The organism is Pseudomonas sp. B21-028 (genome assembly GCF_024749045.1).
Taxonomy (GTDB): domain Bacteria; phylum Pseudomonadota; class Gammaproteobacteria; order Pseudomonadales; family Pseudomonadaceae; genus Aquipseudomonas.
This window is the reverse complement of sequence record NZ_CP087184.1, coordinates 2,809,547-2,867,217: the sequence shown is the minus strand read 5'-3', so window position 1 is coordinate 2,867,217 and position 57,671 is coordinate 2,809,547. Positions and strand designations below refer to the sequence as shown.

Genomic DNA, 57,671 nt, shown 5'->3' with positions numbered 1-57,671 from the left:
ACGGCCTGAGCCGTGGCTACGGCACTTGGTTCCAAGGCGAGGTGGCCGCCAACTATTCCGGTCCGTTCAACAGCAATACCGCCATCCAGCACGCCGGCCTCAAGCTCAAGCCGACGGAAACGGTGACCCTCGGCGCGCTGCTCTTCGACTACAAGACCCTGCATACCCGCCAGGCATTGAACCTCGACGGCCGTGAGCTGGACCTGTACGTGGAATGGGCGCTGAACGAGCACCTGATCGTCACGCCGCTGGTGGGCTTGTACAAGCCGGAAAAGGACGACAGCAACGGCGGTAATCAGGTGGGCGGCAACGGCACCAACGTTTACAGCCAACTGGTGGTGGCGGTGCCGTTCTGAACGCATCGGGAGCGGCCAGGACGGCAGCTCCCGACCCGCTTACTGTTTGTGCTGATGCAGCATTGTCTGGATCTGGTGCGTCGCCTGGCGGGTACTCTCCGCCAGCTTGCGCACCTCGTCGGCCACCACGGAAAAGCCGCGTCCGACCTCACCCGCCCTGGCGGCTTCGATCGCCGCGTTCAACGCCAGCAGGTTGGTCTGGTCGGCGATTCCCTTGATCACCCCCACCACCGTGGCGATCTGGGCGTAGGTCACCTGGTTCTGCTCCAGCATGCGCTGGTGGGTGGATTGGGCCGAGCGCTCATCGCTGATGTCACGCACCGCGCCAATGACCCGGACCAGCCGCCCATGGGCATCCCGTACCGCGCGCCCGCGCTCACGGCACCAGATGTAGTCCCGGCTTTTGTGGCGCATGCGGTACTCGAAAACGTATTCGCCACTGCCTTGGGAACCGAGGATTTCCCGGTCGAAAATCGCCATGATCTTCGGCAGGTCGTCCGGATGGGTGATGCCCACCTGGGCATCCCAGCCATCGGGCAGCTCGTCCGGCCCATAGCCCAGCAGCGAGCGAAACTGGCTGGAGAAACGCATGCCGCTGGCCGGGTGCTGGAGATCGCCATTGACCACCGTGATGTCCCAGCAGCCTTCGGTCAGGGTCGATTGCAACAATTCCCAGATCTGCGCTTCCTGGCGTTGCTGCTGCAATTGCTGACGGTGTTCATCCAGCTGCATTTCCAGTGCGCGTTCGCGCTCCTCGGCCCGGGCCAGTTGCTGGCGCACCGTCTCCAGCTCACGTTCGCCTTGCTGACCTCGCGTAACTTGCTCGTCCAACAGTTCTTCGACGCGACGACAGCGCTCGGTGGCTTCCGCCATCTGACGAGCGTGCCGGGCCAGGCAGGGCCGCAGCTGTGGATACGCGTCGAGCACGGGTGTGTCGTCGCTTTCACCGGCCAGCGCCCGCTGCACCTGGACGCTCAACGCCAGCTTCTGTTTGTTGGTCTGGAGAAACATCGCCCGCCCCTTTGCCCATCAAGTCGAAACGCTGATCTGACCGCAAACCGGCGACGCTGGCTTGTTCCTGGCTGCAATGGGTTTTGCTCCTGGCTGCCAACGCCACCCTGGCAGGCACAGACATACGCCACGGCAGGCACAGTCAAGCCGGGCCGTCCGCCAGCGATTAACCTCGGGCTTTCCCTTGTTCGCGATCAGGAAACTCCCATGAGCGATATTGCCCTGCTGCCTCAGGTCGAGGCCTTTCTCGGCCGGCGTCACGCGCTGTTCATCGACGGCCGCTACGTCGAAAGCCAAGGCGGTCAGACCCTGGACGTCATCAATCCCGCCACCGGCCAGGTCATCGCCCAGGTCAGCGATGCCATTGCCGCCGATATCGACGCAGCGGTGGAATCGTCCCGGCGCGGCTTCAAGGCGTGGTCCCAGACGGCACCGGCGGTGCGGGGCCATGTGTTGCTCAAGTTGGCTGACCTGATGGAGCAGAACCGCGAAGAACTGGCGCAGATCGAAACCTGCCAGTCGGGCAAGATCATTCACATTTCCCGCGCGTTCGAAGTCGACCAGGCCGCTCACTTCCTGCGCTATTACGCCGGCTGGGCCACCAAGATCGGCGGCCAGACCATCACCCCGTCGCTGCCCTCCTTCGCCGGTGAACGCTACACCGCGTTCACCTTGCGCGAACCGGTGGGCGTGGTGGTGGGCATCGTGCCGTGGAATTTCTCCACCATGATCGCCATCTGGAAACTCGCCTCGGCGCTGGTGACCGGCTGCAGCATCATCATCAAGCCCAGCGAGTTCACCCCGCTGACCATCCTGCGCATCGCCGAACTGGCTATGCAGGCCGGCCTGCCGGCGGGAGCCCTGAACGTGCTCACCGGTGGGGGTCAGGTGGGTAAAGGCTTGATCGAGCACCCGGGCACCGACAAGGTTTCGTTCACCGGTTCCGTGCCGACCGGCATCGCGGTGGGTCAGGCGGCCATGGGCGCCGGGCTGACCCGTGCCACCCTGGAGCTGGGCGGCAAGAACGCGGCGGGGTTCCTGCCGGACGTGGATCCGGACGTGGCGGTCAACGGGATTATCGAAGCCGGTTTCCTGCACTCGGGACAAATCTGCGCGGCGGCGGAACGGTTCTTCGTCCACCGTTCGCAGATCGAGCCGATCATGGACAAACTGGCCCGGCGCCTGGGCCAGCTCAAAATCGGCTCACCCCTGGACGAAGGCACCCAGTTCGGCCCGGTCAGCAACCGACCGCACCAACGCAAACTCGGCGAATTCTTCGCCAAGGCCCGGGCGCAGAACAACACCATCGTCCACGGCGGCAAACTGATCGAGGGACCGGGCTGCTATGTCGAGCCGACCATCATCCTCGCCAACCGTCGTGACGACACGTTGCTCCACGAAGAGACCTTCGGCCCCATCGCGACGTTCTTACCCTACGACGACGAAGAAGAACTGCTGGACCTGATGAACGACAGCCCCTACGGCTTGAGCGCCAGCCTCTGGACCCAAGACTTGAGCAAGGCCTTGCGCATGGTGCCGGCTATCGAAGCCGGCACCGTCTGGGTGAACATGCACACCCTGCTCGACCCGGCCGTGCCGTTCGGTGGCAGCAAGGCCTCGGGGATCGGCCGGGAGTTCGGTGGCGCCTTCATCGATGACTACACCGAGCTCAAATCGGTGATGATCCGCTACTGAGTACCGCGGCCAAGCTGACCCTGGAGATCCGATCCGTCTCAACCGACCCAGCCGACAGCCGTCTTGGGAATGACATCGGACTCATCGAGCTTGGACGCAAACATGCTCACCGCTTCGAGTGCATCCGTGGTGCCGGTCCTGATCTGCACGATGACCGATCCGGCCTGGTCGGCCAGAGTCACCCCGCGTAGCGCACCCTCATGGGTCACGTTCATGCTGGTGACCGCATCACGGGTTTCGGACAGGATCATGCCAATCATTTCCGCGATCTCCGACGTTGAACGGCTGGTACGCCCGGCCAGTTGCCTGACTTCGTCGGCCACCACTGCGAACCCCCGTCCCTGATCACCGGCCCGCGCCGCCTCGATGGCGGCGTTCAGGGCCAGCAGGTTGGTCTGCTCGGCAATGCCGCGAATGGTATTGACGATTGCCGTGATTTCTTCCGAGCGAGCCCCCAGTTGCCCGACCAGACGCGCGGAGGCACCGATATTGTCGGCGATCTGGCGCATTTCCTTGGCCGTCTGGTGGATCACCTGGGCACCCTGCTCGGCGACCCTCTCGGTCTCGGCGGAGATGTGATAGGCACGGGACGCGCCTCGTGAATCTTCCTCGAACTTCTCCACCCGCTCGGTGATGTCGGTGGCGAACTTGACGATCTTGCTCAACTTGCCTTCGGCGTCGTAGACCGGGTTGTAGCTCGCCTCCAGCCAGACCACCTTGCCGTGCTTGCCGAGACGCTTGAACTGGCCGCTGAAAAACTCACCGGCGTTGAGACGACGCCAGAAATCGCTGTACTCCGAACGGCTGACCAGTTCCGGCTCACAAAACATCCGGTGGTGCTTACCCTTGAGCTCGGCCAGCGAGTAGTTCATGACCTGCTGGAAGTTATCGTTTGCCGTCAGGATGTTGCCGCCCAGGTCAAACTCGATCACCGCCATGGCCCGGTCGAGCGCCGCCAGCCTGCCGCGGGTCTCGGCCTCGCTCGCGACTTTGGCAGTCACATCCAGCGCGTACTTGACCACCTTCGCTACGCGGCCGTTTTCATCCAGCACAGGGTTATAGCTGGCTTCCAGCCAAATGTACTGGCCTTGTCCGCTGACGCGTTGAAAGGTGCCGGACACGAATTGACCGGCACGCAACTGGTTCCAGAATTCGCGATACTCGGCGCTGCCGGACAGCTTGGGGGTACAGAAATCACGATGGGACAGACCGGCCAGCTGGTCCGCACGATAACCCATCGTACTGAGAAAATTCTCATTGGCCCGAAGCACCTTGCCATCGGGGCTGAACTCGACAACGGCCATCGACCGTTCCAAGGCGCCGACCAATCCTTTGTAGGTTGCCAACTCGGCTGTCCTGGCCATCAATTCACTTTTTAGCGTTTTATTAAACATGACATACCCCTCGACGAAACCACACAAACCAGTCGGACCTCATAGGGCTATCGACTCATAAGTCGGGGGCTTGATACCGCCTAACAAAATTATGTATTGACGTCAAGAAAGCATCGAAAGGACCCTAACGATCTGGTCCGGTCAGCGGCTCGAGCACTGTTCAAGTATTGCGCTGGCCTCCCGGGTAAAGCGGTAGCTCTTGTCAGGCTGAAAAAGGATGACGCCCTCTTCACACAGGCGCCTGAGCACTTCACGCACGCTGATGAGCGACAACTCGGCAGCAAACAGCCCCAGGTAATGGTGTACCCCGCGCACGGTGATGGAGCGTCCATCCCTGGCGGCAACAAGCAGGGCATCGATGACCTTGAGGCGGATCAGGCTGGTGCGCAGTCCGTAATGTCGCAGCAGCTCACGGATGTTGTGACGGTCGTCTTCGAGCGGGTGTTGAGTGGTCGTTGTCTCGCCATGTTTTTGCTTGGCGCAAGACGCAGACACTGAAGGTTTGTACATGCGAATAGTCCTTTTCAGAATGTACGGGTATTAAAAGCCTGACTCCCTTCCCCAGGGCTCGCCATCCATATCGGCAAGCCCTGGGAATTTGCCGAACGCGGCGCTGGTTGATCGTGCCGGCCGCCATGGCTAGCTGATTGCCACGGAACGTGCCGGCGTGGGCACCCGGTTGCCAGGTGTCCAGCGAATCGTTGTAGACCATCACCGCCAGCGGCAGGCCACCGCCGATGGCCTTGGACAAGGTGATGACATCCGGGGTGATGCCCGACTGCTCGAAGCCGAACATCCGTGACACGGCAAACCGGGCGCGGGAAGACTGCCTTCCCACGCCTCCTGGGCTTACATGTCGTAGCGCAGGATCATGCCCACCGTGCGCGGTGCGCCGACGTCGATGACGTCGTCGCTGGTGTTGTTGGTGATGTATTCCTTGTCGAACGCATTTTTCACGTAGGCGGACACGGCGACGTTCTTGGTGACCTTGTACTCGGTGTTGAAGTTGACCAGTACGTAATTGTCGCTCCGGCGCTCACCGGTGACCTTGCCGCTGCCATCGAACTCGTATTCGGAAGGCGCAGTGCTTTGATAGGTAACATCGGTGCCGAACATCAAGCGGTCGTCATAGTGATATACGCCGCCCACCGACATTTTGTACTTGGGCGACGAAAGGAACGATTCGCCGCTCATGTCCTGCCCCCTACCGGTGACGAAGTCTTTGTACTTGCCATCGGTGATGGAACCACCCATGTTCAGCGTCAGCTGTTCGGTGACATCCTTCTCGACGAAAGCCTCCAGGCCTTTGATGTCACTGCGACCGGCGTTGAAGACATCAATGAACTGACTGCCGGTGCGCCGCACGCTGACTTGTTGGTCCTTCCAGTCGGTGTAATACAGGTTGGCGCGGGTACGTAGCGTCTTATCAAAGAACGAACCACGGTAAGACAGCTCGTAGTTGGTGGTGTATTCCGGGTCATAGGCCTGGTGACCGCTACCGGCGCGTACATTGACGCCTCCGCCGCGATAGCCTTTTTGAACAGTGAAGCCGAGGTATTGATCCGTGGCCAGTTCGTAGTCGATACCGAGTTTAGGCAGCAAAGCGTCAAACGACTTTTTAACTTGGGCTGCGCTGGAAAAGGTATCTTCTTCGACGTCGGTATCGTTCGTCTCGTGGTCGTAGCGCAGGCCGGTGATCAATGTCCAGCGCGGAGCGAACGTCCAGTTGACTTCACCGAACACCGCCTTGTTCTCAATGTTGGTCTCACCTTTGACGCTGCCATTGTCCACGGGATCAGTAGCCAGTAACCGATCATGGAACTTGTTCGTGTTATGCCCATAGTAGGTACCGACGACACTTTTCACTGTGTCCGAGGTGTAATTCAGACGCAGCTCCTGGCTGAACAGATCACCCTCGTGCTTGCGCAGAATGACGTCATTACTGAGTGCGGTCTGATCGAAGTCCAGACGATTACTGTAATCCGAGCTGGTATTGGCGGTCACGCTCGTCAGCGTCCAGGCATCATTCAGACGGTAGTCCACCTTGGCGCTGAGGGTGTCCTGTTTGAGATTATCGAAGGCCTCGGTGTCGGACGAGATGTCATAATAGCTGGGCTTGCCATCGGCGCCGCGCATCGTCGAGCGGTCACCCTGGCGGTGTTCGCTATGGGCGTAGGTCAGCAAAACGTCAGTGTCATCATTGGGCAAAATCAGCAATTTGCCGCGGGCATTGCTGGTGCGATGCGGGTTGGCGTCCTTATCGAGCGCGGTGTTGCGGATGTAGCCATCGCCGTCGGTATAGTCCACGGCAATCCGGCCGGCGATCTTATCATCGACAATCGCGCCACCACCTGCGACGGCCGCCCCATGCTCACCATAGTTCCCCATACTGGTTTGCGCCGAGAAGCTGGGCTGGAACGTCGGTTTCTTGGTCTCGATCACCACTGCGCCGCCCAGAGAGTTACGGCCTTGGGTAGTGGATTGCGGGCCGAGGAAGACTTCGACCTGCTCGGTATCCCAGAGCGGGACCGGGCTTAAGGTCAGCGCCCGACTCGGTTGCACGGCACCGTCGACATACACAGAGATAGGTCCATTGATGGTCGCCGGCCCCTGGTCATCAAAACCCGACACCGGCACGCCACGGATACCCCAGGTTTCATTGTCGGCCTGGCTATAGACACCCGGTGTACGAGCGAACAGATCCACCAGGTTCTTGTCGTTATGCTCGCGCAGCTTTTCTTCAGTAACGACCACCACACTGGACTGGGTCTGCTCCAGCGTACGGTTGATTTTCTCACCCGTCACAGTGATCGGAGCGATCTCCACGACAGTGGACTCTTCCGCCGCCCATGCACAGTTGCCAAGGCCGATTGCCGACCCCACAGCCAACGCAATTGTATTCTTCTTGAAATTCAAGCCCCGCACCCCTGCGACAGATATTTTTGGTTTTTCTGAGCTGGCCGAACGCTGTTGGTGCCAGCGGAGCGGAGTCTAATCCAAAAAATAAGTTAAATAAACAGTATTGATAATCCATCTCATTTGCACCTTCTATGTCGTCCTGTATAAGATCTAGAACACTACAGACAAGTCCTACGGAGGCGCTTGGTGCAGCACTTCCAGGCCTTGTAACAGGTCGAAAAAGATAGAAGAGGATGTGCCGATTCACGATCTGGACGCATCGCTGCACGACAGCCTGCTCCATGCGCTGAGCACCGTGGACGGGGTACTGTTTCGCGGCTTCAACGTGGAGACCCCGATCGACTTCAAGCGCTTCGCCGCCAGCTTCGGCGCACCGCTGGCCAGCTATGAGTTCGGCTCCACGCCGCGCAGCAAAGTCTTCACCGGGTGTACAGTTCCACGGAATGCCCGGCCCATCAGTTCGTTCCCCTGCTAGCGGGGTTCACGCCTCTTCATAGATGTAACGCAGGTAACTCACCTGCTCCGCCAGGGGCAGGCGATGCAGTTTCGGGCAGGACTCGCAGAGCACCGGCGGCTGGGCTTCGACGGGTTCGTGCAGTTGGTAATGCAGGCAGCAATGCCGGCGCAAGGGCAAACACGGGCAAATCTGCGGCGCGGGTGATTCGACCATGCGTTGCAGGCCCCGCAGTTTCAGGCGCCCGTCATTCACCGTGACCGGCTCCAGCCACTGGTGCGCCTGGGCGAACCCATCCCGGGACAGGTCGGGGTCCATTCGCGCGAACGCACCATCCCAGATGGCAACCATGTTGCCCCACAGTATCTTCGGCGCCAGGCCACCGGCGGCGGCCAGGGTCGCGAACAGCGGTGCCAGGTGCTCGTGGATCAATCGCGACCAGTAGGCCGCGCGCTCATCCTGGCCCAAGGCCGGCAGTCGGGCCGACAGACCCAGGGCCGAGGGCTGACCGTCATCGTGCAACAGCACCGCCTCTTCGCCCCAGAAATCAATGACGCCTTGCCGGGTCAACACACAGGCCAGGGTCGCCGGCAGGACAACGCTCATGTAGTTCATCGACCACTGCGACACCACGGCGGCGCGGTTCACCCCTGGATAACGCAGGGCGAAGCGGGCCAGCAGCGGTTGCAGGATCTCAGGGTCGGAAAGTCGGCTCAACGCGATGGAAGGCTGATCACCAGCACCCTGCCGGATAACCCGCTGTATCGGCGGCCAGGCCTGATTGAGCCATTCTGGAAATTCGATGACGGGTCTCCCTTTCCCTAATTAATGCAAACGATTAGCATTGCTGATCCTATCCTCCCTCATCTGCAAACTCAACGTCGTCAGCGACCGGGCTTACCAAGATCACATGCACACACTCCGCACTTTCTGGCGTCTCGCGCGGCCGTTCTGGGCATCCGAGGAAAAATACCCGGCCCTGTTGCTGTTGTTGGGCACCGTGCTGATGACCTTGTGCCTGGTGGGGATCAACATTCTCAACAACTTCTGGAACCTGCATTTCTACAACGCGTTGCAGGCCCTCGACTATCACGGTTTTCTCGTCGGCAGCCTGCAATTCATCCTGCTGCAGGTCGGCATGGCCGGGTTCACCGTGGGCGCGTTCCACTTCCAGCAGAAACTGACCATACGCTGGCGCCGCTGGGCCACCCGGAACATGCTCGACCAATGGCTGGGCAGCCAGCGCTACCAGAAGCTGAAACTGACCGAGACCGAGGTCGATAACCCCGACCAGCGAATCGCCGAAGACGTGGACCTGTTTATCGTCAAGTCGCTGAAGCTGAGCCTGGGATTGTTGACGTCAGTGGTGTCGCTGTTCTCCTTCCTGAATATTCTCTGGCAGGCGTCGAACCTGGTCAGCGTGCCGTTCGACGACCAGTCGGTGGTCATTCCGGGGCTGCTGGTGTGGATCGCACTGGTATATGCCCTGCTGGGTACCGGCCTGGCGTTCTGGCTCGGGCGCGCATTGCCAAGCCTCAACTTCATGCAGCAACGGCGCGAAGCGGATTTTCGCTTCGCCCTCATCCGTCTGCGGGAAAACGCCGACTCGGTGGCCCAATACCGCGGCGAAACGGTGGAGAACGAGCGCTTCAACCAGCGCCTGGAGGCGGCGCTGGAAAACTTCTGGGCGCTGGTCAAGAAGCAGAAGCTGATCATGGGCTACTCGACCTTCTACCTGCGCAGCGCCACGGTCATTCCCATGTTCATCATGGCACCGCAGTTCTTCGCCGGCGCATTCCCCTTGGGTCGCCTGACGCAGATCAGCGCGGCCTTCGGCGAAGTCCACGCGGCCATCGCCTACCTGGTCAGCGTGTTTCCGGAACTGTCGGAATGGAAGTCGGTGATCGACCGTTTGAACGGTTTCCAGGAGCGCCTGGATCACCTCGAAATCAAGTCCGAGGTCCGCCTCGAGCAGCAGGCCGTCGGCCTCGAGATCAAGGACCTGGACGTCTGGCTGCCGAGCGGCCGGCTACTGCTCAAGGGCTTCAACCTGTCGCTCAAGCCCGGCGACAGCCTGATGATCAGCGCGCCGTCCGGCTATGGCAAATCAACCTTGCTTCGCACGATCAGCGGGCTTTGGCCCCACGCCAGTGGCACCAGCCGCTATGACCGGGAGCGGGCGCTGACCCTGTCGCAAAAGCCCTACCTGCCGCTGGGCTGTCTGCGCGAGGCGCTCTGGTATCCCCACCCGCCACGGCGCGAAGAAGATGCGGCACTGCGCCAGGTGATGGAGCAGGTTGGCCTGCTCCATCTGGGCGATCAACTGGATGAAGAACGAGACTGGGCCCAGACCCTCAGCGTCGGCGAGCAGCAGCGTTGTGCGTTCGTCCGGGCCCTGCTGGCCCGCCCGACGGTGCTGTTCCTCGACGAGAGCAGCTCGGCACTGGATGCGGCAAACGAGCTGCGTTGCTATCAGCTGCTCAAGCAGACGCTGCCGCAGACGATCCTGATCAGCGTCAGCCACAACGCTTCGCTGGAGCACATTCATTGGCAGGTCCTTGAACTCAAGGACGAGGCGCGATGGGTGCATCGCAAGGTTCAGCCAGCGGTCATGCCAGTCAGTTAAGCCAGGCTACCGTCCAGGCCGTTATCACTGGCAGCAAGTCGCACGAACAAACGGCCCGATCAATCCGCCCGAACCGTGACCTGGCGTTGTTCCCCCAACCCCGTAATGCCCAGGCGCACGGTCTGCCCCGGGCGCAGGAACACCGGTTGCGGCTTGATGCCCAAGCCGACCCCGGGGGTGTTCCCGTCGAGATCACGTCCCCGGCTGCAGGCTCATGCAGCGGCTCAGGTAGGCGATCAGCTGCGGCACGCTGAAGATCAGCGTTCGTGTATTGCCGTTCTGGTAGCGATGCCCATCGACTTCCAGCCATAGGTCCAGGTTGTGGGGATCGCCGATTTCGTCCCGGGTGACCAGCCACGGCCCCAGGGGGCCGAAGGTATCGAAACCCTTGCCTTTGTCCCAGGTGCCGCCCCGCTCCAACTGCCACTCGCGCTCGGATACGTCGTTGATGACGCAATAGCCGGCGACATGTTCCATCGCATTCGCTTCATCGATGTTGCGTCCGCCCTTACCGATGACGACGCCCAACTCCACTTCCCAGTCGGTCTTGAGCGAGTCGCGGGGGATCTGGATGTCGTCGTTCGGCCCGCAAATGGCACTGGTCCATTTGCCGAAGATGATCGGCTCCTTCGGCACGTCCATATTCGACTCGGCCGCATGATCGGCGTAGTTCAGGCCAATGCAGATGAATTTGCCGACGTGCCCGACACAGGCACCGAGCCGTGGCTGTCCGGCAACGATCGGCAGGCTGTTCGGGTCGAGGTCGGCCAGCGCTGCCAACCCTTCCGGACTCAGGACATTTGCCGCGATGTCCGGCACATGCCCCGACAGGTCGCGGATCCGATTATCGGCATCCAACAGGCCGGGTTTTTCCGCGCCCTTTTCGCCGTAACGCAACAGTTTCATCGAATGTTCCTCATTCAAACCCAACGTAAAGACGACTCAGAGGCTCATGCCGCCGTCGATGACATGCACAGCGCCGGTGGTGTAGGTCGACGCATCGCTGCCCAGGTACACCGCCAACTGCGCGATCTCCTCGGTGCTACCGATACGGCCCATGGGCTGGCGCTCAAGGAACTGATGATAGATCTGTAATTCATCGACACCCTGTTGCAGGGCCTGGGCGGCAATGCGCTGGCGCAACGAGGGCGAGTCCACCGTACCCGGACAGATCGCGTTGCAGCGAATGCCCTGGCCGACAAAGTCAATCGCGACGGCCTTCGTCAGGCCTATCACGGCGGCCTTGCTGGTCGCATAGGCGAAACGGTTCGGCACGCCCTTGATGCTCGACGCCACCGACGACATGTTGATGATCGAACCGCCGCCACGGGCCAGCATGCCCGGCAGGAATGCGCGGATGGTCCGATACATCGCCGTGACATTGAGGTCTATCGAGCGCGCCCAGGCCGATTCGTCGCATTCCAGAAGATTGCCGCTGTGCACGTAACCGGCACAGTTGAACAGCACGTCCAGGCCACCGATTCGCTCGCAAGCCGTGTCGATGGCCTCGGCAGACGTCACGTCCAGGGTCATGGCAGTGACCCCCTCGATGCCCGCCAGCGCACCAATATCGATATCACTGGCGAACACCTCGGCACCGGCCCGGGCGAAGGCAATGGCGCTGGCCATGCCGATGCCCTGCCCCGCGGCCGTGACCAACACGCGCTTGTTGAGCAGATTCAAGCAGCCTCCAGTTTTGCTGACGTGGCGGCGGCCTTGGGGGTTCGGGCGAGCATCGAGGTGGGGATGGCCAGGATCAGTCCACCACTGACCAACAGACACAGGGCCAGTACATAGGTGCCGTTATTGATGTTGCCCGTGAGGGTTTCCGCTACCGCGGTGATCATCGAGCCAGTGAAACCCGACAGGTTGCCGATGGCGTTGATCATGCCGATGCCAGCGGCTGCCGCGACGCCCGACAACAGCGTCCCTGGCAGAGTCCAGAAAATCGGCATCAGGCTGAGGATCCCCGAAGCGGCAACGCTGAGGAACAATACGGACAGCACCAGGTTGTTGGCGAAGAAAGCACTGAGGATCAGGCCGACGCCGCCGATGAAGGCTGGAATGGCGGCGTGCAGGCGCCGCTCGCCGGTGCGGTTGGAGTGCCGCGCGTTGAGCAACATTGCCACGACGGCCACCGAGTAAGGAATCGCGGTCAGCAAGCCGATGTGCAAGCTGTTGGTGATCCCGGTGCTCTTGATGATCGAGGGCATCCAGAACGCCAGGCCATAGAAGCCTGTGTTGAAGGTCAACAGAATCAGCACCAGCAACCACACCCGAGGGTTGAGAAACACCTCGCTCAAACGGCTGGCCTTGCCCTGGTTGTCCGTCTGCAGATTGGCCTTGAGCAGGTTTTTCTCCGCAACGGAGAGCCATTTTGCCTTATCGATGTTATCGGCCAGGCAGACAATCACCACGAAGGTCATGATGATCGAAGGGATACCTTCGATCAGCAGCATCCATTGCCAACCGGACAGCCCCTGCACTCCTTGCATGCTGTTCATCAGCCAACCGGAGAGGATTCCGCCCAGCGTCAGGCTGACTGGCAACGCCAACAGGAAGCCGGACATCACGCGGCTTTGCCGATGGGTCGGGAACCAGTAGTTGAGGTACAGGATCACGCCGGGAAAAAAGCCCGCTTCGCAGACACCCAACAGGAAGCGCAGCACGTAGAACATCGTGCTCGATTCGATATGGAAGAAGCCCGCCAGCGGCACCGTGTAGGCCACCGCCATGGAGATCACCGCCCAACTGAGCATGATCCGGGCAATCCAGAACCGTGCGCCGAAGCGATGCAACAGCAGGTTGCTGGGCACTTCGAAGATGAAATAGCCCCAGAAAAACATACTGGCGCCCAAGGCATACACGGTATTGCTGAATTGCAGCTCGTTGAGCATGTCGAGCTTGGCGAAACCGATGTTCACCCGGTCAAGATAAGCCGCCATGTAGCACAGGAGCAGGATGGGAAGGATGCGCCAGATGACTTTGCGGTAGGTCCGGTCTTCGAAATCGAGTTCACCGGTTTGCGCCTGGGCAGGTAAATGCTCGGAGACGGTTTGCATGTGATAACCCCTGGGCACGTGGACATGCCTGATTGTTTTTATCGGATGGGAGCTGGGGGCTCACTCTACGACCGCGAAACGATTCTTTCCCAATGGCATTTTCTGATTAATCGATAACGATCCGTTATCGGATCAGTCGTCGTTTCCCAGTATTCCAACAGCAGGATCACCGCACAGGCGGGCGTGGTCCTTGAGGATTTCCGCAAACTCCAGCGCCGCGCCCATCAACGGCTCGCCTCTGCGCGTGAGAATGCCGTAGTCCTGGGGCACCAGGTGCAGCGGGGTGTCGAGGATTTTCAGTTGGCCGCTCTCGAGCAATGGATCGACCATGGCATTGGGCAGCATCCCGATCATCGGACCCCGCTGCAGCACCTGGAGGAAGGTCTGCATGGAGATGGTGTCGATGGTGTTGCGTGGCATGCCTACCCCAGCCTCGGCGAAGGCCAGCTCCATACGCGCGCGAATGGGCGTGCCGACCGGGTAGAGAATCCAGGGCAGATCCACCAACTGCTGCAGGGAGGTCGGCCCGGCACCGGCCAGGGGATGGTGGCTGTTGACCACAATGCAAAACGGTTCTGGGGCCAGGGGCTGGAAGTCATAACGCTGCTGTTGGCTTTGATCGGTGAAACGAGCCACCGCCAGATCGAGCTTCTTCTCTTCGAGCATCTCCATCAGGTGGTTACTGGTTTGCTCCACGACCTCGATCGACAGCAATGGCCAACGCTGCTTGATCTGCAAAATCGCCTCGGGCAGGGCCACCGCCGTCGCGGCAAAAATCCCGCCGACCTTGAGGTAACCATGGCCCCCCTCGCGCAGGCTGCTGATTTGCTCAACGAACGAACGCGCGTCATTCAAGGCGATCTGCGCATACCGCAGCACATGCTCGCCCAACGCCGTGGGCGGCATGCTGCGCGGTCGCCGCTCGAACAGGGCAAAGCCGAGCAGGCTCTCGATTTCCTTGAGCATCTTGCTGATGGCCGGCTGGCTGAGGTTCATCTGCTGGGCCGCCAAGTGCATGTTGCAAGTGCGGCCCAAGGTATCGATCAGCAGCAGATGGCGAAATTTCAACCAGCCGCAGAAGCTGGAAAAGGATACATCTGACATTGGAGATTTCCTCGGGCCTGCAATAACCATTCGTTATCGATTACTGAATATATCTCATTGGAGTTTATCGTCTGCCCCCCCTAGCGTGGAAGCATCACGAACCAGGAAGAACTGCCATGTCGCTACTGCTTACGCCCGAGAATACATTGCCGGCCGACGGCCTGACGGGAACCCTGATTGGCCGTGCCTGGGTGCCCGGGCGGATCGCCGGGCCCTCGCCGATCGTGTTGCGCAGCGATGGCGTATTCGATTTGTCGGAGCACTTTGCAACCTTGAGCGACCTGCTGGAAACGGAATCGCCATTGGCCACCGTGAGGCAAACGCCAGGCACCTTCATCGCCAGCGTCGAAGCCCTGCTCGCCAACACGGGGCCTGAGGCCGATCTTTCCAAGCCTTCGTTGTTGCCACCGCTGGATCTGCAAGTGATCAAGGCCGCTGGCGTGACCTTCGCCGCCAGCATGATCGAGCGGGTGATCGAGGAACAGGCCGGTGGTGATCCGGTAAAAGCCGATGCCGTGCGAGCCACCGTGCGCAGTGTGATCGGCGACAACCTGCGCTCGGTGGTACCGGGGTCTGAACAGGCCATGCGCCTGAAAGCCCTGCTGATCGAGCAAGGCATGTGGTCGCAGTACCTGGAAGTCGGCATCGGCCCAGACGCGGAAATCTTCACCAAGGCGCCGGTGCTCGCCGCCGTGGGCAGCGGCAGTCGCATCGGTATCCACCCCGGCTCCCAATGGAATAATCCCGAGCCTGAAGTGGTGCTGGCGGTGAACAGCCGTGGCCAGGTCCATGGCGCCACCCTGGGCAACGATGTCAATCTGCGGGACTTCGAAGGACGCAGCGCGTTGTTGCTGAGCAAGGCCAAGGACAACAATGCGTCCTGTGCCATCGGCCCTTTCATCCGCCTGTTCGATGAGCACTTCAGCCTGGACAATGTGCGCGCCTGCGTGGTCGACCTGGACGTCCAGGGCGAGGACGGCTACCGGATGCAGGGATCGAGTTCCATGAGCCAGATCAGCCGGGATCCGCTGGACTTGGCGGCCCAGACACTCAACGCCAATCACCAGTACCCGGACGGGTTCCTGCTGTTCCTGGGTACCCTGTTTGCCCCGACCGAGGACCGAGACGCCGTCGGCAGCGGTTTCACCCATAAACCGGGTGACCGGGTCCGGATCAGCAGCCCATTGCTCGGCAGCCTGCACAACCGCGTGACCTACAGCTGTGAAGCCGCACCCTGGACGTTTGGCTTGAGCGCCCTGTTGCGTAATCTCGCCGCTCGTGGATTGCTCGCACGCTGACACCGGTGCGGTTTGTCGATTCATCCAATGATAAGGGAGACAAGAATCATGAGTGACACGCCCAAACGCCTGCGCAGCGAACAATGGTTCAACGATCCGGCCCACGCGGACATGACGGCCTTGTACGTCGAGCGCTACATGAATTACGGGATGACCCGCGAAGAGCTGCAATCGGGACGCCCGATCATCGGTATTGCCCAGACCGGCAGCGACCTGACGCCCTGCAACCGCCATCATCTGGAGCTGGCGCAACGGGTCAAGGCCGGTATTCGCGATGCAGGCGGCATTCCCATGGAGTTTCCGGTACATCCGATTGCCGAACAATCGCGTCGGCCCACCGCGGCACTGGACCGCAACCTGGCCTATCTGGGGCTGGTGGAAATCCTCCACGGCTACCCCCTGGACGGCGTGGTGCTCACCACCGGTTGCGACAAGACGACCCCGGCCTGCCTGATGGCGGCCGCAACCACCGACCTGCCAGCCATCGTCCTGTCCGGCGGGCCGATGCTCGACGGTCACTACAAGGGCGACCTGATCGGCTCAGGCACCGTACTCTGGCATGCGCGCAACCTGATGGCAGCCGGTGAAATCGACTACGAAGGCTTCATGGAAATGACCACCGCGGCGTCGCCGTCGGTAGGCCACTGCAACACCATGGGCACTGCCCTGTCGATGAATGCCCTGGCCGAAGCCCTGGGCATGTCGCTGCCGGGCTGCGCGAGCATTCCGGCGCCCTACCGCGAGCGCGGACAAATGGCCTATGCGACGGGCAAGCGCATCTGCGAGTTGGTCCGACAAGACATTCGTCCCTCGCAGATCATGACCCGCCAGGCCTTTGAAAATGCCATCGCCGTCGCTTCGGCGTTGGGCGCTTCGAGCAACTGCCCGCCGCACCTGATAGCCATTGCCCGGCACATGGGCGTCGAATTGAGCCTGGATGATTGGCAACGGATTGGCGAAGACGTACCGCTGCTGGTCAATTGCATGCCGGCGGGCAAGTACCTGGGCGAAAGCTTCCACCGGGCTGGAGGCGTACCCTCGGTCATGCACGAACTGCAAAAAGCCGGGCGCCTGCACGCGGACTGCGCCACGGTCAGCGGCCGAACCATCGGCGAAATCGTGGGCAACAGCCGGACCAGCGACGTCGACGTCATCCATCCCTTCGACACACCACTCAAGCACCGTGCCGGGTTCATCGTGCTCAGTGGCAACTTCTTCGACAGCGCGATCATGAAGATGTCGGTGGTGGGCGAGGCGTTCCGCAAGACCTACCTGTCCGAACCCGGCGCCGAGAACAGTTTCGAAGCCCGGGCCATCGTGTTCGAAGGCCCGGAGGACTATCACGCACGCATCGACGACCCGGCGCTGGACATCGACGAGCGCTGTATCCTCGTCGTCCGCGGTACCGGCACCGTGGGCTATCCCGGCAGTGCCGAAGTGGTGAACATGGCCCCGCCGGCCGCCCTGATCAAACGCGGCATCGACTCGCTGCCGTGCCTGGGCGACGGGCGCCAGAGCGGCACCTCCGCGAGCCCGTCGATCCTCAACATGTCCCCGGAAGCCGCCGTTGGCGGTGGTCTGGCGTTGCTCAAGACCAACGATCGCCTGAAAGTGGACTTGAACACCCGCACCGTCAACCTGTTGATCGACGAGGCCGAGATGGAGCGGCGCCGACTCGAATGGGTGCCGCAGATGCCTCCCTCGCAGACACCTTGGCAAGAACTCTATCGGCAACTGGTGGGGCAGCTTTCCACTGGAGGCTGCCTGGAACCCGCCACCTTGCATCTGCGGGTGATTGCCCGTAGCGGTGAGCCACGGCATTCGCATTGAGCCTCACTCCTGCCCATTCAACATCCCGATCACCTCATACGGCGTCTGCAGGTCACGCTCGGGAATCTCCCAGATCAGCAGCTTGGGGGGCGTATCCCGAAAAGCCGGGTTGCTGAAGTACTGGTTGGCACCGCCGGAAAACTCGCCACCGTCCTTGGCGAAACTGCCGACCGGGGCCCCCAGTGCCAACTGGAGGAAACCCACGAAATTGGAGTTGCGCGAGAACGAGGTGCCAATCAGCGCGACGTTGGGCAGGCCTTCATCGCCAAACAGATCGTCGAGGTTGTCGCCGCCGTCCTGGGCAGCTTGCGGCTGCTCGCTGACTTGGGTGGCCGCGACGGTTTCCGGGGTGGGTTGCCAGCTCAGCGGCAGCCAGTCGATGCCGGCCAGGTGCACGAGGTCACCTGCACGCAGGGCCGCCGCGTTGGAGAGGGTTGCAAAGGTTTTTTGTGGCGTGGCGTGAATACCCATCGCCTGAACCTGTTGCGCAATCGCCCGTGCCGCCGCATTGGAGCCGGTCTCGCTCCAGTGTGTGTCGGTACGCAGGTAAGCCGATGCACCCAACGGCTGCAATGTGGGTGCAAGGTTCAGCGCCGATACCCCTGCCTGATTCAGTGTCGCGGTCCACTCCTCCGCCCGCCGGGCCAGTTCGGCCGGGCGATCCAGGCCACACAGTTGCTCGGCGGCGATGCGGCTCTTGTCCGGCACCACCGCCACCAGCAATTGAATGCCGCGCTGGTTCAGTCGCCGTTGGACGTCGATCACTGCCTTCGCCTTGGTCTCGGCGTTGGCCCGGGCGTGATGGTTGATACGCATCTCATCGGTGAGGAACAGCCAGCCCTGGCAACCCGGACGCACCCGCGGCCCGGTGTCATGGAACAGCAGCCAACTGGCGGCGCGCTCCAGATTGGCGGCCTGTTCCGGGAACCAGGCGTTGGACAGTTGCTTGGCAATACGGTGGGTGACCTCGCCATGCACCACCGCATCGCGGGTCAGGTTGGGCGGCAGCATTTGCACCTTGCCGCTGAACAACAGCCAGCCACAGGAAATCAAGCCGATACCGAGCAAGCCGATCAGTGTATAGCCGGAGATTTTGCTGGTTCGGGTAACCAGGTCGCTGGGGGGCGGCGGTGCGCTGGGCACAGGCTTCTTTGGCGTCGTCATCAGAACTGAAAGTACAGGAAAGGCACGGCTTCACGGCTGGCGATCAGAGCGAACGACAGCAGGAAACCGGCTACGGGCCAAAGGGCGACAGCCAACGCGAACAGCGCGTTGCCCGCCAGTCGTCTTTCACAGCGTGCCTGCCAGATCGGCAGGATCACGCACACCACGCCCAGCACCGCCGCCAGGCCATGCACCGGGCGCAACGTCACCGCCAGCGCATCGCCCAGGGCAAATCCGTGCAGGCCGAGCTGCCCGGCGTACAGGGTCATGGCCGAGTGGAAATCCGGGGCACGGAACAGTGTCCACGCCAGGCACACGAACAACAGCGTCAGCACATGCGCCAACACACGCGGGACAGCAGGCAGGTTCGAGCGCGACCAGGCCCGGTCGACACACAAGGCCACGCCATGGGCCGAACCCCACAACAAGTAGTTCCAGCTGTCACCGCCATGCCACAGCCCGGCAATGGCCATGGTCAGGAACAGGTTGCGATAGGTTTTCCAGACGCCGTGACGGTTACCACCCAGGCCGATGTACAGGTAATCGCGCAACCAACTGGACAGCGACAAGTGCCAGCGCCGCCAGAAATCCTGGATGCTGCTGGCAAGGTACGGCCGGTTGAAGTTTTCCGGGAAGTGAAAACCCAGCATCAGCCCCAGGCCGATCGCCATGGCGCTGTACCCGGCAAAGTCGAAAAACAGCTGCAGCGAGTACGCCAGGCAGCCGATCCAGGCGTCGACGAATGAGGGGTTTTCCAGATGGAAGGCCACGTCCACCAACGGCGACAGGGTGTCGGCCACCAACACCTTCATGCACATGCCGACCATGAAGCGGCGGGCACCCAAGGTGAAGTTCTGCCAGTTGAACCAGCGCTGCACCAGCTCACGGCGGACCCAGTCATAACGAATGATGGGGCCGGCAATCGAGTGACCGAACATGGAAATGTAGGTGGCGTAGTTGAGGAAACTGCGCTCCACCGGAACCGTGTGGCGATGCACATCCACCAGATACGAAATCGCCTGCAACACGATGAACGACAGCCCGGCCGGCAACGCGACCTTCTGCCACTCGAGCGGCATCGCGCCGTAGTGGGTCATCAGCTCGCTCCATGTGCCGGCGAGGATGTTCGCGTACTTGTACCAGCACAGCACGGCGGTATTGAACACGATCAACGCGACCAGCAGCCGCAGGCGCCCACGGGAGTCCTCGCGGGAACGGTCGACCAGCAGGCCGCCGACCCAGGCGACGATGGTCAGCACGACATGCAACGACAGGAACAGCGGGCTCAGCCAGCCGTAGAACAACCAGCTGCCCGCCAGCAGCACCCCGTTACGCCAGCCGTGGGGAACCAGGGCGTAGATCAACAGGAAGGCAGGCAGGAACAGCGTCAGGAACTCGAGCGAGGCGAAAACCATGGCGACAGCGCAATCCGATCAGTGGGACAACGTGTCCGTGGCGGCCAGGAGTCGAGGTCCGGTGGCGGTCGGCAGCAGCAAAACGCTGTAGCGCTCGCCTGCCTTCAGTTCACCCAGATCCAGCGCAGGGCCGACATTGGCATTGGCGCAGACCAGTTGCACGGAGAGCTTCACCGGGTTGATCGAGCGGCGTTGCAGGTTGCCTTCGGTCACGCCTTTGAACAGGTCGGCGGTGCGACCTGCGGGGCGCAGGCTGGCATCGACGCAGCTGCTGTCCAGATTGAAGAAGCCCAGCGAGGCCTTGAGGCCGTTGAAGTCGTCCGGAATGTCATGCACCGTCACTTGCCTGAGCCCCTTGCCGTCGGGGAGCGCGACCACGGTGGCGAACTCGCCGGGCTCGGCTTTGACGTCCAGCGCCAGGCGCCGCTCGCCGCTGACCAGGGTACCCTTGATGGCGCTGCTGGCCGTGACCGGGAAAAACAGCGAAGCAGGCTGCGTCGCGTCCAGGTTCAGCGGCGGTTGGCCTTCCTGGGCAATGACCTGCATCGGCTCGGCGCTGCCGTTGACGAAGCGAATGAACGCCGCATCTTCGGCGGGGCCGGTCGGGTATAACGGGATGTCCGCCGCCACGACGTTCAAGCTCGACAGCAACAGCGCGGTAGCACTCAGGACCTTGGCGGTTTTCATTTTTTCGCCCCTTTGCTGCTCAGCGCTTCAGGCGGCAGCTTGCCCAGTGCATCGCCGATTGCAGTGCCCCAGGCCTTGTAACCCGCCACCGTGAAATGCTGACCGTCCGTGGTGACCCATTGGCCCGGCTTGGAGAAGGTCAGCGAATCGATATAGGTGCAAGGCGCGACGTTGCTGGCCAGGAACTTCGACATCAATTGGGTTCGCGGATCGTTTTTCTGGTACATGCCGCCCGCCTTGCCCCACGCCGGGCCGACCCAGGCACATTTGGTGCCGGTGGCGGCGATGGCCTTGGTCAGGCTGGTCACGCTCTGCCACGCCCAGGCCTTGGGAAACGCCGGTTTGTCGTAGGACGCCATGGTATCGCCGATGACCAGTACGACCAGGTCGGGCTTGTCCTTGGCGATCAGCTCGGCGATAGGCGTGGTGGTCGCGTCACGGCCCTTGATCTGGATCTTGGCGGTGCCCTTTTGCTCGGCGCCGCAATCGACCTTCTTGGTGATCAACCAGTCGCCGGCGCTGGCGCCACAGGCGCCGATGGAATGAACAATCGCGCCCTGACGGGAGAGATCAGCGTTGAGCGGCTCCATCAGGTGGTCGGCAAGGCTCATATGGCTTTCGCCGAGCACCAGAAGGGTCAGGCCGGCAAGGGCAGAGGCTGGCATAGGTATCTCCGGGAATCAGTTCGAATAAGGTGAGCGGTAAGGGCTGACCGGTAGCGCCATCGGGCTGCCCGTCATGTCCTCGAACATGTAGCGCGCATACAGGCCACCATTGAATTGCTGATAGTCGCTGGCGTTGTCCATGCCGATCGTTGCGCCAAGAAAGAAGCGCGAACCGAACTTGTACTCGCCGGCTGCCGCCAGGCTGTAGCCCACGCCGGTTTTGCTCTGGCCTGAGTAGCGCGAGTCGTTGGCCGCCTGGCGGTCACTGTCGCTTGGGAAGAAATCGGCGCCGTCCTGCTGGAAGTGCTGGATGCCCACCGAACTCTTGACCTGATAGGTAAAGCGCTCGGTGCGCTGCTGCCAGGTCACCGGCACGCCCAGGGCGAAATAGCTCTGTGGGCTGAAGTAGCCGCCATGCCCATACGTGAAGAAGTCCTGGTTGTTCTCGTAGCCCAGCGCAGTGGCGCTCAGGCCAACGGTGAGCGAGTGGTCCTGCATGTTGTCCAGGTACCAATAGACGCCACCGCCGAGTTCACCCCGGGTGTTGGACTCGACATTGTGGCCCACCAGTTCGTGCACGGAGCCATAACCGTAGGCACCGACCTGCGAGTTGTCGTAGCTCACTTCGCCACGCACACCGTTGGCGGTCACCCCGCCCCACGATCCACCGTCACGCTTGTCGGTGGTGCCGGCAAACGACGTCAGGCTGTCGGTGACCGCGCGACGCGAAGCAGCGACGCGGTAACGGAGATTGCCGTTATCGCTCAGTGGACGATCAACACTCACGCCCCCCACCGCTGTCGTGTATTTGAAGCCTATCGGCGTGGTACCGACATCGGCCTTGATGCCTTCATCGGGACGCTCGTACGCCACCCCAAGGCCGACGCCCTCGGCATGTTGAGCACCGATACCGGAGGTTGCGCTGGAGGCACCGCCGAAACGACTGGCGGCCTCGCCCTTCACACTGCCGGCAGTGAGCGCGACGGGGGTGATGCGCACGGCCACGCGGTTGTCGCCGGCCGGCACGTTCACTTCGAACGGCGTTTCAACGTCAGTCAGTTTGCTCAGACCCGATTCGCTGTTGTTGCTGCGAACGCTCAACCCTTGTGCAACGTAACCGCTGCGTTCCTGAAGAATATCGTTGAGCGCGTGCTGGGCGGAGCTTGTCGAGTCGACGACGGTCAGTACCGTTCGGGGCTGCGGCTGGGCATTGAAGGGATTGCTCTGCGCGACCGTGGTACCCCTGCCACTTCGAGGCTGGACTGGGTAGGCATCGGCAGGCACACCCTCGGCACTGGCGAGCATGACGCCGCCGTTGAGAATGGCCTCCGCCGGCGGCGGAATGGCCGACGCCGGACCGCGCAAGACCTGCCGACGCTGCCCGGTCCCGCCAGCGAATGGGTTCGCCGCCACATTCATCGCGCCAGGCTGGGCGGCCAGGCTGCGTTGCTTCTCGGTCTGCTCGATGGCAACCGCTTTGCGCAATACCTCAGTCGCCTTGCCGCTGTTGCCCATCGCCCGGTAGATGCGCGCGACTTCAGTCAATGATTGCGGATCGTAGTTCTGCAACGCCATGAACTGCTCCAGCGCCTTTTCCGCATAGCCGTTGTCGTGGGCGAGCACGGCAGCATCGGCCGCGTTCAACAGCACCAGCGGGTCGTTCGGGTTGCGCTTGAGCAAAGGCTTGTACAGGTCGAATGCCTTGGCGTTGTCGCCATTGGCGGTGTACATCCTGGCCAGGGCCGACGTGGCGGCGACATCGCCCGGACGCTGGGCCAACGCCGGCGCCAAGGTGTCGTAGGCCGCGGCCAGGTCACCACCCTCGCGCAACCGGTCAGCCTGACGGATACGGTAGAGGTACAGCACATCGTCATAACGCTTGCGGGTCGCGACGCTCAACGGCTGGTTCTGCAAGCTGTTCAGGATCGAGTTGACCTGGGCATCGTCGCCGGTCTTGAGCAGCAAGGAGGCGTATTGCAGCATCAAGTCAGCCGACGGTGCGCTGCCTTGGGTCAGCAACGAACGCATCATCGACAGCGCCTGCTCGACATCGCCGGCGTCGACATAGGCCGACGCCAAGGTCGCCGTGCGCTCGGGGCTACGAGCGGCCATCGGTTGCAGGCGATCCAGCAAAGCCAGGGCTTCCTGACGCTGCCCGCGCTTGGCCATGGCGGCCGCCAGATTGATCTGCGTGGTCAACGTGACCCGATCCGCCAGCTCGTTCATGTCAGCGCTGCGGCGGTCGACGGGAATCCGGTTGATGGTGGCCTGGGCGTCTTTCCACTGCTCCATTTCCACCGACAGCAAGGCACTGGTGTACAGCGCATCGACGTTGTCCGGGTGACTTTTGAGAAAGGCGTCGATCAGCTCACGGGCCTTTTTCGATTCGCCGGTTTTGAGATACAGGCGCGCGAGGCTGAAACGCGTCCAGACATTCTCCGGATCGCTGTTCACTGCATCGAGCAGCGCATTCTGGGCACTGCGGATATCGCCACGTTGCTCGGCCACGCTGGCCATCTGGGTGGAGCGCAAGGCACGCAACTGGCCGGTGTCGCCGAGCTTCGCCTGTTCAGCGGCAGGCAGGCTGTCCAGCAGACTCAAGGCTTCGTCGGCTTGCCCGGTTTGCGACAACACATTGACCAGGCCGCGTATGGCCTGCGGGTTGCCAGGCTGGCTCGCCAGTACCTGGCGGTAGTGGGCGGCTGCGCTGTCGAACTGGCCGGCCTGGGCCTGGATATCGGCCAGGGTGAGGCGAGCATCCAGGCCATTGGGATTCATGCGCATGGCCTGGGCGACGGCTTCGGTCGCCTTGGCGGTCTGCCCTTTGGCCTGCAGGTCGCGGCCCTGTTGCAACAGCGCCCAATAGCGAACACCGTTCAATGCGGGTTTCCAGCGACTGCCACCGGTGCTGATCGCCCGGCTCAACAGTTGCTCGGCTTCCGGGAAACGCCCCTGTTGCTGACGAACCACACCCAGGCCGCCCAGGGCATCGCTATCATCCGGACGGGTCTTGAGGCGCGCCTGGAAGGCCTTTTCCGCGCCGGCCTGATCGCCTTTCTCCAAGGCACGCAACCCGCTCGCCACCAACGGGTCCTGCCGCCAGGTGGAACCTGCGGTGGTGGCCGATTTTTGCTGCCCCTTGTTCATCTGGTCACGGATGTCCTGATCGTCCGGGTGAACCTTCAGGAACTCCTCGAACAGCGGCACCTGGGCCGCCGTCGGCGGGCCAATCCAGACCAGCGCCAGGCGCCAGCTTTCATCGGCATCGCCGGCGATTTCCACGCGGTTGGTCAGCCTGGCGAGCACCCGAGCGCCCTCGGCACGACTGTCTTCGTGACGAATCAGTTGCTTGCCATAGAACAGCGCCAGGATCGCGTCATCGGGGGTTTCACGCAGCAGGCGCTCCATGCCCTGGCGAGCTTCGGCCCAGCCGTCGGAATTGAAGGCCAGGTTGTTGTAATACTCTCGCCCTACCGTGCCTTCCGGGGTCAGGCCGTTGAACATCCGGCGAAACACCTCGGTCGCCTTGTCGCGCTCACCCGCGTCGACCAGACGACGGGCCTCATCCAGCCGTGCCTTGTTGTCCGGCCTGGCCAGCGCGATGTCCTGCTCCAGTTGGCGAGCCATCCACGGCTGCGGCGACAACGCCTGCAGGCGCGCCAGGTATTCCTGGGCCTGTTGCGGTTTGTTCTGCTTGACGCCGATCAATCCCATGCCATAGAGGGCATCGATCTGATTCGGATCCAGGCGCAGGACCTTTTGCCAGATCTCGGCAGAGCGCGCCGCATTCGAGCGGGCTTGCCAGTACTGGCCCTGTTCAACCAGTTGGGCCTGGATGTCGGTGCCTTCGGCCTGAGCACCGGAGGTGATCAGCGCAATGAAAACTGCAACAGCTAGCGTGGAACGGCGCGGGCGCATGACGTCTCCCAGGACAAAGTGAGCGTTCCGTCATCACGGAACTGGTAACGCTTCTCTGCCCAACCCAACCCGAACAGGCTTAGCATGACGTTGTAATAGAGGGGTTCGGCACCTTGGTCGCTGCCTTTAGCGAATGCCGCCGCAAGACCGTCCTGGGCACGACGTTGCTGTTGCTCGGCCAACCAGGGGTGCCCCTTGGCGATGAAATACGGCACCAATGCAGCCGAATAGCCGAACGGCCCCGTGCCATCGACCGCAGCGGAAAGCACCTGGGCTTTTTCGGGCGGGACACCGGTCGACGCCGTGCTTTGCGCCATACCATCCAGTGCTTCCAGAAGCTTTGGATTCGCTGGGTCGGTCTTGGGTGTCATCCCCGCCCACAGGTAAACGCGGATCGCGTCATAGCTGCCCAGTCCGCCCTTGATCGGATCGATCACAAACAAGCCGGACTGCGCGGAAGTCCCGCGATAGCCCACCCAATCCGCGACATAGCCTTTGGGGCTGGCACTGCGGATGAGCTTGACGGTGTTGTCCGCAATCTCTTTCCACGGCCCCTTCGGCTGCTCCTTGGCCAGACGCAGGAGCAATGGCCGAGGCAGATAGCTCGGGTTGAGGCGCCACAGGTGGTCCGGTTGAACGAAACCTTCGGGGCCCGGCAGCAGCATTTTGCCGAGGCCCGGCAACGTGACGACCAGTTTCGACTCAATGGTCTTGAGCAACTGCAGCGCATCGACACGGTACTCGGGACGCTGCCACAGACGCGCGGCCTCGAGCAGCGAGTAGACGATCCACAGATCGGCATCGGACGCCGAGTTGGCATCCTGAAGCTGCCATTGCCCTTCCTGGCCCTGCCCCCACAGCCAGCCCGGCAGGCGGGTCGCGGGGTCAGAGCCGAGCAGGTTGGCGCGGGTCCATGTCCACAGGTGCTCGAAGCGCGCTTGGTCGTTACCGATCAGCGCGAAGAGCATGCCGTAGGACTGCCCTTCCGAGGTGCTGTGGTTGGCCTCCATGCTGGAAGACAACATCCGGCCATCGTCCTGGACGTAGCGAGTGGCCCAGGATTCCCACAACGGCCAATCCCGGGCCCCACACGCCGACTCCGTGGCGAACGACGACAGGCACGTCAATGACGCGAGGCTGGCCAGCACCGCGCAGACAGTGCTGCGCAGCCAATCGCCGGATAGAGCGCGACGCACGTTCATCGATACGGTCTCACGGCCACGCTCAGACACTCAGTCGCTTCCTGGCTTTGGAACGCAGCCCCAGATAGGCCAGGCCGCTCAGCAACAGCACACCCAGTGCCGTCATCAGCAACGTCCAGCCCACATGGCGCGACATCAGCCACTGCACGTACTTGACCGGCGACAGGCTGCCGACGAAATACTGCTCGTCAGCCACCAGCGGCTCGATGGTCTTGCCACGGATGACGACCAGGCTGCCCTGAATGGCGCTGGCGTCCTGGTCCGTACGGCTCAATGCCTCAGTGGCCTGGGCCAGACCGGCAGCATCTCCCCCGGCAATGACCACGACGCTGCGGCCACTCTTGAGCGGCGATTCGAAACCGGTCAGGTACGTGTTTGGCTGACCGCCGGAGAACGCCATGGCCAGGCGGCTCCTGCGCAGGTTCGCTTCAGGATCGGAACTGAGCCAGTCATGCAGACGCAGAGTCAGGTCAGACACTTCGAAACGTTGCTGCTGACCGGTACCGGCCGCCGGTAGACGGTCCGCCCACTGGGTCAGCAAAGGTTGGTTGGCGCCGGACGCCATCACCAGCAGGTCCTTGTCGGCGAAAGCCGGCGCCTGTGCGGCCTGGATGACCGTCACGCCGGTGGCGGGGTAACCGGTGGAATCACCGAAACGGCCCAGTACGGTCAGGTAAGCGCTGACGTCACCCAGGCCGGCGTTGTCCGGCAGCACCACCGCGGTCTGCGACAGGTCAGCCATGCGGGTGAACGGGAAGCCGGCGTCCTTGAACACCCCCAGGTTGGGCATGGCCATGAAATGGTCGTAATCGGTCAGGTCCAGCGTCGACTCAGGGTCGATGCTGCCGCGCATGTTGTCGATGATGATGTCGCGGCATTCGCCTTCCTTGATGTAGTCGTACATGTAGCGCAGTTGCAGGCGCGACTTCAGTGCAACGGAATTGAGCGGCAGCAACACGCGCATGTCCCGCACCAGGGTCTCGTCCTTGATCGCGCTCAACAGGCTCTTGTCCAGACGCTCCAGCGAAGGCAGGGTCTCGGACTTGATCAGGCCATCGTTGAAGCTGACGATGAACGACGAATTGACGGATTTGGGCTGCGGCGTATAGCGATACTTCAGGTTCAGCGGCGCGCCGTCCTGGTGCCAGTTGAACAGATCCGGCGGGAAGTTCAGCGGTACGGTGATGTCGCCGGGGTTGTACCCGGAAACGTTCAGTTGCTTGCTCGCGATCAGCTCACCCAACTTGACCGGGCGATCGGTGGGCAGCCAGTTCGGTGCATCGTATGGCTTGCGCGGCTTGAGGATATCGAGTTGGTTGATGACCACCGTGCTGCCCGACAGCGCCTGGCCACCGACCGACAGCGCGATGGCGGCCAGCTTGAGTTCTTCGGTGTTGCGCCCCGCCACCACCAGCAACTTGCCGTTGGCGTCGTTCGGGTTGGTCAGGATGCTCAGGGTCGGCCCTTTCGGCGCGGGAATCGACAATCCGCCGATCTGCGCAGGCGCGTCGCCGCTGAGCACAATCACACCGTTGCCCTGGGCGGGTAGTGTATTGAGTTGGGCGCGGAAGACCGCCCCGCGATAGCTCGCCAGGGCACCGAACCAGGACGACAGCGCACCCGCCGCCTCGAGGGTGCCGTTGTCCGGCGCGGAACTGAAGATGATCGGCAGATCCAGCGGGCGGGCATCGCGCCGGTCAAAGAACGGCACGGGCATCAGCGAAAGATCGTTCGGCAAGGCCAGCGGCGAGGTCTGGATCTGCAGCGAAGAGTCACTGCTGACCTTGGCCCACAGGCTTGAGTGCTGAGGATCCTCGCAGCTCATGGTGTAGTGCCCGATGAACTGCACGCTCAAGCGATTGAACTCGGTGATCAACTGCGGAGGAATCTCCACCGTCTGCTTTTGCAGCGTGCCGGCGTTCTCCTTGGGCAGCGGCACACTCGCGGCGACTTCGTCGTTGACTATAATGTTGATCTGCGACAGATCGGGCAGCAGCGCCGGCGAATAACTGTATTGCAGCGTCAGATGCGCGCCGGTCACGACCTGATCGGCCCGCACGTCAAAGTTGACGCTATCGGTCGCTTCGACACCGTGCAGGTTCATCGGATAGGCGCGCCCCAACTGCTTGAGTGTCAGGGTGTAGCCATTGCCTGCATCCGCCGGTGCGGTATCGGCAAATACCGCACCACCACTCAAAGCCAGCAACGTTGAAGCCAAAATGCCTGAAAAATGCTTAGCGCTCATTGCTTGTCCATAAGGTTTTCGAGTGGTTGGGAAGACGGCCGGCGGGCAGAAAGGAATCTTCGCAGCTCGGCAAGGGTGGCCTTGAACAATTCGTAGATACCCCCCATGCCGATGAAAGCGACGTCGCGCAATGCAGCCAAGGGGGTGTCCACCTGTCGACCGCCCCAGGTCGACGCCCAGGTGTCGGCGCGCGAGAAGGTCAGGCGCACCAGTTCACTTTGCTGACGCAGGCTCAGCGGGTCGAACTGAGCCCCCAGGAGCGTGCCGCGACTGAACATCACGGTGCCGGGAAACACACTGGCCTGCTGGTTGCGAAACAACGTCATGCGCAGGCGCTCGCCCTGGGCGATTTCAACGCCATCCGGCAGACGGAAACCAAGGCCCTTCTGCGAGAAGTCCTGGGTGATGCCGTCGAACGTACGTCCATCCGCCAGCTCAATGCGCACCGGCAGTTCGGCGGCAACCCGCGGCTCGCTGCGTACCTGGCGCGTTTCACTGGCCACGGCCACCGACGCACTGGTAATGACGACGTTGTAGAGCGTCCAGGCCATGTTGATGAGGATCGTGGTCATCGCGCCCTCCTCGCCCTGGCACAATTGCCAGAGGCCGAAGGCAATGCCCGCGACGTTGAGGGTCAACAACACAATGTAGGGACGCGCCAGTTTCCACTCGAAAAACTTGCGGTCGATGATCCCGCCCTTGTCGGTCACGTTGAAACCGCCGAACTTGGGGTTCACCAGGGCCATGAGTACCGGTCCCATGATGTACCAGGCCAGTACCGTCTCGTAGACCTCGTTCCAGAACGAGTGCCGGAAACGGCCCTGGATCCGTGAGTTGGTCAGACTGGCGTGCAAGATGTGCGGCAGCACGTAAGCGGTGATCATCAGTGCCGAGGCGTGGAAAATCTGCGCCCCGAAAAACAGATAGGCCAGGGGCGCCGTCAGGAATGCGAGACGCGGCAGGCCGTAGAAGAAGTGCAACATGGCGTTGAGGTAGCACAACCGCTGCCCCAGCTTCAGGCCGCGGCCCATCAACGGGTTGTCGGTCCGGAAGATCTGCGCCATGCCGCGTGCCCAACGGATACGCTGGCTGATATGGCGCGAAAGGCTTTCGGTAGCCAGGCCTGCCGCCTGCGGGATGGCCAGGTAGGCGGTGTTGTAGCCGGCACGGTTCATCTTCAGGGCGGTGTGAGCATCCTCGGTCACGGTTTCCACCGCGACGCCGCCCACTTCCATCAGCGCGGTACGGCGCATCACGGCGCAAGAACCGCAGAAGAACGTCGCGTTCCACAAGTCGTTGCCGTCCTGGACCAGCCCATAGAACAGCTCGCCTTCGTTCGGGACGGAGCGGAACGTATTGAGGTTCTTCTCGAACGGGTCCGGCGAAAAGAAGAAGTGCGGCGTCTGCAGCATCGCCAGTTTTGGATCCTTGACGAACCAGCCGACGCAGATTTGCAGGAAAGAACGGGTCGGTACGTGGTCGGCGTCGAAGATCGCGACGAACTCTCCTTCCGTGACTTTCAGGGCTTCATTGAGGTTGCCGGCCTTGGCATGACGATTGTTGTCACGGGCCAGATAATTCACGCCAATGCTGTCGCAGAAGGTCCGAAAATCTTCACGACGCCCATCGTCGAGCACGTGCACGCGCAGTTTGTCTTTCGGCCAGTCGATCGCCTGGGCGGCGAAGATCGTCACCTTCACGATATCCAGCGCTTCGTTGTACGTCGGAATGAACACGTCCACCACCGGCCATTCCGAAGGCGGCGTACTCATCAGCACCGGTTGGCGCCGCAGCGGCCAGGCGGTTTGCAGGTAACCGAAAATCAGTACGACCAACGCGTACAGCTCCGCCGCCAGCAGACCATAACCGAACAGTATGTCGAGCCAGTCGTCAAAGCCCAGGGTCGAGGTGATCCGCCAGTACATGTAGCGCAGCGACGCCGTCAGCGACAGACCGATCAACAGCACCACCGGGAACCGGCCGGATTGTTTGCGCAGTATCAGCGCGGCGACAAAACAGCCTGCGGCGAAATAGCATTGTGAATAGAGATCGAAAGGCACCGTGATAATGAACAGCGCCAATAGCATCGAGACCAGCAGGACAGCGATCTGCAAGGCTCGACGAACCCCATGGGAAAGGCTCTCGAACCCGTCGGCCAGGGTTTGGACCCAGTGTTGCAGGCGGCCCGGTACTTCATGTTGCTCGTTGGGTTGACTCATGATGCGCGACTACCTGCCAATGCAGAGGTCCGGACAGGTGACTTCAGCGCATCGGCAATGGCCAGGACTTCCTGCCGTGCAGACGAGTCTTCGTCTTCCAGTAGTGGGTTGACGCCAAAGGCGAGGCCTTCGCTGATGGCGTGATCGAGCGGCAGGACACCGATCAGTTGTTTGCCGAAGCGACGCTTGAGCACTTCGAGCATGTCCTGGCAGAACGTGCGCGAGGCATCGAACTGGTTGACGACATAGTGACAGTCACGACGCCAGGCCTGATGGGCACGCCCTTCGAGCAATCGATCGATCGGGTCCAGTGTCATGAACGAGGCCGGGTCCGGCGTGATGACGACGATCACCTGATCGGCGACATCGAGTACCTGCTCCAGATACAGGGTGCGGCCAGGGGGGGTGTCGAGAATCACCACATCGTCAGCCACCAGATCCATGCGCGCCAACTGCCGCGCCAGCCAGTGAGTGTCATCCTCGAGGAAACGCTCGAGCGCACGACGCTCCTGCCCGGAGACCGGACCGAAAGGCAGAACGCGGGTTCCGCCAATACCATCGAGGAGCAAGCCGTTCCAGCACTCGCCGGTCAGGCTGGCGCTGGCCATGCCTGCGACATCCGGACTGACACCCAGGTGGTATTGCAAAGCGTTCTGCGGATCCAGATCGATGGCCAGCCTGCGCCCCTTGCCACCCAGCGCGCCCGCCAGCGCCGCACAGAGCGTACTTTTGCCTACGCCACCCTTTGGCGACACCACCGCGATGACCCGGGCCGGAGTGACCGCCACAGAGCCGTTCGGGATCGACCGGCGTAACGCCTCCTCGTTCTGCGCACGCGCCTCGGCCTGGCGCTCAAGCGCGACTTCAGCCAGCAGGGAACGCAATGAACAAGCATTGGCGGGGGCTGGAACAGGTTCGGAGACGGCATCGCCGGCCGACGTGGTCTCAAGCAGATCATCCAGTACTGGCTCGACTCGTCGGTCCAGCGGATGAACTGGCGTCGCCAGTGTCGCAGGCAGTGGGTCCGGCATCTCGACCGACTGAGGCAGAACAGTCGCCGTCGATTTTTCCGGGTCTGCGGGAACGGCAGCTGCGGCAATGATCGGAGATTCGGGCAATTCCTTGTAACTAAAGGAATTTTCCATCTCGATGTAACTGGCCGCACTTTCTCCGAACCTGCTCATCAGGTTGTCAATATCATTTGTCCGATTCATAAGCCCTTCACTGCGAGGGTAAGAAGCATTCGGGCTCGTATCACGGCAAACGACTGCATTCGCATGGCTAAATGATATCGTCAATATTTTGGAGACAACAAGCGTTTTTATTGGATCCAAAAGAAAACAAGACAGACGGATGCCAAATTATTGGCGGCAGCTTTTTGCAAACTCAACTCACCAGCGCCCGCAGGGGGTTTTTCGTTGCGCAGATATCAGGGGGCACAACGTTGTGCCCCTGTGATGGTTATTTCGCGAAGATCTGGCTCATGTCCTTGAAAGCCTTGAACTCCAAAGCGTTACCGCATGGATCGAACAGAAACATGGTGGCCTGCTCACCCACCTGCCCCTGGAAGCGGATGTAGGGCTCGATCACGAACTCGGTGCCAAAGGACTTCAGGCGCTCCGCCAGCGCCTCCCACGATTCCCACCCCAGGATGACGCCGAAATGCGGAACGGGAACGTCGTGTCCATCGACCGGATTGCTGTGGCCGTCCTCTTGCGATGGCGTCTTGGGGTGCTCATGAATGACCAGTTGGTGGCCATAGAAATTGAAGTCGACCCACCGGGTGCTGGAACGTCCCTCTTCCAGGCCAAAGACTTCACCATAAAAGGATCGTGCGGCTGCCAGGTCGTAGACGGGGATTGCGAGGTGGAAAGGCGAAAGGCTCATCAGCACTCCGGTATTGATATTTGTGGATGAAAGTGGAGCGTAAGCCGGAAAATCATCAATAAAAATCAATATATATTTTTTAGAGGCACAACTAATATTTGTGAATGATCAAAGAACTCAAGACACTTGTCGCCGTGGCCCGGGAAGGTACGTTCGCCGCTGCCGGAAACAGGATTGGTCTCACTCAGGCAGCGGTCAGCGCCCAGATCCAGCGTCTGGAGGCCGAACTGGGCTTCGAAATCTTCGACAGGAAAGGCCGTTCGGCCCACCTCAACCGGATGGGCCACCAGATACTCCTGCAAGCGCAAGAGCTGCTTCGCCTTTACGACAACCTGGGCTCCGCCACCCTGGGACTGCCTGCCAGCACCCTGGTCAATATCGGCGCCATTGCTTCCGTCCAGCGCTCCTATCTGCCCGACGCGCTGGCCCGCTTCCACCAACAATGCCCACAGTGCCGGACGCGGGTCATCCCGGGCTTGTCGATGGAGCTGGTCAACCTGGTGGATGCCGGCGAAATCGACATGGCGGTCATCATTCGCCCGCCCTTCTCGCTCCAGAGCGATCTGCGCTGGACAACCCTGGCGCTCGAGCCCTATCGCCTGATCGTGCCCCGTGATGCGCCTGAAGAAGACTGGTCCGAACTGCTCTCCAGCCAACCCTTCGTCCGGTACGACCGGTCGTCCTTCGGCGGCAGGCAGGTCGATCGTTTCCTGCGGCAAATGCACTTCACCTTGCGTGAAGTCTGTGAGCTGGATGAACTGGAGGCCATCATCAAGCTGGTGGAAAATGGCGTAGGCGTAGCGCTCGTGCCGCAGACCGTGTCCCATCGGGAATGGCCGGCAGGTATCCGTGCGCTCGACCTTGGACCCCACACATTTCACCGTGATATCGGACTGGTGCATCGACCTCGACACACCTTTACCGAACCGGTGCGGATCCTGGCCCAGCTTATCAGTGATCAAGTCACGGGGAGTTCCGGACAGCCCCAGGCATGAAAAGGCCACTCGAATCGAATGGCCTTCAAGGATCAGATCGCGCCCACATCCATTTTCGAGCCATCGGTCAAGCGCGAGAGACGGTAGGGCTTGGGGTCGACACAGGGGGTATCGTTGGCGACCAGATCGGCGGCCAGATAACCGATCCCCGGCCCCAGGCCGAACCCATGCCCGGAACAGCCCGCCGCCAGGACGAACCCTGACAGCCCATCCACGGCGGATATCACTGGCACGGCATCGGGAGTGAAGTCCACGTACCCTCCCCAGGTCTCAGCTACTTCAATGTTCGCCAGGGCCGGGAAGCGCGTCCGGACCCGCTTCAGGATCTCGGCAATAGCCTCGGGCCTGGCCTCGGGATCGAGGACACGGGTGCGCTCGAACGCCAGGGGTTTATCCGCGCCCCAGCCTGCCAACCCTTCGGGACCATGGATAAAGGATTTGCCGATGCCGAACTCCATGGCGGCCAACCGCTTGACGAACATGGGCAGGAAAGCCTTCCCATGGCGCAGGCCCTGGGGCGTGAGGTCGAGCCGTGCCTTGCCACTGATAGCGATCGTATAACTGCCATCCAGACGGCGAGTGAGCGCGAAATCCGGCGTGTAGATCGCATCCCCGAGGTTCGGCGCCGGACGCGTGCGCAGCGCGGTCTGGCGCACGCTCGCCTGGGGAAAGTTCAACCCGTGGCGCCGACAAAACGCCGATGCCCAGGCGCCGGCGGCACAGAGGACGGCCTGGGTGCGGATGAGGCCTTTTTCAGTGATCACCCCCGTCACCGCGCCGTTGGTGATATCGAGACCGTAGGCGGCGCAGTCCTGGTGGATGGTGGCGCCAAGGGCACGCGCGCCCTCGGCAATTCCCGGCGCCGCGAGCGCGGGCTCTGCCTTGCCGTCATCGACGGAATGCACGCCGCCCAGCCATTGGCGACCAACAGCCGGGATCGCGGAGGTGGCCTCCCCGGGGCTCAGTATCTGCGTCTTGATATCGAATTGACGCGCGATATCCAGCCATGCTTCCCATTCGGCGAGCTGCTTGGCATTGTCGGTCGCGTACTTGAGGCCGCAGCGGCGAAAGCCGAGATCGGTGCCAATCTGCGCCGTGAGCTCATCCCACAACCGCAAGGCGATACCAGAGAGAGGCAGTTCGCGGGCGTCGCGATTCTGCTGGCGGCACCAACCCCAGTTGCGGCTCGACTGTTCGCCGCCGACATAGCCCTTCTCGACCAGCGCCACCGAGAGTCCCCGTCTTGCCAGGAAATAGGCGGCAGTCGCGCCGATGATCCCGCCGCCAATGATCACCACATCGGCATGGGAAGGAAGCTTTTCATCGCTGGGAATGCGTTTTATCGAGGGTGACATGCCAAAAGTCTCATCTGGATGGGGTTATCAAGCCGGGCAATGCAGGCCGTTTTTCCAACAACCTGATGGTGATCATTACGCCATGCACCGCCTGCAGAGCTGTTTCGTTTTCATCGCATTAGATCGCAGAAAAACTTGTTTTAGGGGTATGCGCAGCACAATCTGCCACGACCTCCAAGTGTCACCCTTATCGACTCATTCGGCACAGCGCCCGGCGATTTCCCCCATCAATAACGACGGGCTTGCCAATACCGGGCACTTCAACTCTGCCGCGAGCAGGTCGCGCAGATGCGCCAGCGATGCCTGGGCGAGCACCAGCACGTCGATGTCGTTGGAAATCCCGCAGGCCGCTTCAAGGAGAATCTCGTCATGCCGCGCCCGATCGCCCGTCATCAGCGCCTGGTAGGCGTCGGGACGCAGCACCGTCTTGATCGTGATATCGCGCCCTTGCGCTGCGGCATGGGCGTGCAATAGCGCGCTGCTCGGCTCCACCGTGCTGGTCGCCGTACAAAGCAGGCCAATACGCGCGCCACGGCGCACCGCTTCCGAGGCCATCGGGTCGTCGATCTTCAGGATCGGCTGCGCCACGATGCTGCGCGCGATGTCGACAGCCGGAGACGTCGATGAACAGGTGACGACGATCAGGTCGGGCTGCGCTTGCGCCGCCAGCACAATCTGATCAACCACGCGCTGGTAGACCTGCGGCTGCGGTGCGCCGCGCAACAGGTCCTGCAGCAGACTTTCGTTAAGGATATGGAAGCAGTCGGCGGCGGGAACCTCGGCACGCATACGCGCCCGGAACTCCTCGACCAGAAAACCGACGGTATGGATGAAAGCAATACGCTGGGTCATGGAATTCTCCTGCGTGCGGGCTTATTAACGGGACACGGTTTTCGTGTCTTCCATTACCGCATGAATCGCAGGCGAAGCCGCCTCGTTTTCACGCCACGCAATCGCAGAAAAAATTTTGTTATGGGTTGTGTGCAGCACAATCTGTCTGGCCTGTCGCGCCTCTCGATCAAGCTATGTCGGCCAGCCAAGCGTACACATCCCTGATTTGTCCCTAGTTCCAGGGACATCCAATTTCGAGCTAACCCTCTAGCGTCCGCTCTTGCTCTCGGGGCTCCTCACTGACGGATCCGTCAGTGCCCATATCGAGCTCCAACTCTTCGACCATTCGTCACCGCTAATCCGTGGACGAGCTCAAATTGACTTCAATCCAGGCGCCAACATGACCTCCGCTGACTTGCCAATGTTCGACAATGAAAGTCCACACTTCGAGCTCGCATCCGCTCAGCAAGGTATCTGGTTCGATCAGATCACGCACCCCGAACTGCCTTACTACAACATTGGCATGGTTCTCGAGATCAAGGGTGAACTGGATCTTCCACGGTTCGAGAAGGCGCTACAGCTAATCGTCGATCGCCATGATTCCCTGCGCTTGAGTTTCAGTGTCGAGGCCGGGAGCGTAAGGCAACGCGTACTGCCTTACGTCAAAGCCAAGCTGAACGTTGTCGAGTTTTCTGGCGAGCAGGCCTCCGAGGAAGACGTGAAGGCTTACCTGCAAGAGGCTTTCCGTCAGCCGTTCAACCTGCTTGGCGAGGTTCTATGGGAAGCCAGACTCGTCCGCTGCGCAGAAGATCGTTACTACTGCCTGCATCGCTACCATCACCTGATTTGTGACGGCATCAGTGTCAATTTGATCCTTCATGCAGTCGCAGCCGCTTACAACAACCTGCTGCTGGGTGATGACAATCCCCCTGAAGGGCACGCCTATCTCTCGTTTCTCGCAGAGGACCGGGCCTATCTGGAATCGACTCGCTTCGAACGTGACAAGGCTTTCTGGCAAGCGCTGTACACCGAATTACCGCCCCCCTTGCTACTGCCGCGCGCCCCAGCTGCCGACAGCGTCGTAGCACCGAGCGCCCATAGCCAGATGATGATTTCCCGGACGCTATTCAATGATCTTGCGTTGTTTGCAAACGGTCAGGGCCTGTCACTCACCCACGTGTTCATGAGTATCGTCAGCACTTACTTCTGCCGTACCACCGGCGTTGATTCCATCGTGATCGGAATGCCGGTCCACAACCGGACAACGGCTCTTCAGAAGACCACGGTGGGCATGTTTTCCTCCCTGAACCCCATCCGTCTGGAAGTGGACTTCCAAGCTTCGTTTCTGGACCTGATGCAGGCAACTTCCGCCCAGTTGCGCCGCGGCTACCGGCATCAGCGCTTCCCGATAGCCGAACTGAATCGGACCTTGAAGCTAAACCAGACGGGCCGTCGACAGTTGTTTGACCTGACCCTGTCGTTTGAGAGTCTCGATGCGGATGCGGTATTTGGGGACAGCCCGACCGAAACGTTCCGCCAGTACAGCGGGTATGAGCGCCTGCCACTGGCGATCTCCGTTTGTGACTACCACCCGAACCAAGACGTTTATCTGGACTTCAACTTCAATACCGCGTTCTTCACTCTGGAAGAAGTCCAGCAGATTCAAAAACGCATCATGTCGATGCTCGGACAAGTGATCGAACACCAGAACACGGCAGTTTCGTACTTTCCGATCATGCCAGTGGCTGAACGACAACATGTGTTGCAGGCATTCAATACCCCCAAACAGCTATTTCCCCACGACGCACTCATCCACACACTGTTCGAGCAACAGGCAGAACGCCAACCTGACGCCTGCGCCGTCAGCAATCACAACGGCAAGATCCTCACTTACGCCGAACTGAACCATAAAGCCAACCAACTGGCGCACCAGTTGATCGAACAGGGCATCGGTCCGGATGATCGGGTGGCAATCTGTGTCGAGCGCGGGCCGGAGATGATTGTCGGCTTGCTGGCCATTCTGAAGGCGGGTGCTGGCTACGTGCCGCTTGATCCGACCTACCCCGCCGAGCGCCTGGCGTTTCTGTTGGACGACAGCGAACCGGTGGCCGTGTTAGTTCAAGAAGCCACGCGGAAGGTGCTGATCACCGATGCGGTACCAATCATCAACCTCGACGACGCGATGCTGCAGCACTATCCCGTCCTCAATCCACAGCTGCCGGAGCTGACCCCGGCGCACCTGGCCTACGTGATCTACACCTCCGGTTCCACCGGCCTGCCCAAGGGCGTGCAAGTCGAACACCGTAACGTGGCACGCCTGTTTTCAGCCACCCAGGCGTGGTTCGATTTCAACCCGACCGATGTCTGGGCATTGTTCCATTCCTTTGCCTTCGACTTCTCGGTCTGGGAAATCTGGGGTGCTCTGGTCCATGGCGGACAGTTGTTGATCGTGCCGCAGCCAGTCACCCGTTCGCCACAGGCTTGCTATGCCCTGATCTGCGATGCCGGTGTTACGGTGCTCAATCAGACCCCAAGTGCGTTTCGCCAGTTGATCGCCGCGCAAGGCGAGAGCCAGCAGGTGCATTCGCTGCGTCAGGTGATTTTCGGCGGCGAAGCCCTGGACCCAGGGATGCTCAAGCCGTGGTACGCAAAGCCGGCCAACGCCGGCACGCAACTGGTGAACATGTATGGCATTACCGAAACCACGGTGCACGTGACCTATTACCCCTTACAGGTCGAGGATGCGCAGCAGACGGGTGTCAGCCCCATCGGTGTGCGCATCCCGGATTTGCAGACCTATGTGCTGGACGCCCAGCGCCAGCCTGTGCCCCTGGGGGTGGTCGGTGAGTTGTATGTCGGGGGTGCAGGCGTGGCGCGGGGGTATTTGAATCGCCCCGAGCTGAATGAAGAACGCTTTATTGCCGACCCGTTCAGCGACAACAAGAGTGCACGGCTGTACCGTACCGGCGACCTGGTGCGCTGGTCTGCCGATGGCAGCCTCGAATACCAGGGGCGCAATGACGATCAGGTGAAGATCCGTGGTTTCCGCATCGAGCTGGGAGAGATCGAAGCCGAACTTGCTCGACACGAGGCAGTAAAAGACGCGGCAGTGATAGTCCGTGAAGACGTACCCGGTGACAAGCGCCTGGTGGCCTACTTCACCGCTGATGCCGAAGAAGTAAACCTCGACGGACTGCGTGAGCATTTGCTGACCCGGATGCCCAGTCACATGGTCCCCGCCGCTTACGTACAGCTCGACGCCCTGCCGCTGACCTTCAACGGCAAACTCGACCACAGGGCCTTGCCTGCACCCGACTTGTCGTCGGTGATCAGCCGTAAATACGTGGCGCCTCAAGGTGAGGTCGAGATCGCCACTGCCCGGATCTGGCGGGAGCTGCTGGGTGTTGAGCAGGTGGGCCGCCATGACCATTTCTTTGAATTAGGCGGTCACTCGCTGCTGGCCGTGAAGTTGATTGAGCGTATGCGTCAGTTGGAATTGAATGCCGACGTACGCGTACTGTTCAGCCAGCCAACCCTCGCGGCCCTGGCCGCTGCCGTCGGTGGCGGCACGGAAGTCCTGGTGCCAGCCAACCTGATTCCCGAGGATTGCAAACACATCACCCCGGACATGCTACCGCTGGCGGACCTGGACCAGGACGCCATCGACCGTATCGTCTCCAGCGTCCCGGGCGGCGTGGCCAATGTGCAGGACATCTACGCCCTGGCGCCACTGCAGGAAGGCATCCTCTACCACCATCTCATGGCCCCCGAGGATGATCCGTATCGGCGAACTGTGTTGTTCAACTTTGACAGCCGGGAACGCGTGCAACATTTTGCCGAGGCCTTGCAGGCGGTGATTGCTCGCCACGACATCTTGCGCACCAGCCTCTTCTGGGAAGGCCTGGACCAACCTGTCCAGGTGGTCTGGCGCCAGGCCGAGCTGATTGTGGAGGAGTTCCGTCTCGACCCCGCCACCCCCGATATCATCGCGCAGCTGCATAGTCATGACCGGGTGGACATTCGCCAGGCGCCAATGCTGCGCATCGCCTATGCCCATGACCCACTCGCTGACCGCTGGGTAGCGCTGCTGGTGTTCCATCACCTGATCCACGATGCCACTTCGTTGCCCGTGCTTGCCCATGAGATCGACGCCTGCATGCTCGGCCAGGAACACCACCTGCCGGCCCCGGTGCCGTACCGCAACTACGTGGCCCAGGCCCGCCTGGGCGTCAGCCGCGAAGACCATGAAGCCTTCTTCCGCGACATGCTCGGCGACATCGACGACCCCACCCTGCCCTTCGGCCTGCATGATGTGCAGGGCGATGGCGGTGAGATCGAGGAAGTCCATCAACGCATTAACAGCGCCTTGAGCCGCCGCTTGCGCGCACAGGCCCGACAGTCCGGCGTCAGCGCAGCCAGCCTGGTGCATCTGGCCTGGGCCCAGGTGCTGGGCAAGGTCACCGGTAGAGATACCGTTGTCTTCGGCACCGTATTGATGGGCCGCCTGCAAGGCGGTGACGGTGCCGACCATGCCTTGGGCATGTTCATCAATACCCTGCCGCTGCGGGTCGACCTGGGCGGCCAAGGCGTACGCAACGGCGTACAGGTAACCCACGCTCGCCTGACCGCGCTGCTCGGGCATGAACATGCGTCCCTGGTACTGGCTCAGCGTTGCAGCGGCGTCGCGGCCCCGGCACCGCTGTTCAGCGCCCTGCTCAACTACCGCCACACCAACGCATCGGGTACCGCCGAGGGGCTCGGTGCCTGGATCGATATTGAGCGGTTCAAAGCCACGGAACGGACCAATTATCCGCTGGCGTTGAACGTGGACGATGAGGGCGAGGGTTTCACCTTCACCCTCACCTGCCCGGCCAATACGGGGGCGGAACGGATCGCCGGCTACGTGCAGACCGCGCTGAAAAGCCTGGTTACGGCCCTGGAAGACGCACCGTCATCCGCGCTCAACGCCTTGCCGATCCTGCCGCAGCAGGAAATGCACAAACTGCTGGTGGAATTCAATGCCACCGCACTGGATTACCCGCTGGAACAGAACATTCACGGGTTGTTCGAGGAACAGACGTCGCGCACGCCGGACGCTTTGGCGGTGCTGCATGGCGATCAGCGTCTGACTTATGCCGAACTGAACGAACGGGCCAACCAACTGGCGCACTACCTTCGCGGGCAGGGCGTGCGGCCCGATTCGCGAGTGGCGATCTGTGTCGAGCGCGGTGTCGACATGGTCGTGGGCCTGCTGGCGATTCTCAAGGCCGGCGGTGGTTATGTGCCGCTGGATCCGGCCTATCCGGCGGATCGGATTGCCTACATGCTTGCGGATAGTGCACCGGCCGTCGTTTTGGCCCAGACGGCGACCCTTGGGTTGTTGGCCGATGCAGCGATGCCAGTGATCGACCTCGGTAGCGGGCTGTGGCAGGACGAATCCGTCCTGAATCCGTTGGTGCCTGAGCTGACTTCTGCGCATTTGGCTTATGTGATCTACACCTCGGGCTCCACTGGTTTGCCTAAAGGCGTGATGATCGAACACCGCAACACGGTGAACTTCCTGACCTGGGCGCATCGCTCCTTTGAGGCTCAAACCCTGTCGAAGACCTTGTTCTCCACGTCGCTGAACTTCGATCTCGCGGTCTATGAATGCTTCGCGCCGCTGACTTCTGGAGGCAGCATCGAGGTCGTCACTAATGTGCTGGAACTGCAACAGGGCGAGCACGACATCACCCTGATCAACACCGTACCGTCGGCGCTCAAGGCATTGCTGGAGTCCGGTGGGTTGGGCGAGGGTGTGGACACGGTCAACGTGGCCGGTGAAGCGCTCAAGCGCAGTCTGGCGGAAACGCTGTTCGAGCAGACCCAGGTCAAGCGGCTGTGCAACCTTTACGGCCCTTCGGAAACCACGACTTACTCCAGTTGGGTGTCGATGGCCCGCGAAGACGGGTTTGCCGCGCACATCGGTAAGCCGGTGGCGAACACTCAGTTCTATTTGCTGGATGAACATAAACAACCCGTGCCGTTGGGCGTACCGGGGGAAATCTACATCGGTGGTGCGGGTGTCGCCCGTGGTTACCTCAATCGTGATGATCTGACCGCAGAGCGTTTCCTCAAGGATCCGTTCAGCAGTACCGCGAACGCCCGGATGTACAGAACCGGCGACTTGGGTCGCTATCTGCCCGATGGCAACATCGAATACCTCGGCCGTAACGACGACCAGGTGAAGATCCGCGGTTTCCGTATCGAACTGGGCGAGATCGAAACCAAGCTCGCCCAGCATGAGGCCGTGAAAGAAGCGGTGGTGCAGGCCCGCGAAGACGTGCCGGGTGACAAACGCCTGGTCGCCTATTTCACCCAATCGCAAGCAGTGGGCATCGAAGCCCTGCGCAGCCACCTACAAGCGCAGTTGCCGGCCTACATGGTCCCGGTGGCCTACGTACACCTCGACACACTGCCGCTGACCCCCAACGGTAAGCTCGACCGCAAGGCCCTGCCGGCACCCGACCACGAAGCATTGATCAGCCGTGGCTACGAAGCCCCCCAGGGCGAAGTCGAAACCACCCTGGCGCAGATCTGGCAAGACCTGCTCAAGGTCGAGCGCGTCGGTCGTCACGATCACTTCTTCGAACTCGGCGGCCACTCCCTGCTGGCTGTCAGCCTGATCGAACGGATGCGTCAGGTCGGCCTGAGCGCCGACGTGCGCGTGCTGTTCAGCCAACCCACCCTCGCGGCCCTGGCCGCGACCGTGGGTAGTGGAAGTGAGATCAAGGTTCCGGCCAACTTGATTCTCCAGCACTGCGAACACATCACCCCGGACATGCTGCCGCTGGCGGACCTGGACCAGAACGCCATCGACCGTATCGTGGCCAGCGTGCCGGGCGGTATCAGCAACGTGCAGGACATCTACGCCCTGGCGCCGCTGCAGGAAGGCATCCTCTACCACCATCTCATGGCCCCCGAGGATGATCCGTATCGGCGAACTGTGTTGTTCAACTTTGACAGCCGGGAACGCGTGCAACATTTTGCCGAGGCCTTGCAGGCGGTGATTGCTCGCCACGACATCTTGCGCACCAGCCTCCTCTGGGAAGGCCTGGACCAACCTGTCCAGGTGGTCTGGCGCCAGGCCGGGCTGATTGTGGAGGAACTCTGTCTCGACCCCACCGCTCCCGATATCACCGCGCAATTGCATAATCATGACCGGGTGGACATTCGCCAGGCGCCAATGCTGCGCATCACCTATGCCCATGATCCACTCGCTGACCGCTGGGTAGCGCTGCTGGCGTTCCATCACCTGATCCACGATGCCACTTCGTTGCCCGTGCTCGCCCACGAGATCGACGCCTGCATGCTCGGCCAGGAACACTGCCTGCCGGCCCCGGTGCCGTACCGCAACTACGTGGCCCAGGCCCGCCTGGGCGTCAGCCGCGAAGACCATGAAGCCTTCTTCCGCGATATGCTCGGCGACATCGACGAGCCCACCCTGCCCTTCGACCTGCACGATGTGCAGGGCGATGGCGGTGAGATCGAAGAGACCCGCCAGCACGTCGATACCGAACTGGCCCGACGCCTGCGCCATCAGGCCCGCAGCCTGGGGGTCAGTGCGGCCAGCCTCTACCACCTGGCCTGGGCCCAGGTGCTGGGCAAGGTCACCGGCCAACAAGCCGTTGTCTTCGGCACCGTGTTGATGGGCCGCCTGCAAGGCGGTGATGGTGCCGACCGTGCGTTGGGCATGTTCATCAATACCCTGCCGATACGCATCGACGTAGGCAATCAGGAAGTTCAAGCCAGCGCTCAAGCCACTCATGCACAACTGGCGACATTGCTTAAGCATGAGCATGCACCGCTATCCCTGGCTCAACGTTGCAGCGGTGTATCCAGCGAACGGCCTCTGTTCAGCGCCTTGCTCAATTACCGCCACACCGACGCATCGAGTACCGCCGAGGGGCTCGGTGCCTGGATCGATATCGAGCGGTTCAAAGCCACGGAACGGACCAATTATCCGCTGGCGTTGAACGTGGACGATGAGGGCGAGGGTTCACCTTCACCCTCACCTGCCCGGCCAATACCGGGCGCAAACGGATCGCCGGCTACGTGCAGACCGCGCTGGAAAGCCTGGTCACGGCCCTGGAAGACGCACCGTCATCCGCGCTCAACGCCTTGCCGATCCTGCCGGCAGCAGGAATGCACAAACTGCTGGTGGAATTCAACGCCACCGAACACTTGTACCCTCAAGACGTACTCATCCACACACTCTTCGAGCAACAGGCAGAACGCCAACCTGACGCCTGCGCTGTCAGCGATCATAACGGCAAGGTCCTCACTTACGCCGAACTGAACCATAAAGCCAACCAGTTGGCACACCAGTTGATCGAACAGGGCATTGGCCCGGATGATCGGGTGGCGATCTGTGTCGAGCGCGGACCGGAGATGATTGTCGGCTTGCTGGCCATTCTGAAGGCGGGGGCCGGTTATGTGCCGCTGGATCCGGCTTACCCTGCGGAACGAATTGCCTACATGCTGCAGGACAGTGCGCCGGCTGCGGTCCTGGCCCAAGGCGCGGCATTGGCCTTGATGGCAGGCGTTTCGGTACCGTTGATTGATCTGGGCAGTCAGTCGTTGCAGGAGCAATCCGTCGAAAATCCGCTGGTTCCAGAACTGACCCCGGCGCATCTGGCCTACGTGATCTACACCTCCGGTTCCACCGGCCTGCCCAAGGGCGTGCAAGTCGAACACCGCAACGTGGCACGCCTGTTTTCAGCCACCCAGGCGTGGTTCGATTTCAACCCGACCGATGTCTGGGCATTGTTCCATTCCTTCGCCTTCGACTTCTCGGTCTGGGAAATCTGGGGCGCTCTGGTCCACGGCGGACAGTTGTTGATCGTGCCGCAGCCAGTCACCCGTTCGCCACAGGCCTGCTATGCCCTGATCTGCGATGCCGGTGTTACGGTGCTCAACCAGACCCCTAGCGCCTTCCGCCAACTGATCGCCGCGCAAGACGAAAGCCAGCAGACGCACTCCCTGCGCCAGGTGATTTTCGGCGGCGAAGCCCTGGATCCCGGGATGCTCAAGCCGTGGTATGCCCGCGAAGCCAATGCCAGCACGCAACTGGTCAACATGTATGGCATTACCGAAACCACCGTGCACGTGACCTATTACCCCTTGCAGGCCGAGGATGCGCAGCAGACGGGTATCAGTTCGATTGGTGTGCGTATTCCGGATCTGCAGACCTATGTGCTGGACGCCCAGCGCCAGCCCGTGCCCATGGACGTGGTCGGTGAGTTGTATGTCGGGGGTGCAGGCGTAGCGCGGGGCTACTTGAATCGCCCAGAGCTGAATGAAGAACGCTTCATTGCCGACCCGTTCAGCGACAACAAGAGTGCACGGCTGTACCGAACCGGCGACCTGGCGCGTTGGTCTGCCGATGGCAGCCTCGAATATCGGGGGCGTAATGACGATCAGGTGAAGATCCGGGGCTTCCGCATCGAACTGGGCGAGATCGAAGCGGAGCTCGCCCGACACGAGGCAGTAAACGACGCGGTAGTGATAGTCCGTGAAGACGTACCCGGTGACAAGCGTCTGGTGGCGTACTTCACCGCTGATGCCAAAGAAGTCAGCCTCGACGAACTGCGCGAACATTTGCTGGCCCGAATGCCCAGTTACATGGTGCCCGCCGCTTACGTACAACTCGACGCCCTGCCACTGACGCCTAACGGCAAGCTGGACCGCAAGGCCCTGCCGGCACCGGCCCTGTCGTCAGTGATCAGTCGCGAATACGAGGCACCTCAAGGTGAGGTCGAGATCGCCATTGCCCGGATCTGGCAGGAACTGCTGGGCATCGATCAGGTGGGCCGCCATGACCATTTCTTTGAATTAGGCGGTCACTCGCTGCTGGCCGTGAAGCTGATCGAGCGTATGCGCCAACAGAACATGAGTGCCGACGTGCGCGTGCTATTCAGCCAACCAACTCTCGCGGCCCTGGCCGCTGCCGTGGGCGGCGGCACGGAAGTCATGGTGCCGGCCAACCTGATTCCCGAGCACTGCGAACGCATCACCCCGGACATGCTGCCGCTGGTGAACCTGGAGCAGGACTCCATCGACCGTATCGTCTCCAGCGTGCCGGGCGGCGTGGCCAACGTGCAGGATATCTACGCCCTGGCACCGTTGCAGGAAGGCATTCTTTATCACCACCTTGCCGCTGAGCGGGGCGATCCCTATGTCCTGAAATCGGTGTTTGCCTTGCAAGATCAAGCGTATCTGGAGGCTTTCAGCCAGGCGCTGCAACAGTTGATCCAGCGCCATGACATTCTTCGTACCGCCCTGTTATGGGAGGGCCTGGAGGAACCTGTTCAGGTGGTTTGGCGCCAAGCGGCCCTGAGCATGGAAACCCTCGACCTTGACCCGGCGCAGGGCGATATTTCCCTGCAACTGCAACAGCGCCATGACCCTCGGCACTCCCGCCTGGACCTGACCCAAGCACCGTTGATGCGGCTGGTCAGCGCCTATGATGCCGCCCACCAGCGCATCGTCTCGCTGCTGCTGTGTCATCACCTGGTGCTCGACCACACGGCCCTGCAAGTGATGCGTGACGAAATGCAGGCCCTTATGTCGGGCAAAGGCAAGGAACTGCCAGCCTCGGTGCCGTACCGCAACTACGTGGCCCAGGCCCGCCTGGGCGTCAGCCGCGAAGACCATGAAGCCTTCTTCCGCGACATGTTCGGCGACATCGACGAACCCACCCTGCCCTTCGACCTGCACGATGTACAGGGCGACGGCGGTGAGATCGAAGAGGTGCACCAGTACGTCGATACCGAACTGGCCCGACGTCTGCGCCATCAGGCCCGCAGCCTGGGGGTCAGTGCAGCCAGCCTCTGCCACCTGGCCTGGGCCCAGGTGCTGGGCAAGGTCACCGGCCAGCAGGCTGTTGTCTTTGGCACAGTCCTCATGGGGCGCATGAGCGGCTCCGTTGGTACAGACCGGGCGCTGGGCATGTTCATCAGCACTTTGCCGATGCGCATCGACGTAGGCAATCAAGGGACTCAGGCCAGCGTTCAAGCCATTCATGCCCGGTTATCGACATTGCTCAAGCATGAGCATGCCTCACTATCCCTGGCTCAACGTTGCAGCGGTGTATCTGGCGAGCTGCCGCTGTTCAGCAGCTTGCTCAACTACCGACACAGTGACCGCGAAGCCTTGAATCCGGAAGCCGATGCCCTATGGGCTGGCATTCAAGTATTGAACGTCGAGGAACGCAGCAACTACCCGTTGACGTTGAACGTGGACGACCTGGGCGAGGACTTCATGCTCAACGCTCAGGTCGTGGTCGACATCGGCGCGCAGCGTGTCTGCAATTACATGCTGACGGCACTGGAAAGCCTGGTGGAAGCACTTGAGCACTCACCCCTGGCGCCCTTGCACAGCCTGTCGATCCTGCCGGAACAGGAGCGTCATCAGCTCATTGTCGGCTTCAACGCCACTGAACATTTGTACCCTCAAGACGTACTCATCCACACACTCTTCGAGCAACAGGCAGAACGCCAACCTGACGCCTGCGCTGTCAGCGATCATAACGGCAAGGTCCTCACTTACGCCGAACTGAACCATAAAGCCAACCAGTTGGCACACCAGTTGATCGAACAGGGCATCGGCCCGGATGATCGGGTGGCGATCTGCGTCGAGCGCGGACCGGAGATGATTGTCGGCTTGCTCGCCATTCTGAAGGCGGGGGCCGGTTATGTGCCGCTGGATCCGGCTTACCCTGCGGAACGAATTGCCTACATGCTGCAGGACAGTGCGCCGGCTGCGGTCCTGGCCCAAGGCGCGGCATTGGCCTTGATGGCAGGCGTTTCGGTACCGTTGATTGATCTGGGCAGTCAGTCGTTGCAGGAGCAATCCGTCGAAAATCCGCTGGTTCCAGAACTGACCCCGGCGCATCTGGCCTACGTGATCTACACCTCCGGTTCCACCGGCCTGCCCAAGGGCGTGCAAGTCGAACACCGCAACGTGGCACGCCTGTTTTCAGCCACCCAGGCGTGGTTCGATTTCAACCCGACCGATGTCTGGGCATTGTTCCATTCCTTCGCCTTCGACTTCTCGGTCTGGGAAATCTGGGGCGCTCTGGTCCACGGCGGACAGTTGTTGATCGTGCCGCAGCCAGTCACCCGTTCGCCACAGGCCTGCTATGCCCTGATCTGCGATGCCGGTGTTACGGTGCTCAACCAGACCCCTAGCGCCTTCCGCCAACTGATCGCCGCGCAAGACGAAAGCCAGCAGACGCACTCCCTGCGCCAGGTGATTTTCGGCGGCGAAGCCCTGGATCCCGGGATGCTCAAGCCGTGGTATGCCCGCGAAGCCAATGCCAGCACGCAACTGGTCAACATGTATGGCATTACCGAAACCACCGTGCACGTGACCTATTACCCCTTGCAGGCCGAGGATGCGCAGCAGACGGGTATCAGTTCGATTGGTGTGCGTATTCCGGATCTGCAGACCTATGTGCTGGACGCCCAGCGCCAGCCCGTGCCCATGGACGTGGTCGGTGAGTTGTATGTCGGGGGTGCAGGCGTAGCGCGGGGCTACTTGAATCGCCCAGAGCTGAATGAAGAACGCTTCATTGCCGACCCGTTCAGCCCAAATCAGGGTGCCCGCCTGTACCGTACCGGCGACCTGGTGCGCTGGTCTGCCGATGGCAGCCTCGAATACCGGGGACGTAATGACGATCAGGTCAAGATCCGTGGCTTCCGCATTGAACTGGGTGAAATCGAAGCCAAGCTCGCTCAGGCTCCAGGCATCAAGGAAACCGTGGTCCTGGCCCGGGAAGACGTACCGGGCGACAAGCGCCTGGTGGCGTATTTCACCCAACATTCGCCGAACGCAGCAGTCGACATCGAAACCCTGCGCAATCATCTGCTAGCGCGATTGCCGGAGTACATGGTCCCGGCCGCCTACGTACAGCTCGACGCCCTGCCGCTAACCTCCAACGGCAAGCTGGACCGCAAGGCCTTGCCGGCTCCCGACCAGTTGGCCCTGATCAGCCGCGAATACCAAGCGCCCCGAGGTAGCACCGAACGGGCCATCGCCGAGATCTGGCAAGACCTGCTGGGCCTGCAACAGGTTGGCCGCCATGACCATTTCTTCGAATTGGGCGGGCACTCTCTGCTGGCCGTGAAGCTGATCGAGCATATGCGCCAGATCGGCCTGAGTGCCGACGTACGCGTACTGTTCAGCCAGCCAACCCTCGCGGCCCTGGCCGCTGCCGTCGGTGGCGGCACGGAAGTCCTGGTGCCAGCCAACTTGATCCCCGAGCACTGCGCACGCATCACCCCGGACATGCTGCCACTGGCGGACCTGGACCAGAACGCCATCGACCGTATCGTCTCCAGCGTGCCGGGCGGTATCAGCAACGTGCAGGACATCTACGCCCTGGCGCCGCTGCAGGAAGGCATCCTCTATCACCATCTCATGGCCCCCGAGGATGACCCATACCGGCGAAATGTGTTGTTCAACTTTGACAGCCGGGAACGCGTGCAACATTTTGCCGAGGCCTTGCAGGCGGTGATTGCTCGCCACGACATCTTGCGCACCAGCCTCTTCTGGGAAAGCCTGGACCAACCTGTCCAGGTGGTCTGGCGCCAGGCCGGGCTGATTGTGGAGGAGTTCCGTCTCGACCCCGCCACCCCCGATATCATCTCGCAGCTGCATAGTCATGACCGGGTGGACATTCGCCAGGCGCCCATGCTGCGCATCGCCTATGCCCATGACCCACTCGCTGACCGCTGGGTAGCGCTGCTGGTGTTCCATCACCTGATCCACGATGCCACTTCGTTGCCTGTGCTTGCCCACGAGATCGACGCCTGCATGCTCGGCCAGGAACAGCGCCTGCCGGCCCCGGTGCCGTACCGCAACTACGTGGCCCAAGCCCGCCTGGGTGTCAGCCGCGAAGACCATGAAGCCTTCTTCCGCGACATGCTCGGCGACATCGACGAACCCACCCTGCCCTTCGACCTGCACGATGTACAGGGCGACGGCGGTGAGATCGAAGAGGTGCATCAACGCGTCGATACCGAACTGGCCCGACGTCTGCGCCATCAGGCTCGCAGCCTGGGGGTCAGTGCAGCCAGCCTCTGCCACCTGGCCTGGGCCCAGGTGCTGGGCAAGGTCACCGGCCAGGATACCGTTGTCTTCGGCACCGTATTGATGGGGCGCATGCAAGGCGGTGACGGTGCCGACCGTGCCTTGGGCATGTTCATCAATACCTTGCCGATACGCATCGACGCAGGCAATCAGGAAGTTCAAGCCAGCGCTCAAGCCACTCATGCACAACTGGCGACATTGCTTAAGCATGAGCATGCACCGCTATCCCTGGCTCAACGTTGCAGCGGTGTATCCAGCGAACGGCCTCTGTTCAGCGCCTTGCTCAATTACCGCCACACCGACGCATCGGGTACCGCCGAGGGGCTCGGTGCCTGGATCGATATCGAGCGGTTCAAAGCCACGGAACGGACCAATTATCCGCTGGCGTTGAACGTGGACGATGAGGGCCAGGGTTTCACCTTCACCCTCACCTGCCCGGCCAATACCGGGGCAAAACGGATCGCCGGTTACGTGCAGACCGCGCTGGAAAGCCTGGTCACGGCCCTGGAAGACGCACCGTCATCCGCGCTCAACGCCTTGCCAATCCTGCCGCAGCAGGAAATGCACAAACTGCTGGTGGAATTCAACGCCACCGCACTGGATTACCCACAGGAACAGACCCTTCATGGGTTGTTCGAAGCGCAGGTCGAACGCACGCCGGAAGCGGTTGCGGTGGTGCATGGCGACGTTTGTCTGAGCTACCGTGAGTTGAACGAACGGGCCAACCGGTTGGCGCATTACCTGCGCGGGCAGGGCGTGCGGTCGGATTCGCGGGTGGCGATCTGTGTCGAGCGTGGCATCGACATGGTGGTGGGGTTGCTGGCGATCCTCAAGGCCGGCGGCGGTTATGTGCCGTTGGATCCGGCCTATCCGGCGGATCGGATTGCCTACATGCTTGAGGACAGCGCACCGGCGGTGGTGCTGGCCCAGAAGGCAACCCTCGGGTTGTTGGCAGAAGCCTCGATGCCAGTGATCGACCTCGGTAGCGGGCTGTGGCAGGACGAATCCGTCCTGAATCCGTTGGTGCCAGAACTGACCTCGTCGCACTTGGCCTACCTGATCTACACCTCGGGCTCCACCGGTTTGCCTAAAGGCGTGATGATCGAACACCGCAACACGGTGAACTTCCTGACCTGGGCGCATCGTTCGTTCGATGCGCAAACCTTGTCGAAGACGCTGTTCTCGACTTCGCTGAACTTCGACTTGGCCGTGTACGAATGCTTTGCACCATTGACATCTGGCGGCAGCATCGAGGTCGTCACTAATGTGCTGGAACTGCAACACGGCGAGCACGACATCACCCTGATCAACACCGTACCGTCGGCGCTCAAGGCGTTGCTGGAATCCGGTGGGCTGGGTGATGGCGTCGACACGGTCAACGTGGCCGGTGAAGCGCTCAAGCGCAGTCTGGTGGAAGCGCTGTTCGAACAGACTTCGGTCAAGCGCTTGTGCAATCTCTATGGGCCTTCGGAAACCACGACCTATTCCAGTTGGGTGTCCATGGCTCGCGAAGATGGGTTTGTCGCGCACATCGGCAAGCCGGTGGCGAACACTCAGTTCTATCTGCTGGATGAACACAAACAACCGGTGCCATTGGGTGTACCGGGGGAAATCTACATCGGTGGCGCCGGGGTCGCTCGCGGTTATCTGAACCGCGACGATTTGACGGTAGAACGTTTCCTCAAGGACCCGTTCAGCGCTGTTGCAAACGCCCGGATGTACAAGACCGGCGACCTGGGCCGCTGGCTGGCCGATGGCAATATCGAGTTCCTGGGCCGCAACGACGACCAGGTGAAGATCCGCGGTTTCCGTATCGAACTGGGCGAGATCGAAGCCAAACTCGCCCAGCATGAGGCCGTGAAAGAAGCGGTGGTGCAGGCCCGTGAAGACGTGCCGGGCGACAAACGCCTGGTGGCTTACTTCACTCAATCGCAAGCGGTGGACATCGAAGCCCTGCGCAGCCACCTGCAAGCGCAGTTGCCCGCCTACATGGTCCCGGTGGCCTACGTACACCTCGACACACTGCCGCTGACCCCAACGGCAAGCTCGACCGTAAGGCCTTGGCAGCGCCGGAACACGATGCACTGATCATCCGTGGTTACGAAGCACCGCAAGGCGAAATCGAAACCACTCTGGCGCAGATCTGGCAAGACCTTTTGGGCCTGCAACAGGTCGGTCGCCATGACCAGTTCTTCGAACTGGGCGGGCATTCGCTTCTGGCAGTCACGTTGATCGAGCGGATGCGCCAGGTCGGCCTGAGTGCCGACGTGCGCGTACTGTTCAGCCAGCCAACCCTCGCGGCCCTGGCCGCTGCCGTCGGTGGCGGCACGGAAGTCCTGGTGCCAGCCAACCTGATTACCGAGGATTGCAAACACATCACCCCGGACATGCTGCCGCTGGCGGACCTGGACCAGAACGCCATCGACCGTATCGTGGCCAGCGTGCAGGGCGGTATCAGCAACGTGCAGGACATCTACGCCCTGGCGCCACTGCAGGAAGGCATCCTCTACCACCATCTCATGGCCCCCGAGGATGACCCATACCGGCGAAATGTGCTGTTCAGCTTTGACAGTCGGGAACGCGTGCAACATTTTGCCAAGGCCTTGCAGGCGGTGATTGCTCGCCACGACATCTTGCGCACCAGCCTCCTCTGGGAAGGCCTGGACCAACCTGTCCAGGTGGTCTGGCGCCAGGCCGGGCTGATTGTGGAGGAACTCCGTCTCGACCCCGCCACCCCCGATATCATCGCGCAGCTGCATAGTCATGACCGGGTGGACATTCGCCAGGCGCCAATGCTGCGCATCGCCTATGCCCATGATCCACTCGCTGACCGCTGGGTAGCGCTGCTGGCGTTCCATCACCTGATCCACGATGCCACTTCGTTGCCCGTGCTTGCCCACGAGATCGACGCCTGCATGCTCGGCCAGGAACACCGCCTGCCGGCCTCGGTGCCGTACCGCAACTACGTGGCCCAGGCCCGCCTGGGCGTCAGCCGCGAAGACCATGAAGCCTTCTTCCGCGACATGCTCGGCGACATCGACGAGCCCACCCTGCCCTTCGACTTGCACGATGTGCAGGGCGATGGCGGTGAGATCGAGGAAGTCCATCAACGCATTAACAGCGCCTTGAGCCGCCGCCTGCGCGCACAGGCCCGCCAGTCCGGCGTCAGTGCGGCCAGCCTGGTGCATCTGGCCTGGGCCCAGGTGCTGGGCAAGGTCACCGGTAGGGATACCGTTGTCTTCGGTACTGTGTTGATGGGACGCATGAGCGGTTCCGCTGGGACAGACCGGGCGCTGGGCATGTTCATCAACACCCTGCCGATACGCATCGACATCGGTCATCAGGGGGCTCAGGCCAGCGTTCATACCACTCATGCCCGGTTATCGACACTGCTCAAGCATGAGCATGCCTCGCTATCCCTGGCTCAACGTTGCAGCGGCGTATCTGGCGAACTGCCGCTGTTCAGCGCCTTGCTCAACTATCGACACAGTGGCGGCGAAGCCTCGAACCCGGAAGCCAATGCCGCATGGACCGGCATTCAAACCCTGGGCGGAGAGGAGCGCAGCAACTACCCATTGATGTTGAACGTGGACGACCTGGGCGAGGACTTCATGCTCAACGTCCAAGCCGTGGTCGACATCGACGCGCAACGCGTCTGCGCCTACATGCAGACGGCACTGACCAGCCTGGTGGAAGCCCTTGAGCATTCACCCCTGGCGCCTTTGCACAGCCTGCCGATCCTGCCGGAGCAGGAGCGCAATCAGCTGATTGTCGACTTCAACGCCACCGAGCGCTTATACCCTCAAGAAGCACTCATCCACACACTCTTCGAGCAACAGGCAGAACGCCAACCTGACGCCTGTGCCGTCAGCGATCACAACGGCAAGGTGCTCACTTACGCCGAACTGAACCATAAAGCCAACCAGCTGGCGCACCAGTTGATCGAACGGGGCATCGGCCCGGATGATCGGGTGGCCGTGCGTCTGCACCGCAGCACGGACATGGTTGTCGCACTGCTGGCCATCCTGAAGGCCGGCGGCGCTTATATGCCCATCGATCCAGACCTGCCCGCTTCCCGTCAGTACTACATGCTCGATGACAGTGCTCCCGTGGCCCTGCTCACGGCGCAGGCACTGCTCGACTTTGCGGCGCCATCGCATTTGCCGGTGCTGCTGCTCGACAACCACGATGCCCAACGGACGCACCATCCAACCGGCAACCCACGGCCCACGACCCTGGGCCTTGAGCCGACCCACTTGGCCTACGTGCTCTACACCTCCGGTTCGACAGGCCTGCCGAAAGGCGTGATGAACGAACACCGTGGCGTGGTCAATCGCCTTCTTTGGGCGCAAAACCACTACGCGGTGAACGAAACCGACCGGGTCCTGCAAAAGACCCCGTATGGCTTCGACGTGTCGGTGTGGGAGTTTTTCCTGCCGTTGCTGGCCGGTGCGCAGTTGCACCTGGCGCGACCGGGTGGCCATCAGGATCCGGCCTACCTGGCTCACGTAATGCGCGAGCAACGCATTACCTTGCTGCACTTCGTGCCCTCGATGCTTGAGGTCTTCCTGGAACATGGCGACAGCCAGGGCTTCGCTGACCTGCGGCGCGTGCTGTGCAGCGGTGAGGCGTTGCCGGGCCATCTGGTTCGCCGTTTCAAGGCGCAATTGCCCGACACCGCGCTGCACAACCTGTACGGCCCGACCGAAGCGGCCGTCGATGTCACCGCATGGGACTGCTCAGGCCCCGACACGCCAGACAGTACGCCGATCGGCAAACCGATCGCCAATACCCGTCTCTACCTGCTCGATGCCTATCAACAGCCGGTCCCCTTGGGGGTGGCGGGAGAGGTTTACATCGCTGGCGTTCAAGTCGCGCGGGGGTATTTGAACCTGACGCAACTGACCGCCGAGCGCTTCCTGGACGATCCATTCAGCCAAGGCCCGGGTGCCCGGATGTACAAGACCGGCGACCTGGGCCGTTACCTGCCCGATGGCAATATCGAGTTCCTGGGACGAAACGACGACCAAGTGAAGATCCGTGGCTTGCGGATCGAATTGGGCGAGATCGAAGCCCGTCTGGCCCAGCACCACGAAGTGAAAGAAGTGGTGATGATGGCCAGGGAAGATGCGTCGGGCGAAAAGCGCCTGGTGGCGTATTACACATCACGGCTGTCGGGCGAAACGCTTGACATCGAGGTATTGCGTCTCCATCTGCAAGCCCATCTGCCGGACTATATGGTGCCCGCCGCTTACGTCTGTCTTGCGTCTCTACCGCTGACCTCCAACGGCAAACTGGACCGCAAGGCCTTGCCGGCTCCCGATCAGTGGGCCCTGGTCAGTCGCGAATACCAAGCGCCCCAAGGTGCCACCGAACGGGCCATCGCCGAGATCTGGCAAGAACTGCTGGGCATCGACGAGGTAGGTCGTCAAGACCATTTCTTCGAACTGGGTGGGCATTCGCTGCTGGCCGTGAAGTTGATCGAGCGTATGCGCCAGATCGGCCTGAGTGCCGACGTGCGCGTGCTGTTCAGCCAGCCGACTTTGACGGCCCTGGCCGCGGCCGTGGGCGGCGGCACGGAGATCGTGGTACCGACCAATCTGATCCCCGAGCACTGCGAACGCATCACCCCGGACATGCTGCCGCTGGTGAATCTGGACCAGGACGCCATAGACCGTATCGTCTCCAACGTGCCGGGCGGTGTCGGTAACGTGCAGGACATCTACGCCCTGGCACCGTTGCAGGAAGGCATTCTTTACCACCACCTTGCCGCTGAACGGGGCGATCCCTATGTCCTGAAATCGGTGTTTGCCTTGCAGGATCAAGCGTATCTGGAGGCTTTCAGCCAGGCGCTGCAACAGCTGATCCAGCGCCATGACATTCTTCGTACCGCCCTGCTCTGGGAGGGCCTGGAGGAACCTGTTCAGGTGGTTTGGCGCCAAGCCGCCCTGAGCGTGGAAACCCTCGACCTTGACCCGATGCAGGGCGATATTTCCCTGCAATTGCAGCAACGCCATGACCCTCGGCACTCTCGCCTGGACCTGACCCAAGCACCGTTGATGCGGCTGATCAGCGCCTACGATGCCGCCCACCAGCGCATCGTCTCACTGCTGCTGTGCCATCACCTGGTGCTCGACCACACGGCCCTGCAAGTGATGCGCGACGAAATGCAGGCCCTTATGTCGGGCAAAGGCAAGGAGCTGCCGGCCTCGGTGCCGTACCGCAACTACGTGGCCCAGGCCCGCCTGGGCGTCAGCCGCGAAGACCATGAAGCCTTCTTCCGCGACATGCTCGGCGACATCGACGAGCCCACCCTGCCCTTCGACCTGCACGATGTACAGGGCGACGGCGGTGAGATCGAAGAGGTGCATCAACGCGTCGATTCCGAACTGGCCCGACGTCTGCGCTATCAGGCTCGCAGCCTGGGGGTCAGTGCAGCCAGCCTCTGCCACCTGGCCTGGGCCCAGGTGCTGGGCAAGGTCACCGGCCAGGATACCGTTGTCTTCGGCACCGTATTGATGGGGCGCATGCAAGGCGGTGACGGTGCCGACCGTGCCTTGGGCATGTTCATCAACACCCTGCCAATACGCATCGACGTAGGCAATCAGGAAGTTCAAGCCAGCGCTCAAGCCACCCATGCACAACTGGCGACATTGCTTAAGCATGAGCATGCACCGCTATCCCTGGCTCAACGTTGCAGTGGTGTATCCAGCGAGCGGCCTCTGTTCAGCGCCTTGCTCAACTATCGACACAGTAACGACGAAGTCTTGAGTCCGGAAGCCGATGCCGTGTGGGCTGGTATTCAAGCCCTGGGCGGGGAGGAGCGCAGCAACTACCCGTTGATGTTGAACGTGGACGATCTGGGTGAGGACTTCATGCTCAACGCTCAGGTCGTGGCCGACATCGGCGCTCAGCGTGTTTGCGATTACATGCACGCGGCAATCGAAAGCCTGGTCAAGGCCCTGGAAGACGCACCGTCATCCGCGCTCAATACCTTGCCGATCCTGCCACAGCAGGAAATGCACAAGCTGCTGGTGGAATTCAACGCCACCGCACTGGATTACCCGCAGGAACAGACCCTCCATGGGTTGTTCGAAGCGCAGGTCGAACGCACGCCTGAAGCCGTCGCGGTGGTGCATGACGACGTCTGCCTGAGCTACCGCGAGCTGAACCGCCGCGCTAACCAGTTGGCGCATCACTTGCGTG

Annotated in this window: 28 protein-coding genes and 7 pseudogenes (2 of these 35 running past the window's edge); 12 read left to right on the top strand and 23 right to left on the bottom strand. The window is 61.5% G+C overall.

Annotated features, from left to right (window positions below):
• Window positions 1–356, top strand: partial view of an alginate export family protein gene (locus LOY35_RS12595; RefSeq protein WP_258632906.1) — the end only. It extends 973 nt beyond the left edge of the window; the window shows 356 of its 1,329 coding nt (coding positions 974–1,329); its start codon lies off the left edge, out of view; the stop codon is at window positions 354–356.
• A gap of 39 nt (window positions 357–395) precedes the next feature.
• Here the strand turns inward: LOY35_RS12595 and LOY35_RS28415 are convergent, their stop codons facing one another.
• On the bottom strand, window positions 396–1,367 hold the full coding sequence (locus tag LOY35_RS28415) for a methyl-accepting chemotaxis protein (protein WP_309475908.1): 972 nt from the start codon (window positions 1,365–1,367) through the stop codon (window positions 396–398).
• 207 nt (window positions 1,368–1,574) lie between these two features.
• On the opposite strand from LOY35_RS28415, the gene LOY35_RS12580 reads away from it, so the two are divergent.
• On the top strand, window positions 1,575–3,062 hold the full coding sequence (locus LOY35_RS12580; RefSeq protein WP_258632903.1) for an aldehyde dehydrogenase family protein: 1,488 nt from the start codon (window positions 1,575–1,577) through the stop codon (window positions 3,060–3,062).
• Window positions 3,063–3,100: 38 nt separating this feature from the next.
• Here LOY35_RS12580 and LOY35_RS28570 read toward each other — a convergent pair.
• The 5 genes and pseudogenes from LOY35_RS28570 to LOY35_RS12560 all read right to left on the bottom strand — a co-directional run.
• Window positions 3,101–3,574 (bottom strand): annotated as a pseudogene (locus LOY35_RS28570) (methyl-accepting chemotaxis protein); the annotation flags it as partial.
• 114 nt (window positions 3,575–3,688) lie between these two features.
• Window positions 3,689–4,366, bottom strand: a pseudogene (locus tag LOY35_RS28565) (PAS domain-containing protein); the annotation flags it as partial.
• Between the two features lie 231 nt (window positions 4,367–4,597).
• On the bottom strand, window positions 4,598–4,966 hold the full coding sequence (locus LOY35_RS12570) for a fe2+ zn2+ uptake regulation protein (RefSeq protein ID WP_258632900.1): 369 nt from the start codon (window positions 4,964–4,966) through the stop codon (window positions 4,598–4,600).
• Between the two features lie 112 nt (window positions 4,967–5,078).
• Window positions 5,079–5,285, bottom strand: a pseudogene (locus LOY35_RS12565) (aminotransferase class III-fold pyridoxal phosphate-dependent enzyme); the annotation flags it as partial.
• A gap of 20 nt (window positions 5,286–5,305) precedes the next feature.
• A complete protein-coding gene (locus LOY35_RS12560) occupies window positions 5,306–7,372 on the bottom strand; it encodes a TonB-dependent receptor (protein ID WP_258632898.1) in 2,067 nt (688 codons plus the stop codon).
• Between the two features lie 304 nt (window positions 7,373–7,676).
• On the opposite strand from LOY35_RS12560, the pseudogene LOY35_RS28560 reads away from it, so the two are divergent.
• Window positions 7,677–7,846 (top strand): annotated as a pseudogene (locus tag LOY35_RS28560) (TauD/TfdA family dioxygenase); the annotation flags it as partial.
• A 10-nt stretch (window positions 7,847–7,856) separates the two neighbouring features.
• Here LOY35_RS28560 and fhuF read toward each other — a convergent pair.
• Window positions 7,857–8,546, bottom strand: coding sequence for a siderophore-iron reductase FhuF (gene fhuF, locus LOY35_RS12550; protein ID WP_258632896.1), 690 nt, complete (start codon window positions 8,544–8,546; stop codon window positions 7,857–7,859).
• 193 nt (window positions 8,547–8,739) lie between these two features.
• Here fhuF and LOY35_RS12545 point away from each other — a divergent pair, with 193 nt between their 5' ends.
• The gene (locus LOY35_RS12545; protein ID WP_258632894.1) at window positions 8,740–10,455 is read left to right on the top strand and encodes an ABC transporter ATP-binding protein/permease; all 1,716 of its coding nucleotides are present in this window, start codon (window positions 8,740–8,742) and stop codon (window positions 10,453–10,455) included.
• 59 nt (window positions 10,456–10,514) lie between these two features.
• On the opposite strand, the pseudogene LOY35_RS12540 reads toward LOY35_RS12545, so the two are convergent.
• From LOY35_RS12540 to LOY35_RS12525, 4 genes and pseudogenes are all read right to left on the bottom strand, one after another.
• Window positions 10,515–11,361 (bottom strand): annotated as a pseudogene (locus tag LOY35_RS12540) (ureidoglycolate lyase).
• Between the two features lie 36 nt (window positions 11,362–11,397).
• On the bottom strand, window positions 11,398–12,138 hold the full coding sequence (locus tag LOY35_RS12535) for an SDR family oxidoreductase (protein ID WP_258632892.1): 741 nt from the start codon (window positions 12,136–12,138) through the stop codon (window positions 11,398–11,400).
• Window positions 12,135–13,517 (bottom strand): MFS transporter, encoded by a 1,383-nt coding sequence (locus LOY35_RS12530; protein ID WP_258632890.1) that lies wholly within the window; start codon window positions 13,515–13,517, stop codon window positions 12,135–12,137. Before LOY35_RS12530 ends, LOY35_RS12535 begins: the two co-directional genes overlap by 4 nt.
• A 132-nt stretch (window positions 13,518–13,649) precedes the next feature.
• A complete protein-coding gene (locus LOY35_RS12525) occupies window positions 13,650–14,621 on the bottom strand; it encodes a LysR family transcriptional regulator (protein WP_258632888.1) in 972 nt (323 codons plus the stop codon).
• A gap of 116 nt (window positions 14,622–14,737) precedes the next feature.
• Between LOY35_RS12525 and LOY35_RS12520 the strand changes: the two genes are divergently transcribed.
• Complete coding sequence (locus LOY35_RS12520; RefSeq protein ID WP_258632887.1) at window positions 14,738–15,919, top strand: fumarylacetoacetate hydrolase family protein; 1,182 nt, start codon at window positions 14,738–14,740, stop codon at window positions 15,917–15,919.
• Window positions 15,920–15,967: 48 nt separating this feature from the next.
• On the top strand, window positions 15,968–17,749 hold the full coding sequence (locus tag LOY35_RS12515) for an IlvD/Edd family dehydratase (RefSeq protein ID WP_258632886.1): 1,782 nt from the start codon (window positions 15,968–15,970) through the stop codon (window positions 17,747–17,749).
• Window positions 17,750–17,752: 3 nt separating this feature from the next.
• Here the strand turns inward: LOY35_RS12515 and LOY35_RS12510 are convergent, their stop codons facing one another.
• From LOY35_RS12510 to LOY35_RS12465, 10 genes are all read right to left on the bottom strand, one after another.
• Window positions 17,753–18,913, bottom strand: coding sequence for an alginate O-acetyltransferase AlgX-related protein (locus LOY35_RS12510; RefSeq protein WP_258632884.1), 1,161 nt, complete (start codon window positions 18,911–18,913; stop codon window positions 17,753–17,755).
• Entirely contained in the window at window positions 18,913–20,328 is a 1,416-nt protein-coding gene (locus LOY35_RS12505; protein ID WP_258632883.1) for an MBOAT family protein, read from the bottom strand. Before LOY35_RS12505 ends, LOY35_RS12510 begins: the two co-directional genes overlap by 1 nt.
• Window positions 20,329–20,346: 18 nt before the next feature.
• On the bottom strand, window positions 20,347–21,015 hold the full coding sequence (locus tag LOY35_RS12500) for a cell division protein FtsQ (RefSeq protein WP_258632882.1): 669 nt from the start codon (window positions 21,013–21,015) through the stop codon (window positions 20,347–20,349).
• On the bottom strand, window positions 21,012–21,680 hold the full coding sequence (locus LOY35_RS12495) for an SGNH/GDSL hydrolase family protein (protein ID WP_258632880.1): 669 nt from the start codon (window positions 21,678–21,680) through the stop codon (window positions 21,012–21,014). The genes LOY35_RS12500 and LOY35_RS12495 overlap by 4 nt, the downstream gene beginning before the upstream one ends.
• A 15-nt stretch (window positions 21,681–21,695) precedes the next feature.
• Window positions 21,696–25,598, bottom strand: a complete 3,903-nt coding sequence (locus LOY35_RS12490) for a cellulose biosynthesis protein BcsC (protein ID WP_258632878.1) — start codon at window positions 25,596–25,598, stop codon at window positions 21,696–21,698.
• On the bottom strand, window positions 25,574–26,800 hold the full coding sequence (gene bcsZ, locus LOY35_RS12485; protein WP_258633583.1) for a cellulose synthase complex periplasmic endoglucanase BcsZ: 1,227 nt from the start codon (window positions 26,798–26,800) through the stop codon (window positions 25,574–25,576). The genes LOY35_RS12490 and bcsZ overlap by 25 nt, the downstream gene beginning before the upstream one ends.
• A gap of 22 nt (window positions 26,801–26,822) precedes the next feature.
• On the bottom strand, window positions 26,823–29,045 hold the full coding sequence (gene bcsB, locus LOY35_RS12480) for a cellulose biosynthesis cyclic di-GMP-binding regulatory protein BcsB (RefSeq protein WP_258632876.1): 2,223 nt from the start codon (window positions 29,043–29,045) through the stop codon (window positions 26,823–26,825).
• Window positions 29,042–31,264, bottom strand: a complete 2,223-nt coding sequence (bcsA, locus tag LOY35_RS12475) for a UDP-forming cellulose synthase catalytic subunit (protein ID WP_258632874.1) — start codon at window positions 31,262–31,264, stop codon at window positions 29,042–29,044. The genes bcsB and bcsA overlap by 4 nt, the downstream gene beginning before the upstream one ends.
• Window positions 31,261–32,448, bottom strand: a complete 1,188-nt coding sequence (gene bcsQ / locus LOY35_RS12470) for a cellulose biosynthesis protein BcsQ (protein ID WP_258632872.1) — start codon at window positions 32,446–32,448, stop codon at window positions 31,261–31,263. The genes bcsA and bcsQ overlap by 4 nt, the downstream gene beginning before the upstream one ends.
• A 277-nt stretch (window positions 32,449–32,725) precedes the next feature.
• On the bottom strand, window positions 32,726–33,151 hold the full coding sequence (locus LOY35_RS12465; RefSeq protein WP_258632870.1) for a VOC family protein: 426 nt from the start codon (window positions 33,149–33,151) through the stop codon (window positions 32,726–32,728).
• Window positions 33,152–33,255: 104 nt separating this feature from the next.
• Between LOY35_RS12465 and LOY35_RS12460 the strand changes: the two genes are divergently transcribed.
• On the top strand, window positions 33,256–34,146 hold the full coding sequence (locus LOY35_RS12460; protein WP_258632868.1) for a LysR substrate-binding domain-containing protein: 891 nt from the start codon (window positions 33,256–33,258) through the stop codon (window positions 34,144–34,146).
• 32 nt (window positions 34,147–34,178) lie between these two features.
• Here the strand turns inward: LOY35_RS12460 and LOY35_RS12455 are convergent, their stop codons facing one another.
• Entirely contained in the window at window positions 34,179–35,501 is a 1,323-nt protein-coding gene (locus LOY35_RS12455) for an FAD-binding oxidoreductase (protein WP_258632866.1), read from the bottom strand.
• Window positions 35,502–35,696: 195 nt separating this feature from the next.
• Complete coding sequence (locus tag LOY35_RS12450) at window positions 35,697–36,353, bottom strand: aspartate/glutamate racemase family protein (protein WP_258632864.1); 657 nt, start codon at window positions 36,351–36,353, stop codon at window positions 35,697–35,699.
• 379 nt (window positions 36,354–36,732) lie between these two features.
• On the opposite strand from LOY35_RS12450, the gene LOY35_RS12445 reads away from it, so the two are divergent.
• From LOY35_RS12445 to LOY35_RS12425, 5 genes and pseudogenes are all read left to right on the top strand, one after another.
• Window positions 36,733–44,670, top strand: coding sequence for a non-ribosomal peptide synthetase (locus LOY35_RS12445; protein WP_258632862.1), 7,938 nt, complete (start codon window positions 36,733–36,735; stop codon window positions 44,668–44,670).
• A pseudogene (locus LOY35_RS12440) lies at window positions 44,556–49,277 on the top strand (amino acid adenylation domain-containing protein); the annotation flags it as partial. The gene LOY35_RS12445 and the pseudogene LOY35_RS12440, both read left to right, overlap by 115 nt.
• A pseudogene (locus LOY35_RS12435) lies at window positions 49,263–50,981 on the top strand (condensation domain-containing protein); the annotation flags it as partial. The pseudogenes LOY35_RS12440 and LOY35_RS12435, both read left to right, overlap by 15 nt.
• A 45-nt stretch (window positions 50,982–51,026) precedes the next feature.
• Window positions 51,027–52,553 (top strand): amino acid adenylation domain-containing protein, encoded by a 1,527-nt coding sequence (locus tag LOY35_RS12430; protein WP_258633581.1) that lies wholly within the window; start codon window positions 51,027–51,029, stop codon window positions 52,551–52,553.
• Window positions 52,526–57,671, top strand: partial view of a non-ribosomal peptide synthase/polyketide synthase gene (locus tag LOY35_RS12425; protein ID WP_309475907.1) — the start only. It continues 16,238 nt past the right edge of the window; the window shows 5,146 of its 21,384 coding nt (coding positions 1–5,146); it begins with the start codon at window positions 52,526–52,528; its stop codon lies beyond the right edge, outside the window. The genes LOY35_RS12430 and LOY35_RS12425 overlap by 28 nt, the downstream gene beginning before the upstream one ends.

Bases quoted from the DNA above. Each gene is read 5' to 3' on its own strand.
- LOY35_RS12505 (WP_258632883.1), bottom strand. From the start codon at position 20,328: ATGGTTTTCGCCTCGCTCGAGTTCCTGACGCTGTTCCTGCCTGCCTTC.
- LOY35_RS12530 (WP_258632890.1), bottom strand. From the start codon at position 13,517: ATGCAAACCGTCTCCGAGCATTTACCTGCCCAGGCGCAAACCGGTGAA.
- LOY35_RS12445 (WP_258632862.1), top strand. From the start codon at position 36,733: ATGACCTCCGCTGACTTGCCAATGTTCGACAATGAAAGTCCACACTTC.
- LOY35_RS12520 (WP_258632887.1), top strand. From the start codon at position 14,738: ATGTCGCTACTGCTTACGCCCGAGAATACATTGCCGGCCGACGGCCTG.
- LOY35_RS12455 (WP_258632866.1), bottom strand. From the start codon at position 35,501: ATGTCACCCTCGATAAAACGCATTCCCAGCGATGAAAAGCTTCCTTCC.
- LOY35_RS12515 (WP_258632886.1), top strand. From the start codon at position 15,968: ATGAGTGACACGCCCAAACGCCTGCGCAGCGAACAATGGTTCAACGAT.
- LOY35_RS12580 (WP_258632903.1), top strand. From the start codon at position 1,575: ATGAGCGATATTGCCCTGCTGCCTCAGGTCGAGGCCTTTCTCGGCCGG.
- LOY35_RS12450 (WP_258632864.1), bottom strand. From the start codon at position 36,353: ATGACCCAGCGTATTGCTTTCATCCATACCGTCGGTTTTCTGGTCGAG.
- LOY35_RS12430 (WP_258633581.1), top strand. From the start codon at position 51,027: ATGCACAAACTGCTGGTGGAATTCAACGCCACCGCACTGGATTACCCA.
- LOY35_RS28415 (WP_309475908.1), bottom strand. From the start codon at position 1,367: ATGTTTCTCCAGACCAACAAACAGAAGCTGGCGTTGAGCGTCCAGGTG.
- LOY35_RS12465 (WP_258632870.1), bottom strand. From the start codon at position 33,151: ATGAGCCTTTCGCCTTTCCACCTCGCAATCCCCGTCTACGACCTGGCA.
- bcsA (WP_258632874.1), bottom strand. From the start codon at position 31,264: ATGAGTCAACCCAACGAGCAACATGAAGTACCGGGCCGCCTGCAACAC.
- LOY35_RS12545 (WP_258632894.1), top strand. From the start codon at position 8,740: ATGCACACACTCCGCACTTTCTGGCGTCTCGCGCGGCCGTTCTGGGCA.
- LOY35_RS12460 (WP_258632868.1), top strand. From the start codon at position 33,256: ATGATCAAAGAACTCAAGACACTTGTCGCCGTGGCCCGGGAAGGTACG.
- LOY35_RS12510 (WP_258632884.1), bottom strand. From the start codon at position 18,913: ATGACGACGCCAAAGAAGCCTGTGCCCAGCGCACCGCCGCCCCCCAGC.
- LOY35_RS12495 (WP_258632880.1), bottom strand. From the start codon at position 21,680: ATGCCAGCCTCTGCCCTTGCCGGCCTGACCCTTCTGGTGCTCGGCGAA.
- LOY35_RS12490 (WP_258632878.1), bottom strand. From the start codon at position 25,598: ATGCGCCCGCGCCGTTCCACGCTAGCTGTTGCAGTTTTCATTGCGCTG.
- bcsB (WP_258632876.1), bottom strand. From the start codon at position 29,045: ATGAGCGCTAAGCATTTTTCAGGCATTTTGGCTTCAACGTTGCTGGCT.
- bcsZ (WP_258633583.1), bottom strand. From the start codon at position 26,800: ATGAACGTGCGTCGCGCTCTATCCGGCGATTGGCTGCGCAGCACTGTC.
- bcsQ (WP_258632872.1), bottom strand. From the start codon at position 32,448: ATGAGCAGGTTCGGAGAAAGTGCGGCCAGTTACATCGAGATGGAAAAT.
- LOY35_RS12570 (WP_258632900.1), bottom strand. From the start codon at position 4,966: ATGTACAAACCTTCAGTGTCTGCGTCTTGCGCCAAGCAAAAACATGGC.
- LOY35_RS12525 (WP_258632888.1), bottom strand. From the start codon at position 14,621: ATGTCAGATGTATCCTTTTCCAGCTTCTGCGGCTGGTTGAAATTTCGC.
- LOY35_RS12500 (WP_258632882.1), bottom strand. From the start codon at position 21,015: ATGAAAACCGCCAAGGTCCTGAGTGCTACCGCGCTGTTGCTGTCGAGC.